37 protein-coding genes and 1 pseudogene (1 of these 38 running past the window's edge) are annotated in these 57,671 nt (G+C 65.1%); 15 read left to right on the top strand and 23 right to left on the bottom strand.

Features of this window, described 5'->3' with window-relative positions; translation table 11 throughout:
- From CDN36_RS18515 to CDN36_RS18495, 5 genes are all read left to right on the top strand, one after another.
- Positions 1 to 1,993 carry the 3' portion of a TonB-dependent hemoglobin/transferrin/lactoferrin family receptor gene (locus tag CDN36_RS18515; protein ID WP_502920390.1) on the top strand. The gene continues 443 nt to the left of window position 1, outside the view, so 1,993 of the gene's 2,436 nt are visible here — the last part of the coding sequence; its start codon lies off the left edge, out of view; it ends in the stop codon at positions 1,991 to 1,993.
- Positions 1,994 to 2,129: 136 nt separating this feature from the next.
- A complete protein-coding gene (locus CDN36_RS18510) occupies positions 2,130 to 3,248 on the top strand; it encodes a hemin-degrading factor (RefSeq protein ID WP_287497537.1) in 1,119 nt (372 codons plus the stop codon).
- 32 nt (positions 3,249 to 3,280) lie between these two features.
- Positions 3,281 to 4,246 carry a heme/hemin ABC transporter substrate-binding protein gene (locus tag CDN36_RS18505; protein WP_502920389.1) on the top strand — a complete coding sequence of 322 codons (966 nt, stop codon included), beginning with the start codon at positions 3,281 to 3,283 and terminating at the stop codon, positions 4,244 to 4,246.
- Positions 4,247 to 4,398: 152 nt separating this feature from the next.
- The gene (locus tag CDN36_RS18500; RefSeq protein ID WP_502920388.1) at positions 4,399 to 5,415 is read left to right on the top strand and encodes a FecCD family ABC transporter permease; all 1,017 of its coding nucleotides are present in this window, start codon (positions 4,399 to 4,401) and stop codon (positions 5,413 to 5,415) included.
- Entirely contained in the window at positions 5,300 to 6,253 is a 954-nt protein-coding gene (locus CDN36_RS18495) for a heme ABC transporter ATP-binding protein (protein WP_502920387.1), read from the top strand. The genes CDN36_RS18500 and CDN36_RS18495 overlap by 116 nt, the downstream gene beginning before the upstream one ends.
- A gap of 34 nt (positions 6,254 to 6,287) precedes the next feature.
- Here the strand turns inward: CDN36_RS18495 and CDN36_RS18490 are convergent, their stop codons facing one another.
- The 4 genes from CDN36_RS18490 to CDN36_RS18475 form a co-directional block, all read right to left on the bottom strand.
- Positions 6,288 to 7,259, bottom strand: coding sequence for a delta(1)-pyrroline-2-carboxylate reductase family protein (locus CDN36_RS18490; protein WP_150555474.1), 972 nt, complete (start codon positions 7,257 to 7,259; stop codon positions 6,288 to 6,290).
- A 175-nt stretch (positions 7,260 to 7,434) separates the two neighbouring features.
- A complete protein-coding gene (pbpC, locus tag CDN36_RS18485; protein WP_287497550.1) occupies positions 7,435 to 9,669 on the bottom strand; it encodes a penicillin-binding protein 1C in 2,235 nt (744 codons plus the stop codon).
- A gap of 61 nt (positions 9,670 to 9,730) precedes the next feature.
- Positions 9,731 to 10,462 (bottom strand): lysoplasmalogenase family protein, encoded by a 732-nt coding sequence (locus CDN36_RS18480; RefSeq protein WP_150555473.1) that lies wholly within the window; start codon positions 10,460 to 10,462, stop codon positions 9,731 to 9,733.
- A gap of 19 nt (positions 10,463 to 10,481) precedes the next feature.
- On the bottom strand, positions 10,482 to 16,502 hold the full coding sequence (locus CDN36_RS18475) for an alpha-2-macroglobulin family protein (protein ID WP_287497535.1): 6,021 nt from the start codon (positions 16,500 to 16,502) through the stop codon (positions 10,482 to 10,484).
- A gap of 207 nt (positions 16,503 to 16,709) precedes the next feature.
- Between CDN36_RS18475 and CDN36_RS18470 the strand changes: the two genes are divergently transcribed.
- Positions 16,710 to 17,225, top strand: coding sequence for an FUSC family protein (locus CDN36_RS18470; RefSeq protein WP_150555471.1), 516 nt, complete (start codon positions 16,710 to 16,712; stop codon positions 17,223 to 17,225).
- Positions 17,226 to 17,334: 109 nt separating this feature from the next.
- Here CDN36_RS18470 and CDN36_RS18465 read toward each other — a convergent pair whose 3' ends face one another.
- Entirely contained in the window at positions 17,335 to 17,826 is a 492-nt protein-coding gene (locus CDN36_RS18465) for an Lrp/AsnC family transcriptional regulator (RefSeq protein ID WP_039406882.1), read from the bottom strand.
- 141 nt (positions 17,827 to 17,967) lie between these two features.
- On the opposite strand from CDN36_RS18465, the gene phhA reads away from it, so the two are divergent.
- A complete protein-coding gene (gene phhA, locus CDN36_RS18460) occupies positions 17,968 to 18,813 on the top strand; it encodes a phenylalanine 4-monooxygenase (RefSeq protein WP_287497534.1) in 846 nt (281 codons plus the stop codon).
- Between the two features lie 128 nt (positions 18,814 to 18,941).
- Positions 18,942 to 19,373, top strand: a complete 432-nt coding sequence (locus CDN36_RS18455; RefSeq protein WP_287497549.1) for a 4a-hydroxytetrahydrobiopterin dehydratase — start codon at positions 18,942 to 18,944, stop codon at positions 19,371 to 19,373.
- A 235-nt stretch (positions 19,374 to 19,608) separates the two neighbouring features.
- Here CDN36_RS18455 and CDN36_RS18450 read toward each other — a convergent pair whose 3' ends face one another.
- The 6 genes from CDN36_RS18450 to CDN36_RS18425 all read right to left on the bottom strand — a co-directional run bounded on the left by CDN36_RS18450 (position 19,609) and on the right by CDN36_RS18425 (position 29,143).
- Positions 19,609 to 20,061, bottom strand: a complete 453-nt coding sequence (locus CDN36_RS18450; RefSeq protein WP_150555468.1) for an SET domain-containing protein — start codon at positions 20,059 to 20,061, stop codon at positions 19,609 to 19,611.
- A gap of 193 nt (positions 20,062 to 20,254) precedes the next feature.
- Positions 20,255 to 20,896: a MarR family winged helix-turn-helix transcriptional regulator gene (locus tag CDN36_RS18445; protein ID WP_174966352.1), complete on the bottom strand. Its 642-nt coding sequence runs from the start codon at positions 20,894 to 20,896 to the stop codon at positions 20,255 to 20,257.
- A gap of 1,517 nt (positions 20,897 to 22,413) precedes the next feature.
- Positions 22,414 to 23,529, bottom strand: coding sequence for a YbdK family carboxylate-amine ligase (locus CDN36_RS18440; RefSeq protein ID WP_287497533.1), 1,116 nt, complete (start codon positions 23,527 to 23,529; stop codon positions 22,414 to 22,416).
- Between the two features lie 3 nt (positions 23,530 to 23,532).
- Positions 23,533 to 24,738, bottom strand: a complete 1,206-nt coding sequence (locus tag CDN36_RS18435) for a cation:proton antiporter (RefSeq protein ID WP_150555466.1) — start codon at positions 24,736 to 24,738, stop codon at positions 23,533 to 23,535.
- Between the two features lie 626 nt (positions 24,739 to 25,364).
- Positions 25,365 to 27,371 carry a bifunctional tRNA (5-methylaminomethyl-2-thiouridine)(34)-methyltransferase MnmC2/FAD-dependent 5-carboxymethylaminomethyl-2-thiouridine(34) oxidoreductase MnmC1 gene (gene mnmC, locus CDN36_RS18430; RefSeq protein ID WP_287497532.1) on the bottom strand — a complete coding sequence of 669 codons (2,007 nt, stop codon included), beginning with the start codon at positions 27,369 to 27,371 and terminating at the stop codon, positions 25,365 to 25,367.
- The gene (locus tag CDN36_RS18425; RefSeq protein ID WP_502920386.1) at positions 27,368 to 29,143 is read right to left on the bottom strand and encodes a ClcB-like voltage-gated chloride channel protein; all 1,776 of its coding nucleotides are present in this window, start codon (positions 29,141 to 29,143) and stop codon (positions 27,368 to 27,370) included. Before CDN36_RS18425 ends, mnmC begins: the two co-directional genes overlap by 4 nt.
- Before the next feature lie 409 nt (positions 29,144 to 29,552).
- Here CDN36_RS18425 and CDN36_RS18420 point away from each other — a divergent pair, with 409 nt between their 5' ends.
- Entirely contained in the window at positions 29,553 to 30,008 is a 456-nt protein-coding gene (locus CDN36_RS18420) for a MarR family winged helix-turn-helix transcriptional regulator (protein ID WP_287497531.1), read from the top strand.
- Between the two features lie 102 nt (positions 30,009 to 30,110).
- On the opposite strand, the gene CDN36_RS18415 is transcribed toward CDN36_RS18420, so the two are convergent.
- Positions 30,111 to 31,061 carry a DedA family protein/thiosulfate sulfurtransferase GlpE gene (locus CDN36_RS18415; protein WP_287497530.1) on the bottom strand — a complete coding sequence of 317 codons (951 nt, stop codon included), beginning with the start codon at positions 31,059 to 31,061 and terminating at the stop codon, positions 30,111 to 30,113.
- Between the two features lie 126 nt (positions 31,062 to 31,187).
- Positions 31,188 to 32,753, bottom strand: a complete 1,566-nt coding sequence (locus CDN36_RS18410) for a DHA2 family efflux MFS transporter permease subunit (protein ID WP_287497529.1) — start codon at positions 32,751 to 32,753, stop codon at positions 31,188 to 31,190.
- 427 nt (positions 32,754 to 33,180) lie between these two features.
- Here CDN36_RS18410 and CDN36_RS18405 point away from each other — a divergent pair.
- Positions 33,181 to 33,974 (top strand): annotated as a pseudogene (locus tag CDN36_RS18405) (MHYT domain-containing protein).
- A 158-nt stretch (positions 33,975 to 34,132) separates the two neighbouring features.
- Here CDN36_RS18405 and CDN36_RS18400 read toward each other — a convergent pair.
- Positions 34,133 to 34,348, bottom strand: coding sequence for a hypothetical protein (locus CDN36_RS18400; protein ID WP_150555460.1), 216 nt, complete (start codon positions 34,346 to 34,348; stop codon positions 34,133 to 34,135).
- A 58-nt stretch (positions 34,349 to 34,406) separates the two neighbouring features.
- Entirely contained in the window at positions 34,407 to 34,991 is a 585-nt protein-coding gene (gene thpR, locus CDN36_RS18395) for an RNA 2',3'-cyclic phosphodiesterase (RefSeq protein ID WP_287497528.1), read from the bottom strand.
- A 330-nt stretch (positions 34,992 to 35,321) separates the two neighbouring features.
- On the opposite strand from thpR, the gene CDN36_RS18390 reads away from it, so the two are divergent.
- Positions 35,322 to 35,618: a hypothetical protein gene (locus CDN36_RS18390; RefSeq protein ID WP_287497527.1), complete on the top strand. Its 297-nt coding sequence runs from the start codon at positions 35,322 to 35,324 to the stop codon at positions 35,616 to 35,618.
- A 139-nt stretch (positions 35,619 to 35,757) separates the two neighbouring features.
- On the opposite strand, the gene CDN36_RS18385 is transcribed toward CDN36_RS18390, so the two are convergent.
- From CDN36_RS18385 to rpmH, 7 genes are all read right to left on the bottom strand, one after another.
- On the bottom strand, positions 35,758 to 36,351 hold the full coding sequence (locus tag CDN36_RS18385) for a YMGG-like glycine zipper-containing protein (protein ID WP_287497526.1): 594 nt from the start codon (positions 36,349 to 36,351) through the stop codon (positions 35,758 to 35,760).
- Between the two features lie 13 nt (positions 36,352 to 36,364).
- Positions 36,365 to 36,709: a hypothetical protein gene (locus CDN36_RS18380; protein ID WP_287497525.1), complete on the bottom strand. Its 345-nt coding sequence runs from the start codon at positions 36,707 to 36,709 to the stop codon at positions 36,365 to 36,367.
- A 209-nt stretch (positions 36,710 to 36,918) separates the two neighbouring features.
- On the bottom strand, positions 36,919 to 38,331 hold the full coding sequence (gene mnmE / locus CDN36_RS18375; RefSeq protein ID WP_287497524.1) for a tRNA uridine-5-carboxymethylaminomethyl(34) synthesis GTPase MnmE: 1,413 nt from the start codon (positions 38,329 to 38,331) through the stop codon (positions 36,919 to 36,921).
- A gap of 123 nt (positions 38,332 to 38,454) precedes the next feature.
- Complete coding sequence (gene yidC, locus CDN36_RS18370) at positions 38,455 to 40,113, bottom strand: membrane protein insertase YidC (protein ID WP_287497523.1); 1,659 nt, start codon at positions 40,111 to 40,113, stop codon at positions 38,455 to 38,457.
- A 24-nt stretch (positions 40,114 to 40,137) separates the two neighbouring features.
- Positions 40,138 to 40,494: a membrane protein insertion efficiency factor YidD gene (gene yidD / locus CDN36_RS18365; protein WP_287497522.1), complete on the bottom strand. Its 357-nt coding sequence runs from the start codon at positions 40,492 to 40,494 to the stop codon at positions 40,138 to 40,140.
- Positions 40,495 to 40,572: 78 nt separating this feature from the next.
- Complete coding sequence (rnpA, locus tag CDN36_RS18360) at positions 40,573 to 41,052, bottom strand: ribonuclease P protein component (protein ID WP_150555454.1); 480 nt, start codon at positions 41,050 to 41,052, stop codon at positions 40,573 to 40,575.
- Between the two features lie 25 nt (positions 41,053 to 41,077).
- Positions 41,078 to 41,212, bottom strand: coding sequence for a 50S ribosomal protein L34 (rpmH, locus tag CDN36_RS18355; RefSeq protein WP_010806664.1), 135 nt, complete (start codon positions 41,210 to 41,212; stop codon positions 41,078 to 41,080).
- An 822-nt stretch (positions 41,213 to 42,034) separates the two neighbouring features.
- Between rpmH and dnaA the strand changes: the two genes are divergently transcribed.
- The 3 genes from dnaA to gyrB all read left to right on the top strand — a co-directional run bounded on the left by dnaA (position 42,035) and on the right by gyrB (position 47,584).
- On the top strand, positions 42,035 to 43,579 hold the full coding sequence (dnaA, locus tag CDN36_RS18350) for a chromosomal replication initiator protein DnaA (RefSeq protein WP_150555453.1): 1,545 nt from the start codon (positions 42,035 to 42,037) through the stop codon (positions 43,577 to 43,579).
- 240 nt (positions 43,580 to 43,819) lie between these two features.
- Complete coding sequence (gene dnaN / locus CDN36_RS18345) at positions 43,820 to 44,926, top strand: DNA polymerase III subunit beta (protein WP_150555452.1); 1,107 nt, start codon at positions 43,820 to 43,822, stop codon at positions 44,924 to 44,926.
- Between the two features lie 180 nt (positions 44,927 to 45,106).
- Entirely contained in the window at positions 45,107 to 47,584 is a 2,478-nt protein-coding gene (gyrB, locus tag CDN36_RS18340; RefSeq protein WP_150555451.1) for a DNA topoisomerase (ATP-hydrolyzing) subunit B, read from the top strand.
- 526 nt (positions 47,585 to 48,110) lie between these two features.
- Here the strand turns inward: gyrB and CDN36_RS18335 are convergent.
- Positions 48,111 to 49,808 carry a ShlB/FhaC/HecB family hemolysin secretion/activation protein gene (locus tag CDN36_RS18335; RefSeq protein ID WP_287497521.1) on the bottom strand — a complete coding sequence of 566 codons (1,698 nt, stop codon included), beginning with the start codon at positions 49,806 to 49,808 and terminating at the stop codon, positions 48,111 to 48,113.
- Positions 49,809 to 50,291: 483 nt separating this feature from the next.
- Here CDN36_RS18335 and CDN36_RS18330 point away from each other — a divergent pair.
- Positions 50,292 to 57,671, top strand: a 7,380-nt coding sequence (locus CDN36_RS18330) for a two-partner secretion domain-containing protein (protein ID WP_287497520.1), incomplete at its 3' end; no start/stop codon positions are given.

Raw genomic sequence — 57,671 nt, 5'->3', positions numbered from 1 at the left:
GCGCCGCGCGCCGTATCGCCCGGCTTCGGCCGCAGCCGGCGGCGGGCGCGACGGCAACTCGAGCATCAACATTCGCGGCCTGGAAGGCAATCGCGTCGCCATCTTCGAAGACGGCATCCGCATGCCCTCGTCGTACTCGTTCGGCCCGCTCGAAGCCGGCCGCGGCGACTACATGAGCATGGATGTGCTGCGCCGCATCGAGATCCTGCGCGGCCCGGCCTCCTCGCTCTATGGCAGCGACGGCCTGACCGGCGTCGTCAACTTCCTCACCAAGGACCCGCAGGACCTGCTCGACATATTCGGCAAGTCGACCTATTTCTCGCTGCGTCCGTACTACAACTCGATCGACCGGAGCTTCGGGACCACCGCGCAGGCGGCATGGGGCGGCGATCGGTTCCAGGGCATGCTCATCGTCGACGGCAACAAGGGTCACGAACTCGACGGCAAGGGCACGAACAACTCGGCCAGCACCGCGCGCACGACGGCCAACCCGCAGGACGCCAACGGCAACTCGATTCTCGGCAAGCTCGTATTCAAGGCGACGCCAAGCTCGCAATTCAAGCTGACGGCGGAGAACGTGCGGCGTCGCACGGACACGAACGTACTGTCGGCGATCGCGCCGCCCACCACGCTGGGGCTGACGACGAGCGACCGCCTCGAGCGCAATCGCGTGAGCCTCGACTACGATTTCAACGACGCCTCGCAGGCCTACGTTCAGAACGCCCACGCGCTGCTGTACTTCCAGGACGCGAAGAACAACCAGTATTCGTATGAGAAGCGCACCGCGGGCGATCGCACGCGCGACAACACGTACAAGGAGCGCACCATCGGCGGCTCGCTGCAGGCCGAGAGCCACTTCGCCACCGGCCCGCTCGCGCACAAGCTCGTGTACGGCACGGACGCGAGCCTCGCGTACATTACCAGCTACCGCAACGGCACGGTGCCGGGCGTGGGCGAGTCGTTCCCGAACAAGGCGTTTCCCGACACGGACTACACGCTCTTCGGCGCCTTCGTACAGGACGAAATCCGCTACGGCGCGCTCACCGTCACGCCGGGCATTCGCTACGACGCGTACTGGCTCTCGCCCAAGCAGAACGATCCGCTGTACGTGTCGCAGACGAGCACCGGCACGCGCATTCAGCCGACCTCGTCGAACGATTCCGCCTTCTCGCCTCGTCTGGCGATCATGTACGAGATCGCGCCATCGCTCATTCCATACGTGCAATACGCGCGCGGCTTTCGAACGCCGACGCCCGACCAGGTCAACAACGGCTTCTCGAACCCGGTCTTCGGCTACATGTCGATCGCCAACCCGGACCTGAAGCCGGAGACGAGCGACACCGTCGAGCTGGGCCTGCGCGGCCGGCTCGCAACCACGCTCGGGCCCCTCACGTACAGCACGGCGGTGTTTGCGGGCAACTACCGCAACTTCATCTCGCAACAGAACATCAGCGGCTCGGGCCGTCCGAACGATCCGCTCATCTATCAATACGTGAACTACAGCCGCGCCCGCATCCAGGGCTGGGAAGGACGCGCCACGTGGTCGCTCAAGGGCGGTATCACGCTGCGCACGGCCATGGCGTACACGCACGGCACCACCGAAAACAACGGCGAAGCGAGCCAGCCGCTCAATACCGTCAATCCCTTCTCGATGGTCTTCGGCGTGCGCTACGAGCCCAACAGCACGTGGTTCGCGCAAGCCGACCTGCTGTTCCAGGCGGCCAAATCGCAAAGTCAGATCGCAAATACCTGCACGTCGGGCACGCAGCAGAACCAGCGCTGTTGGGCGCCGCCGTCGTCGGTCGTGCTCGATCTGTCGGGCGGCTACCGCATCAACAAGTACGCCACCGTTTATGCAGGCGTCTACAACGTGTTCGACCGCAAGTATTGGAACTGGTCGGACGTGCGCAACATCGCCGAGAACTCGACCGTCAAGGACGCCTACTCGGCGCCGGGCCGCAGCGTGGCTGTGAGCCTGAAGCTTCAGTACTGATTCGACGCGTCCGGGTTGCTGGATCCCCGAATCGATCCATCGACCGTCGGACCGGCATCGGCACGCAAATGGCGTACATCGCATTCGCCCCGATGCCCGCCAGCCACTGCCAGCAAACATGCAACGAGGAATTGCCATGATGAATACTCAAAACACCGGTACCCACGCCACTACCCACCCCGCTGCAGGCGTGGCTGCGGCCCTGCGGCCAGCACTGGCCGACGTGCGCCGTCTGCGCAGCGACTTCCAGCGCCTGAAGGCCGAGCAGAACCTGCGCGATCGCGACGCTGCCGCGGCCCTTGGCGTCTCCGAAGGCGAGACGGTAGCCGCCTTCGTTGGCGAGCACGCCGTGCGCCTGCGCCCGGCGTTCACCGAGATCGTCGAGGCGCTGCCCGCGCTGGGCCGCGTCATGGCACTCACGCGAAACAACGCCGCCGTGCACGAGAAGGACGGCCAGTACGAGAAGCTCTCGCACTCGGGCACCGTCGGTCTCGGGCTCGGCAAGGACCTCGATCTGCGCATCTTCTATCACCACTGGGCGCACGGTTATGCGGTCGAGACGGCGACCGAGAACGGCCCGCGCCGATCGCTGCAGTTCTTCGACAAGTCCGGCACGGCCGTGCACAAGGTGTTTCTGCGCGATCACAGCGACGTGGCCGCGTATGACGCGCTCGTCGCACGCTTTCGCGCCGAGGACCAGACGCCGGGCGAGCACGTCGTCGGGGCCGACGCCCCCACGCCGCAAACGCCTGACGCCGACATCGACGCCGCCGCGTTCCAGCGCGACTGGCTGGCAATGACCGACACGCACCAGTTCTTCGAAGTGCTCAAGCGCCATGGCGTCTCTCGCGCGCAGGCGCTGCGTCTCGCGCCCGACGGGCACGCGCAGCGAGTGCCCGCCACGGCGGTGAAAAGGTTGCTCGACGATGCCGCGGGCACCGGTCTGCCGATCATGGTCTTCGTGGGCAACGCGGGCATGATCCAGATTCACACCGGGCCGGTGAAGCAGATTCGCGTGATGGGCCCGTGGGTCAACGTGCTCGATCCTGGTTTCAACCTGCACCTTCGCGAGGATCTTGTCGATAGCGCGTGGATCGTGCGCAAGCCGACCGCCGACGGCATTGTCTCGTCGCTCGAACTGCTCGACGCGGCCGGCATGGTGATCGCCATGTTCTTTGGCGAGCGCAAGCCGGGGCAGGCCGAGCGTGAAGACTGGCGCGAGACGCTCGGGCGCGTCCAGGAGGCAGCGGCGTGAGGCGCATAAGGAGCATAAGGAGCATGAGGGCCATGACGGGTGTGACAGGCATGCGTCGCGTGAGCGAGCCTGTCGACCCGCACGACGAGACGCGCCGTGCGCTGCTCGCCGGGGGTGCGGCGCTCGCCGCCGGTGCGTGGCTGGGCGCGCTGCTGCCGGCTTCGTCCGCCCATGCCGCCGGCGCCTCCGCGCCGGTCAAGGGCGCGCCGCGGCGTGTCGTGGTCGCCGGCGGCGCGCTCACGGAAATCGTCTACGCGCTCGGCGCGCAGGATCGTGTGATTGCAAACGACTTGACGAGCCTGTATCCGGAAGCCGCGGCCAGGCTGCCGAAAATCGGCTATCTGCGCTCGCTGTCCACGGAGGGCGTGCTCTCGCTGCATCCCGATCTGCTGCTCGCCGGCGCCGAAGCGGGGCCGCCCAACGTGCTCTCGCAAATCGCGGCGGCGGGGGTGCCCGTCAAGCGCTTCAGGCACGGCTTCGGCGCCGAACTCGTGCAGGAGAACATTCGCGAGGTCGCCGCTGCGCTGGCCGTACCCGAGGACGGCACACGCCTGTCGGGTCGCTTCATGGCCGACTGGCTGCGCGCTCGCGACGACATCGAACGACGCTGGGGCATCCAGAAGCGCCCGCGCGTGCTGTTCATCCTAGGCCATACCGGCAGTCAGGTCATGGTCGCGGGACAGGACACCGCCGCCGACGCCATGCTCGGTTATGCCTGCGCGGAGAACGCGGTGCGCGGATTCACGGGCTACCGTCCGCTCACGGCCGAGGCGGCCGTGGCGGCGCAGCCTGACATTCTGCTCACCACCACGGCCGGGCCTGCCTCCGTCGAGCGGGCCGACCCGGCCGCCGCACTGCTCTCGCAACCCGGATTGGCCAACACGCCTGCGGGGCGCGCGCGACGCGTCTTGAGCTTCGACGCGCTGTACCTGCTCGGTTTCGGACCGCGCCTGCCGCAGGCCGTCGCGGATCTCGCGCGACGCGTACATACCGCGTGACGAGCGCCGCATCCCGCCAGCCCATCGCCAGTGAACTCCCCATGTCAGCCGCCCCCCCGCTTCCGAAGTCAGTGAAATCCGTGGCGTCGCAAGTCCCGCCCCTGCGCGAGCGTCGCGGCGCCGCCCGGCGTCGTCCGCCACGATGGCTCGTCATGACGGTGCTGGCCGCCGTGCTCGCGCTCGCCGTTCTCGCGGCGCTGTGCGGCGGCGCGTATCGCATCGGGCCCAGCGAGGCCATGGCGGCGCTGTTCCGCGGCGCGACGGGCGACTTCGTGCAAGACCAGGCGCGCAACGTGATGGTGCAGATCCGGCTGCCGCGCATCGTGCTCGGCATCCTGGTGGGGGCGGGGTTCGGCGCGGCGGGCGCGGCCTTGCAGGCGCTCTTTCGCAACCCGCTCGCCGATCCCGGCCTCATCGGCGTGGCGAGCGGTGCGGCGCTCGGCGCGGCTGGCGTGATCGTGCTGGGCAGCGCGCTGCTCCCGGCGGCGCTGGCCGCATCACTCGGCCTGTGGCTGTTGCCGCTCACCGCCTTCGCCGGGGCGCTGGGCGTGACCGCGCTCGTCTATCGGCTTGCCGCAGGACGCGGCCGCCTCGCCCTGCCCCTGCTGCTGCTCGCGGGCATCGCCATCAACGCGGTGTCCGGGGCGGTGATCGGCCTGCTCACGTATCTGGCCAACGACACCCAGCTGCGCACACTCACGTTCTGGACGCTCGGCAGTCTGGGCGGCGCCCAGTGGCCGATGCTCGCGGTGATCGTATGGCCCGTCGCGCTGGGTATCGCGATGCTCGCCACGCAATGTCGCTCGCTCAACGCCCTGCTGCTCGGAGAAGCCGAAGCGCTGCACCTCGGCGTGGCGGTGCAAGCGGTGAAGCGTCGCGTGATGGTGGCATGCGCGTTGAGCGTGGGGGCGCTGGTGGCGTCGAGCGGCATGATTGGCTTCATCGGTCTGATCGCGCCGCATATCGTGCGGCTCGTCGTGGGCCCGGACCCGCGCGCCGTACTGCCCGCGGCGGCGCTCTTCGGCGCGACGCTGACCTTGCTCGCGGATCTCGTTGCGCGCACATGGGTGTCGCCGGCCGAGTTGCCGCTGGGCATTCTCACCGCGCTGCTCGGCGCGCCGTTCTTTCTCATGCTGCTGTGGCGACGCCGCGAGCAGTTCGGCCTGTGACCGCCCGCGCCAGGACCTTGCCATGCTCAGTGCACACGATCTCACCATCGCCCACACCGGTTCGCCCGTTCTCGACGGCCTCTCGCTCGACGTCCGGCCGGGCGAGTTGCTCGTGCTACTCGGGCGTAACGGGGCGGGCAAGAGCACCCTGCTCAAGGCGCTGGCCGGCGAGCCGCTGCCGCCTCGGACACGCGTGAGCGGCACCATCACGCTCAATGGCGCCGTGCTCGCCCAATACAGCACGGCGGCACTCGCCCGGCTGCGCGCGGTGTTGCCGCAGACCGCGCAGCTTTCGTTTCCGTTCAGCGCACTGGAGATCGTGACGATGGGGCGTCTGCCGTTTCCGAGGCCGCCGGGCGCGCGGCGCGGCCACAGCGACACCGATATCGCGACGATGGCGCTCGAGCGTGTCGGCGCGCTGGCGCTGTGCCACCGCGACGTGATGACACTCTCCGGCGGCGAGTGGGCGCGCGTGCAGTTCGCACGGGTGCTGGCGCAGTTGTGGCCGGACGAAACGCCGTCGCCGTCGGTGCCGCGCTATCTGCTGCTCGACGAACCGACCGCGGCGCTCGACCTCGCCCATCAGCATCACCTGCTCTCGCTCACCCGGGAACTGGCGAGGACGTGGGGGTTCGGTGCCATGGCCATCGTGCACGACGTGAATCTGGCGGCACGCCACGCCGATCGCATGGCCCTGCTCGCCTGCGGCCGCATCCTGGCCGCAGGCGCGCCGCGCGACGTGATGCGCGCCGAACTCATCGAACAGACTCTGGGGTTGCCGGTACAGGTGATTTCGCCGCAAGCGTCCGCCGGCGTGCCGTTCGCGCTTCCGGCCTGACGATGCGGGCGTTCCCGCCGATCGCGCCGCGCGGTCAGCCGACGGGGACGCCGTCCTTGTCGAGATTCGCGCGGGCGCACAGCACCGCCGCGAGATCCCACAGCGCATAGCCGACGCTCTTGAAGAGCACCGGCCCGCTCGAGCGGAAACGGTCGGGCGTGATGATCGCGTCCATGAGCGGTGCGGCGCGCCCCCAATCGAGGGCCGCGTGCAGCAGATCGCCGGCCTCGTGCTTGACCTCCCACGTATCGACGACGAGCGTGCCGCGCACGGCCGCATCGCGGCACAGCTGGGGCGGCAATTCGCGCATGTCGGGACGGAACGCCCCCACGCCGGCGACGAAGATGTCGTCGCGCCAGCGGATCGCGTCGCTGTCGGGCAGCACCGGCTCGCTGCTGGTCGTGGCCGTGATCACGATACTGACCGTGCCGAGCACCGGCTCGATGGCGTCCACCACCGTCGCTTCCACACCGAGCGATGCCGCATGGTCCGCCAGCGCGTGCGCGCGCTCCGGACTGCGCGAATAGATCATGAAGTGCCGCGTGCCCATGCCCGCGGCGAACGCTTCCAGATGCGCGCGCGCCTGAACGCCGGCGCCGACGATAAGCACCGGGCCTTTCGGGCGCGGTGCGAACTTGCGCGCGGCGAACAGCGTCACGGCAGCCGTGCGGCGCCCGGTGACGGTCGGTCCGTCGAGCAGCATCAGGCGCTCGCCGGTGTGCGGGTCGTACACCATGACTTCGCCGATGATGGACGGCTTGCCGGCGCGGCAATTCTCCGGGTGCACGGTGATGTGCTTGGTCATCGCCACGTCGCGATTGGCGGCGGGCATGACCAGCAGCACGCCGCCGCGGCGGCCGCGTTCGGGCTCGGTGAGGGGAAAGTGCAGACGCTCGGGCGCGCGGGCCGTGCCCGAACGCATTTCCACGAGCATGGCCTCGATACCGTCGGCCAACTGCGGGTAGGGCAACACCTGCGCGGTCTGCCGCGCATCCAGCGTGATCATCGATATGTCTCCGCTTCGGGGCGTGCGCCGCAGGCAGCGAGTCTCGTCCCCGCGGCCATCCTCTCGCGTCACGCTTTGCCAAGTCTTGTTTTCAGTGTAGCGCGCATCGCGTCGACGCGTCTGCCACATCAAAAATTATTCATGGCATTGTCGCGCCGATGCTGCGCACATGCGCTCAGCGACTCGCATTGCGCATGCGCTTACCGTCGTTGACGGTCGCACCGCGTACCTCGAAACGTATGCTGTCGCGGACGGCGCCGCTGGCATCGACGAGTTCGAGCGTATGGCGCCCCGGCCACGGCAGCCAACTCACGCGCGCGCGACCGGCGAGCGGCTTGCCGTCGAGACGCCAGGCCGCGCCGTTGGGCCACGCGGCGGCCACCTGGAACCACAGGCGCTGATTCGCAGGCGGAATGTCGGGATCGAGGGCGACGATGGTGCCGTCGGCCGGCCCGGCAATGCGCCACAGCGGCCCGCCCGGCGCCTTCGTCGCGAGCGCGGACAGTGCGAGGGTGCGCTGCGCGGTGCCTGGCAAAAACCATTCTTCGCGTGCGGGTTCGACGTGCTCGGCGTATTGCACCGCCACATGTTCGAGCCCCGGGGGCGCCGCGGGCGGCACGCTCGCCGTGCGGCGATGCAGGTAGTCCATGACGCGATGCCAGATCGGCGCCGCACCGGACACCCCGGAGACGTCCCACATCGGCGCGCCGTCGGCGTTGCCCACCCATACGCCAACCGTGTAGCGTCGCGAGTAGCCGATCGCCCAGTTGTCGCGCATGTCTTTGCTCGTGCCGGTCTTCACGGCGGTCCAGTAACGCGTGGACAACGGACTGTCGAGGCCGAACGTGCGCGTGCGCGCCTGCCGGTCGGCGATCATGTCCGACACGATAAAGCTGACTTGCGGCGAAAACACCCTCGTCTGCGCCAGCTTGCGTGTTGCGCGCTTCTCGCCGGCGACGGTGCGCGTTCCCGCCGTGCCGTCGACGCCGGCCGTGCGCGCGAGCGATGCCTCGCCACCCATGCGCTCGTTGATGGCGCCTACGACGCCGCCATTGGCGAGCGCACGGTAGGCGTTGGTCAGCGAGAGCAGTGTCACGTCGGCGCTGCCGAGCGCGAGACTGAAGCCGTAGTAATCGCCGCTCTGCGTGAGCGGCAGACCGAGCGAGACGAGCGTTTGCGCAAAACGGCGCGGCGTGACCATCACGAGCGTGCGCACGGCCGGCACGTTCAGCGACGAGGCCAGCGCCGTGCGCACGCTGACCCATCCCTTGAAGTGCCGGTCGTAATTCTGCGGGATGTAGAGCCCGCCGCCCGTGGGCAGATCGATGGGCGAATCGTCGAGCAACGACGCTGCGCTCAGACGCCGCTCGGCGATCGCCTGCGCGTAGAGGAACGGCTTGAGCGTCGAGCCGGCCTGGCGCAACGACGCCACGCCGTCGACCTGCGCCGCCGACGACAATGCGCCGGACGATCCGACCCACGCGAGAATGTCGCCGCTAGCATTGTCGATCACGACGATGGCGCCGTCCTGCACGTTGCGCGACCGACCTGGCGCGCCAAGCTCGCGCAGCGTTTGCTGCAGCGTGGTGACGGCCACCCGCTGCAACTGCGCGTCGAGGGTGCTGGTCACGCGTGTGCCCGCCGGCGGACGCGTTTCGCTGAAAACGCGCCGTGCGAAATGCGGCGCCAGATTCACGGCGTCGCGCGTGGCCATCACGCTGGCCGGACGCGAGAACACCAGTTGCGTGTACCCCTCCAGGCCATTGCAGTCCGCCGCCTGTCCCAGGTCGCGAAGGATTGCGCAAGCGCGCTGGGCGACGCGCGACGCCGGCGCGTTCGGCGCACGCAGCAAGGCGACGGCAAGCGCCGCCTCGCGCGCGTCCAGTCCGACGGGCAGTTTGCCGAAAAGCGTTTGCGACACGGCCGAGATGCCGACCAGCTCACCGCGAAACGGCACGAGGTTCAGATACGCTTCGAGAATCTGGTCCTTGCGCCAGCGCTGTTCCAGCCACACCGCCGTCGCCGCCTGACCGATCTTCTGCGTCATCGAGCGCTTGCGCGCGCTGGGCCGCAGGTCGTCGTCGAGCAGCCCGGCGAGTTGCATCGTCAGCGTCGAGGCGCCTCGCGTGCGCGAGTGCCAGAGATTGCCCCACGCGGCGGCAGCCACGCCGCGCCAGTCGACGCCGCTGTGCGCATAGAAGCGCTTGTCCTCGGAGACGATCAACGCCTGGCGGAAGGCGGGCGACACGTCGGCAAGCGTTACCCAGTCCCCACGCAGCGCCTGCATGTCGGCGCGCAGGCGCTGCAACGGCTCGCCGTGGCGATCGAGCAGGATCCAGTCCGAGGCGCGCCAATCCTGCCGCACGTCGTCGAACGACGGCACGGCCCGCACCGCCGCGCTTGCCGGCATCAGGCTCAGGGCCAGAACGACACGCAGCACGACGCGACGTGCCGCGTGGGAGCGAAAGACCTCACGCACCGCCAGCACGCTCCTCGTCCTGTGCCCCGCCACGCGCTCGCGGCGCGCGCAGCGCCATGATGCCCGCGCTCAGCAGCAATTGCGCGAGCGCATAGAAGACCCAGATGGCGTATTCCTGCGCCGGCACCGCGCCCACGAACCGCGTGGTGCCGATAAGCGCATCGGAGACGGTGAATAGCAGCGCACCGACGGCCGCCCATTCGCCCGGCAGGTCGGCAAGCAGCGCCGCCGTGGCCATCATCGCCAGCACGATCACGTAGCATGCCACCGGCGCCTTGAGCGCCGCCATGCCTGGCCAATACATCGCGTAGGAAATCGCCGCCGCGACCCACACGACGACGATGGCCACCCGATGCCAGCGCGGCGCTTGCGACCACGGCCGACGCAGGCGCCAGAACAGCGCGAAGTACGCCGCGTGGGCGAGCAGGAACGCCGCGAGACCCAGCACGAACCCTTGTGCGAGCGTCGGAATGGCAAGCAGGACGTCGCCCGCGCCGGAGAAGATCAGCGCCGCGCACAGCCAGGGCCGCTCGCCGGGCGCGCGGTGGTACAACGCGGCGAAGAGCAGCAGCGCGCACAGCAGCGCCTTCGCCACCGCCTGGTCCGCATACGGCGCGCCGCGCAGCGAGAACGTATAGGCAGCGCCGGCCACGGCGGCCAGCCACCAGAAGCGGCGCGCCTCTCGCGGCAGCGCCGCGCTCAGGGCAAAGGCATTTGGCGTCATGTCGGCGTGTCTCCCGGGGTCAAGGTTTCGCCGGCACGACCTGCACCGGCGCATTCGGCGCCTCGCCGTACATGGCCGGCTCGTACATCGCTTCGACGCGTGTGGGCGGCGTGGCGAACTTGCCCACGTTGTTCAGACGCATGGTGTACTCGATTCGATGCTGCCCCTTCGGCAGATAGTCGAAGTACGCGCGGTAGGCGTCCTGTGCCCGCTCCTCGAACGCCGGCATGGCGCCCTCGGTCTTCTCGCCCTGCGTCGCAATCGCCGAGTCGCGCCCGAGCCCGCCGCCGAGCACCGTCGCGCCACCCGGCAGCGGGTCGCTCACGACCACCCACCGCATGTCGGCCTGCGCATCGATGTCGAGCCGCACGCGAAGCACGGCCCCGCGCACGAAGCTCTCGCCGCTGCGCTCTGCGGCGTCCTGCACCTGCACGCTGCGCGTGACCCGATACCCGGCGGAGAACGGCGCCTTGAGGGGTACCGCCGCGAGACTCTGGATCGTGGCCCACGGCTTGCCCGCACCCGTCTGGTCAAGACGCAGCACGTCGCGTGCGCTGTCCGCCCCCACCGCGGCGTGGCTCAGCCACGGCAGGGAAACGGTCGGCGGCACGGTCCCCGACTTGAGCTTGTCCCAGTCCACCGTCTGTACGCCGCCGCTCGTCTGATTGTCACGCTGCCATTGAATCGCAGTCTGCCCTGTGGGCGTATCGCGCTCGAAGCGTGCGGAGAAGCGATCCACCGCCAATCCGCCCCAGACGTTTGCCGTCGTCGTCGACCACGCGCCGCGCGACTGCAAGCCGAGCAGGCCCACCACGAGCCGCGGCATGTCGTCCTTCCACGCCGGATTGGCGTTCATGAGCAAGGCCAGACGCGCGGCATTGGTCTGCGGACCGACCATGAGCCACCACAGGTCGTCGCTCGCCTGCGTCGAAAAACCCACGCGCGTGCCCTGATACGACAGGCGTGCCCGCAGAATCTGCTCGGCCTGCGCCAGACGCTCGGCGCGCTGCGGCGCATCGGGCAAGCGCTGCAAAATGGCGTACCAGTCGATCACGGCCGAGGTCGGCCAGTCGTTCGGCGTGAGCGTGAGCGAGCTCAACATGCGCGCATTCGCGCGACCGTATCGCGAGAGCGCCTCGATCGCACTGAGCTTGCGCAGCGTGAGATCGTCGCGCGGCGCCCAGAAGCGGCGGGTCAGGCGCCCTTCCACGAACGCGGTGAGGCCGTCCTGCATGCGCGCGAGAGCGTCGTCCGGCAACGCATACGCCGGATCGAGCGCCTTGGCTTCGCTGCTCACAGAAAGCAGATAGGCGGTAAGCGTGTCGCTGCCCTGGCTGGCAAACCCCTCCTGCGGCGGGAAATAGCTCGCCAGGCCGTCGTCGTCGAGATACGACGGCAGTGTGCCCATCACCCGCTTCCATTGCGCGACGTCGCGCAGCCCCAGCGCTTTGGATGCCTGCTGCTCCAGACACGCATACGGATACAGCTCGAACCATCGCTTCACGCCCGGCAGCCCCTGCGACAGACGCGGCTGCATGTTCACGCGAACGCCGCCGCGCAACTTGCCGGTACTGTCGGCCACCGCCCCCGTGGGCGGCGCCATGGGCAGCGTCAGGCTGCCCTCGACCTGCATGAGCACGGACTGCTGCACGGTCGCCGGCAATGAGGGCTGTATGTCCTGGCCAACCTTGATGGCATCGCTTGCCGCGGGCGCGGCGCCCACGGCCGGCGCCTGCGCGCTGACCTCCCAGAGCAGTCGCTGGGCGCGCGTGTCGCCAAGCCCGGTCGGCGCCGTGACTTCCCAGGCCACTTCGCGCGATTCCCCGGCGGGCACGTCGATTCTCTGCGGCGCGAGCGTCAACTGGGTCGCCCTTGCGGTGAGCTGCACCTGCATGGCGTGCTGCGTCGTGTTGCGAACGGTGAACTGGGCACGGTAGTTGTCTCCCTCGCGCACCAGCGGGGGCAGACCCGAGATCAGTTGCAGATCCTGCGTGGTGCGGATCGTTGCACTGCCCGTACCGAACCAGCCGAGCGCCTGCGCCCCCGGCTTGCCGTCGTCGGCCACGGCGACGATGCGGAAACTCGACAGCGAGTCGTTGAGCGGCACGTCCACCGTGGCCTCGCCCTTGTCGTCGAGCGTCACACGCGGCTGCCACAGCAGTAACGTGTCGAAAAGCTCTCGCGTAGGACTCTTGCCACCGCCACCGCCGGCCGGCACGGCCTTGCGCCCGTAGTGACGCCGGCCGATGATCTCCATTTGCGCGGTGGCCGTCGTCACGCTGTAGCTTCGCCGCTGCCACATGGCGTCCAGAAGATTCCAGCTGGTGTTCGGCGCCAGTTCCAGCAGCGCTTCGTCCACAGCTGCGACCGCGACTTCTGAGCCCGGCGCGACGGGCTTGCCGTCAGGCTGCGTGACCTTGATGCGCACCTTCGCGTGGCCGCGCACCGGATATGTGGGCGCGTCGGGTTTCACTTCCACGCCGAGGCGCTGGCCGGCCGTGCCGACGCGCAACTCCGCCAAACCGAAGCGGTACGCCGGCTTGCCGAGATCGACCAGCCCGGTCGGCGCCTGATATTCGCGGCCCTCGTACCAGAACGCGCGGAACCATTCCAGCGGCTGCTTCCAGCCCCACTGGAAGAATGAATACCACGGCACTTCGTGGATACGTCCGCGCACGGCGAGGACCGAGACATAGACGTTCGGCCCCCACGATGGGTCCACCTTGAGCGAGATGTTCGGATCCTGGCCCGAAATCTCGATCGTGCGCGTGTCCATCACGCCCTCACGCTCGATGGCAACGAGCGCCGTGGCCGAGCGGAACGGCATGCGCACCTGCAGCTTCGCGGTCTCGCCCGGTTCGTAGGCGCGGCGCTCCGGCAGCACGTCCATGCGATCGGTGTTGTCGCCACCGAACCAGACTTCGCCGCGCCCGGTCACCCAGACGCTCGTGGTCGACGTGCTCAGGTTGCCCTTGTCATCCTTGGCCTGTGCCACGAGGGTGACCTCCCCCGGCTGGGAGAGCGACACGTCGCACGACAACATGCCGCGATCGTCCGTCTTGCCGCTGCACACCTTGCCAAGGTCCTTCACCTCGGTGCGATTGTCATACGCGTAGAACCCGCCGACCATGCGCTTGCGGCTGCTGATCGTGATGCGCGCTTCGGCGCGCACCTCCATGGCGACACCAGCCTTCGGCTTGCCCTGCAGGTCGAGTGCGAGCGCCTTGACCGGCAGCTTGTTCGTCACGGACACCCAGCTCTCGCTGCGCACCCCGGTGATCAGGTTGGCCGGCCACAACGTGGCATTGCCGCGCAGCGTCTGGATCTCCCCGTTCGGGTCCGCAAAACTCGCTTCGAGCATCAGGTCGCTCGGACGGTCGACCTTGGGCAGATCCTTGAGCGTCAGATTGCCCGCGCCATTTCGGTCGAGCACGAGCCGCTGCTTGTCGGCGACCAGCTTCTGATCGACCGCACCCGAACTCTCGTCGTCGCCCTGATCGTCGTCGGGCGCACCGGACCGGGCCGATGGCGGCCGATACGGCGTGAAGCTGAAGTCGTCATAGCCGTCGAACGCCAGGTCGCGCACGCGCAACAGCGCGGACACGCGCACCGGCAAATTGCCGGCCGGCCCTCCCGAGACGTAATTCACCTGCACGCTCACGGGCGCTTCGGTCTTGTTGACGAGCGCGGACTTCGCAGCGTCGCGCACGCCGATCGAGCCGGCGAGCACCGGCAGGCGGAATGCTTCCACACGGAAATGGCCCGCATCGAGCGACGTGGGATAGGTGCTCGGCCGCGTATCGCCGTCGCTGTAGTCGAGCGTGACCGTGTACTCGCCGAGCTTCGCGCCCTGCGGAATCTGGAAGCTGCTCTCCGCCAGGCGTCCGTTACGCCACTTGATGGGCTGGGTGTATGTCTGCCCCGAGCCCTGATGCGTGATCGTGAGCCGCGAGGGCAGGCTCGCCGGCAACGCCAGCCCCTGCATGGTCTCCTGGCGGATGAAGTGTTTCATCGAGACCGTCTCGCCAACGCGCAACAGCATGCGATCGAACACGGTCTGCGCGCGAAGGGTCGGACTGCTGCCGCCGTCGGTCGGCACATGGAAACGCCACGGCTCGATGCCGCGATCGGAGTCCGACGACACGAACGCCATGTCGGGATCGTTGCCCTGCGTACGCGCCACCACGAAGTAGCCCGAGCGCATCGTCTTCTCGCAATAGCGGTAGCGATCGAGCGATTTGTCGATCTTCGCCACGCCGGTCTTGTCGGTGATGGCGGACGCCACTTCGGCGCCCTCGCAGTCGAGCACGCGCACGTGCGCATTGGCCACGGGCTGTCCCTTGTCGAGCGTGGTAACCCACGCCACGGCGTTCTCCCGCCCCATCTTGAAGTGCACGCCGAGGTTGGTCACGAGCACCGTGGTGCGCACGTACATCGGCAGCGACTTGCCGAGCAGCGCCGCCCCGAGCGAGGGAGAGGCGAGCTCCACGACATAGAAGCCGGGCTTCTGGAACGGAATACCCACGACCTCGAACGGACGCGGGTCCTTGTCCTTGGGCACGGGCAACGTCAAGGCCTGCACGCCCGGTAGACCGGAGAGCAGCGACAGGCTGCGGGTGTCGTAGCGCGTGAGCTTGTCTTCCACGATCGTCGCGGCGTTCGGCCCGAACGTCTCCTTCGCCGCGGGCGCCGTGAGGATCGTCGGCATGGCTTGCGCGATCTGCTGGCGCGTCATCGTCGTTTCGTCGAACCGACGCACGCGCGAGAGCCATTCCATGACCTGGACGTCGTCATCGACGCGCAATTGCAGGGTGCGGCCGTTTGCCCTGGCAGCCTCCCCCGCCACGCCCAGACCGTTGATCTGAAGTGCCGGCTCGACCTTGCGCAGCGTGACGGGCAGCATCGGCGGCATGCCCGGCTCCGCGAAGCGCTCGACAATCCCGAACGGCGCCGCAGCGAATTTGGCCAGCGGCGGCATGGTCGCCATCTTCGTCTTCAGCGGGAATTCGCTGGCGTTGTCCAGCGCTCGGCCGCTGTCGTCGGTGAAGCCCTTCGGCAGCGTGATCGTGAGCTCGGCCTTTTCGGGGAACGGCGCGTCGAAGGTCACGTCGCTCACGCTCGACGCGCGGTCCGTATCGCCGAACTTCGGCGAGCGTTCGGCCCCTGCGCCCTGCAACCGTATCTTCGCCGCCATGTCGCGCGCGACCGGCGAGTTGAATGTCAGGCGCAGCGCACGCAGCGGCGTGCACGGCGCGTTCGCGTTCTCGCGCTCGCAACTGAAACTCGCGGTAAACGGCTCGCGCACGTCGTATTCGAAGCGCCGCGCCTGGCGCGTGGGCACGCCCGACGGCGTGGTGATGCCCGCGCCCCACACCAGATGCATCTTGGCGCCGGCGGCGAGCGTGCGATTGCATTGCAGCATGACCACGCGAGCGGACTGCTTTTCGAGATTGAAGCGCTTGAGCAGCGCCGTGCGCGTGTCGCCTTCGATCCACTTCACGCCCAGACGCTCGCCTACGCCTTCGGTCTCGCACCAGGCGTTCTGTGTCACGCTTGCCTGCTGTGCGGGGCCGTTGAGCGTAAGAACGAAGATCTGGTTCTCGTCGATCGGCCCATACGACGGGCGAATCGTGGTGACGGCCGGCCCGCCCGTATTGAATGCGTAGCGCGTGGCGCCCGAGAGCGGCGTACCGGATGCGGCAGACAGGCCGCTGCGCGCCTCCACCGTACATTTCGCGCCCGGGGGCAGCGGTTGTTTGAAGTCGTAGACCCAGATCTTCGGTTCCAGCCAGTGGCCGTCGCCGGTGAGCGATGCGTCGGTGCAACGCACGGTGGCCGGCGCGCTCGCCCGGGGATCGCCGGCGGGCACCATCGCCTCGTCGAACTTGACGACCACCTGATCCACGCTGGCCACTTCACCCTGGGGGCTCACGCTGACGATGCGCGCGGCATGCGCCGGCACCGCTATCCCCATTCCTAGACAGAGTGCCGCCCACGCCAACGGCGCAGCCGGCCAGACGCGTTGCGTTCGGCTATGCATGCCGGACTCCTCCCGAGTTCTGGTGAGGCGATTCTAACCTGCAGTCCTTGGCAATTCGAACCGTTTCCGGCCGATTCTCGCATCGCTCGCCAGACGAACGTCAGAATTCGGATCGCATGCTTCACGCGTTCGGAATTCGGCGCATTGGGTCCAGGACGCGGCCTATGTCACACTGGCGTCTTTCCCTATGTGCGTTGCGAGCGCGCCATGTCCATCGCCTTTCTCCATCCGAAGAAGAACGCGCTGGTCTACCTGGTCAAGATCCTCACCGGTTCGCTGATCGTCTGGTTCGGTCTGCGCGCCGCCGGCTTTCCGGAGCCGTACTGGGCGATGATCTCGCTCATCATCGTTACCGAGCCCGACCCGATGCAGGCGCGCAGCAACTTCAAGGCGCGCTCGATCAACACGATCACCGGCGCGGTCGTGGCATGTGTGGTCTTGCTGATGATCGGGCCGGGGCTGGCGCCGATGCTGCTGGGTATCACGATCGCCACGCTCGCGGCCATGCTGGTGCAGAACTATCCGTCGAACTGGCGGCTCGGGCCGGCAACGGTCGTGATCCTGATGTCCGCGGCCTTGAGCGGCCAGGAGCAAGGGCTGCATGAAGAACTGAGCCTCGCCATGCTGCGCGTGATTGAGGTGCTGGTCGGCTCCACAGTCGCCCTGGTCCAGTCGCTGATCTATGGGCGATACGTGAAACCGTGGCTCATGCCGTCCGACTGAGGCGGCGTGACGACTGCGCCATTCCGGGCGTGTCTCGCCGCCCGGAAGCCTCGGAAGGTTTCGAAAGGCCAGGACGGCTTGGGCGCGCGGCTGCGGGCCGTCGCGCCTGTCAGCGCGACGTCTGCCGGTTGGCCAGATAGTGGAGGGGCAGCGCGTTGCTGCGCTTGAAAGCGCTCAGCACGATGTTCGAGCGAACGTTCTCGACGCCCGGCACCTGCATCAGCCGCTTCATGACGAACGCCGACAACGCGTTCAGATCCGGGACGACGATTCGCAGCAGGTAGTCCGCCTCGCCGACCACGGCGTGACACTCGAGCACCTCGGGCAGCAGATCGATCTCCGCCTGGAAGCGCTCGATGACCTGGTCGCCGTGATGCTGCAGACGCAGTGTCGTGAACGCCGTCACGGCCAGGCCCAGCGCCTCGGGCCGCAGCACCACGCGATATCCCTCGATGACCCCCGCCGCTTCGAGCCGCTGCAAGCGCCGGCCGATCTGTGACGCAGAGAGCGCCACGTGCTCGGCCAACTGGTGATGCGTGGCCCGTCCTTCCTTCTGCAATGCGTCCAGAAGGGCCAAATCGAAGCTATCCAGATCAAGCATGACGATTCTCCGCAATAAATCGCTTTTTTATGCGAACTTTATGCAAACCACTTTCACCACAGGCGCATTATGCGCCCATTTCGCACGCCCTGCGCACTACACTTTCAATCATTGCAACCGCTTGATTGAGTCGTCCGCATCATGTCCCTCACCGCCATGCTCCAGGAGCAGTTCGACGCCGGTCTCACGACCCGGCCCGACTTCACGATCGACCAGCCCGTCGAACAATACGGCGCGGTCGATCACGCGGTGTGGCAACAACTCTACGAACGTCAGACGGCAATGCTTCCCGGACGCGTGTGCGAGGCGTTCATGGACGGTATTCACGCTCTCGACATGGACGCCCGTCGCGTGCCGGAGTTCGCCCGTCTCAACGAAAAACTGATGCGCGCCACCGGCTGGCAGGTCGTCGCGGTGCCCGGCCTCGTGCCGGACGAGGTCTTCTTCGACCATCTCGCCCATCGTCGCTTTCCGGCCACATGGTGGATGCGACGCCCCGATCAGCTCGACTACCTGCAGGAACCCGACTGCTTTCACGACGTATTCGGTCACGTACCGCTGCTTGCCAACCCGGTGTTCGCCGACTTCATGCAGGCCTATGGCGAGGCCGGCAAGCTCGCGCAGTCGCTGGGCGCACTGCCGCTGCTCGCACGCCTGTACTGGTACACCGTCGAATTCGGTCTGATGCGCGACGGCGACGGTCTGCGCATCTACGGCGCCGGCATCGTCTCGAGCCGCGGCGAAACCGAGTTCTCCCTCACCTCGCGCGAACCGAACCGCATCGGTTTTTCGCTCGAGCGCGTGCTGCGCACGCAATACCGCATCGACACGTTTCAGCAAACGTACTTCGTGATCGATGATTTCGCCCAACTGTTCGAGGCGATGCGCGCCGATCTGCCCACGCTCTTCAAGGCCTTTGCCGAGACGTCACCTTTCGCGGCAAACGCTCGCGAGCCGCAAGACACGCCGATCCTGCTGCCCGCGTGAGCGCGGCGCGCGAGCGGGTCGGCTCTCGTCACCGCTTGTCTTTGCCAGCGCCCCCTCCAGGCGCTTCGACACACGCACCGCCTGCCTGTGAAACAATAGACCGCATGAAATGGCGACCCCGCCGCTTCATGGGCGCCGCGTGCGGCTCGGCCGAGTACCCTCCCGTGTCCGGCGCGCGGCCATCACTGGCGTCGTGCCGACGCCGGTGCATTCGAATCGGCCCGATTCAAACCGAACGTTTTGAAAGGAATGCTATGACAACACGACTCTCATCCGAGGCTCGCGCCGGCCTGGCCGAAGTGCTGCCCGAGTGGCATCAGGTGGTCGGCCGCGACGCCATCCAGCGCAGCTTCACGTTCCACGACTTCAACGAAGCCTTCGGCTTCATGGCGCAAGTGGCGCTCAAGGCCGAGAAGATGAATCACCATCCCGAGTGGTTCAACGTCTACAACCGCGTGGACATCACGCTCTCGACGCACGACGCCGACGGCCTGACCCAGCGTGACGTCGACCTCGCGCTCGCCATCGACCAGTTCGCCGGCGACCGCAGCTCGAGCTGAACGCGGCCGTCTTCGCATTGCCCCAACCACGCGTTTCGGGGCGTTTCTCTCAGCATCGGACGGTATCGCGGCCAGGACGCACCCCACAGGCCCGATCCGCACCGATGCCGCTCAACCGGTCTTCGTCACCCTCGCTCGGCTCGCGCGTGCCGGTCTTCGTCACCCTCGCTCGGCTCGCGCGTGCCGGTCTGCGATCACTTTTCGGACGCTGCCTTTTTTCGCGTTCGCCGGCGAATCAGCGCTTGGGCGCCAGCAACGTGCCGCGGCAATCCTTGCTGCCGCAGTGGCACGCATATTCTCGTTTGAGTTTCTTGGTGTAACGCGCGTCGATCACCAGACCGTAATCGTAAAAAAGCTCTTCGCCCGGCTCGATGTCGCGCAGCGCATAGATATACACGCGATCGCCCTCTTCGCGGGCTTCGCAATTCGGCGAACACGCGTGGTTGATCCAGCGCGCGTTGTTGCCGTTGACCTTGCCGTCGATGCAGCGGCCGTCTTCCAGACTGAAGTAGAAAGTATGCGTCGGGTGTTCCGGATCGTGCGGATGGCGGCGCAGCGCTTCGCGCCACGAAATGATCTCGCCCTTGTATTCGATCACGCGGTCCCCCTTCTTGAGGCGCTTGAGCGCGTACACACCTTTACCGTGGACGCCCGACTTCCTGACTTCGATTCTGCGCTTGGCTGCCATGTCTATGCGACGAGGTTTCGTGAATGCAAAAAAGCGCAGTGTACAGGCACGAGGCCATCATGTGCGTGACAACGCAAAACGAAAAAAAACGTCACCCGGTATCGGATGACGTTTTCCCCTGACGCACGCTCGACGCGAGACGATCGTCCACAATCGTCCGAGTCGATCGATTCGGACGAATGCCGTCTTTCGTTCAGGCCTTGCTGTAGATCTTCCAGATCTTGCGCTGCGTGGCGATGTCGGCTTCCTCGTGCGCGTTACAGTCGATCGGCAGTCGGGAATCGTCATACGTCGCGTTGAAGTAATCGCAGTAGTACGGGCCCTTGCCGCGCGCGTTCACCTCGAAGTGAGTGCATGTCAGGCACATACGCTGCGGCGGCATGTCGCCACGCTCCTGCATCGTGAAGACGAGTTTGAGCAGCGTGCGGTAGAACTGCGAGCGCTCCTTCTCGTTGAGCGTCTCCGAGGCCGTCATCAGGAAGTTCGGCCATTGCGACGCTTTCCTGGCGGCGGTCTTGCCCCGGGCGGTCAAGCGCAGCGCCAACGCGCGACCATCGTTGACGTCGCGGCGTTTTTCAACCAGATCCTTGCTTTCGAGTGTGCTCACGGCCTCGCTCACCGTGGCCGACGTGAGCGCCGCATCCTCCGCGATTTCGCCCAGTCGCATCGGCACGCCGCGCGCTAGCAAAAGGGTGAGTATCTCACCCTGCGTCGGCGTCAATCCAGCCATTGCCGCGCCTTCCCAGGCGTGGCTCCGTAACGCTGTTCCCATGCGCAACAAACCTGCCGTCACGCGCTTGGAGAGCGCTTCATCAAGTGGGGTCGGAGTAGCCATGATTTTCTTTAGGATTTCTAAAAACTATACGTCGATAAAACAGCTTGTCAAATACGAACTCCCAGGCGGTGCATCACACGTCATGACCCACATTTGTCCTGCGTTCCGGCGCCCCGCCCGGGGGAAACCCTAAAGCACTTCCGTGTCGATACGCGACGGCAAGTCGCTGTTGAACCTGCCTTCCCACCACGATTCCATTGTGTGTTCCGAGTTTAATTTTGGCGTATCAGTTCTTGTACTGATCTCCCAAATCCTACTCACGATGTTTACAAAATATTGGTGTCCTGCGCACTCGCCATGCGAAGCGGCGCGTCATTGAAAACGTTTCGCATCCCATGCGAATTTCATCGCTCGCTGAATAGTGGTCACAGGCGCCGTTCTCTTGCATCCCTCAACAAATTCGCCGTCGCGCGCGAAGCCGCGCCGCGCATGGCTTGCAGACCTTAACGATCCCTTTGCGCGATGCAAGGTTCCCCACCGGGGCCACAAAAAATCTCTCGATCTTCGAGAGATCCGCATGTCCGGATGCCGGGGTCGTGACTGCGCCATTCATCTGGCCGTTTCGGACAGAACGCAAATGATTTGAAACACAACGGCGGATCGTTAGTGGCCGGGGGTCGGCCGAAGGCCGGTTTCGCCGGAAAAGTCGGGAAGTGAAGTCGGGAGTGTGTACGTTGGCATGGCCGTTCGAACACACGAAACGAAGAATTGGACGGTGCCGGCGATTTCGCTCGTTGCAGCCAGCAAAACCAGAATCAGTCACTTTTCGCACCGCGTCCGGCAGGTCTCTAAACAAAGTGGCGAGATTGTAGCCGCGAACCAGGCGAGCGACGCGAGAACGTCAAAATTATCCACAAAACCGCATATTTCAGGGCCTTCTGCACAAAATTTAAGCGCCTGTGGATAACTTTCTGGATAACTTGTCGGACTAGATGTGCATGGCATCGGGATAACTTCAGAAGGTTTCCACAGGGGCCCAAAACTGTTCCGACTTGTTCTCGGGATACCCGCTGTTTTTCCATCCAGTTCTTATTTCGCCAAGATCCTGTTTACACACGGTTAACTGTGGTTATCCACAGGAGTGGTCCGCCTTTGTTAACTACTACTATGTATACATACAGTAAACCTATTAAAACCTTAAAACCTCGCTACGAGCCGAGCAAAAACGTGTGAACCCGCTTCGCCGCAACGGTGGAAAACGCCGCGCCCGCGGCGCGGGATTCCCCTCTCACAGGCGCTTTTGTCCTGTTCGCGCCGTTCCCCCTGTCTGCCCTGTCCGCCTTGATCGTTTTGTTCAAGCTGCCTGGCCCGATCGTCCCCAACGGGACACATTGCGCAACGCCGCACCCCCGGGTGCCGCAAAACCGGCTGCTACCGCCTGCGGTAAATCGTGATGGCAATAAGGCGACGGCAATAAAAAAACCCCGCCAAGGCGGGGTTTGGTAACACCGATCGCAAATGACGCGCATCGCGAGACATCCTGTTCGCGCGACGCCCGTGTTCCGGGCCGGTTCAGGTCATGCCGCCCAGCGCAGACACTGCTGGCGAACCATTTCATTGAGTGACTTGGCGTCGGCCTGGACTTCGCGCAGCCATACGGCGTCGTTCTTACCTGAAGCGACCAACTGACGGATCTCCTCGCAGGCGCCTTCGGCCTCCAGGGCCGCCGCATGTGGCTTGATGACCTCGAGCGTTTGCGCGACGTGCTGGCCCAGGGTGGTGCGCTCGCCTGTCTGCGGGTTCACATAAGCGCCTTCCAGACCGAAGCGGCAGGCCTCGAAGCGATTGAAGGTGTAGACGAGGTAATCGTCCTCGCTGAGCACGAACGGGTGCTCCTCGAGCAGATAACGGGCCAGAGACTGGATATAACAGGCGATGGCGGCCGCGCGGTCGACGGACAGGGGGGTGTCCATCACCCGCACCTCGATCGTCCCAAAACCCGGTTTTGGCCGAATGTCCCAGTAGAAGTCCTTCATGCTCTCGACAACGCCGGTTTTCACCATCTTGTCGAAATACGTCTCGAAGTCTTCCCACTTGAGCACGAACGGTGCGCGGCCCGAGAGCGGGAATGCGAACACCGAATTCAATCGCGCGGAATGAAAGCCTGTGTCGACCCCCTGCACGTAAGGCGAGGACGCCGACAGCGCAATGAAGTGCGGAATATAGCGCGACATCGCATGCAGCAGATAGAGCGCGCTGTCCGGGTCGGGACAGCCGATGTGCACGTGCTGGCCGAACACGGTGAACTGCTTGGCGAGATAGCCGTAGAGTTCGGAAAGGAAATGAAAGCGCGGCGAGTCGTAGATGGTGCGCTCGCTCCATCGCTGGAAGGCGTGCGTGCCGCCGCCGCACAGCCCGATGTTGAGCTGCTCGGCCGCCGCGACGAGCACGTCGCGAATTCGCCGCAGTTGCGCGACGGCGTCGCTGTGGTGGTGGCAGATGTCCGTGGAGAGCTCGATCATGCTCTCGGTCATCTCGGGCTTGATGTCGCCCGGGTGCGTCTCCTTGGCCACGAGACGCATCACGTCGGCGGCAGCCTTGGTCAGATCGTAGTCGTGACGATTGACGATCTGCATCTCGAGCTCCACCCCGAACGTACACGGCTTCGAGGGAATGAATTCTTCTAATGACATGGCTTAATCCTTCCGTTCACCGACAAGGGCCAGTGCCCAATAGACCACCAGCGGCGCGACCAGTTGCAGCAACGCGATGGCGCACATCACCACGGCTTTGAGCGTTGGATCGAACTGGGGGTAAATGTCGTAGGTATCGGCAACGAGTACGAACGCGAGACTGGCCATCGGGCACAGCGACAGCCCAAGCGCGACGGCCTGCCTGTAGCTGATACCGGCCTGATGCGCCACGGCCACCGTGCCGACCACCTTTGCGGCCAGACGCACCACGATGATCGCGGCCGCGGCGAGACCGCCGAGCACGAGGTACTCCCACTGGAAGGCCAGCGACGTCAGCACGAACAGCACCACGGCAAGCAGCCAGCCGGCCGTGCCGAAGTACGCGGGCCAGAGCTGCGGGCGCTCCTCCAGGTTCCGGAAAATGATCCCGGCGAGCAGCAGCGTGAGCGAGTTCGGCAGCTTGAGCATGTGCACGAGCGCCACCATCAGCATGATCAGACCGATGAGCATCACGAACGCGTGATGGTCCTGGCTGCCGAAGCTGCGGAACACGAGGTTGCACGCCTTGGCCAGGACGAACGCCAGCACGATCGAGCCGATGAGCAGGTACAGCGGATGGAACATCACGACCCACACGCTCGAGTGATACGCCTGGTGCATCCAGCCGTAGACGAGCTTCACGGCGACCACGGCGTACACGCTGTTGAGCGCGGCCAGCGCCAGCAATCGCTCCGTCACCTGACCTTCGGCGCGCAGCTCGTTCTTGAGCTGGATGACGACCGCCGGTGACGTGGCCATGCTGATCGACGCAATGAGTACGGCCGTGAGCGGCGTTATGCCAAATACGCGCAGCACGGCATAGACCGCGACAAAGGTGAGCAGCGCCTCGAGTGCACTCGTGACGATGATCCAGGGGTTGGCCCGCATCCATTTCAGGTTGAGGCGGCTGCCCAGTTCGAAGAGCAGCAGGCCCAGCGCCAGGTCGATCAGCAGCCGGATGGCAGCGCTCGTTTGCGCGTCCAGCATCGAGGAAAGACCCAGGGTGCCGCCAACCAGCCCGACCACGGCGTAACCGGTGATGCGCGGCAGGCGCAGTCTCCGGAAACAGATTTCCCCTGCGAGGCCGGCAAATACCAATGCCAGCCCGGCAAAGAAAACGGGGTCGGGCGCCGGCGGCCAGCCCGGGAAGAGGGACAGTTCCGACGTCATAATGCTCGCTTTGCGCCGCTTGACGGCGCATCAAGTGGTGAAAAGGAAAAGAAAGTCGCGCGCGGGGTTGCGGATGAACGACAAATGCGCGACGAACCCGAAGGGTTGGGTTTATTTTGCCACACTCGGTTTCCGAGGCCCGCGAAGGCCGGCCATCGCCTGGCTGACGGCAAGCCGGCGGCCCTCCTGCGGACCCCTGAGCCCCTGAGTCCCTGAGCCGCCGAACCACCGAACCGGCCCCGCGCGGCCAATCGCCGCTTGGAACCACGGTTTCGGAGCTCGCGCCAGCCCGGTGCTGGAGAACGGAGACGGTGTGCCGGGGCAAGCGCGCAGCGCGTCGGCCCCGCACGGGGTGCGGTCTTTCACCCCTACGGGGTCAGATTCGATTTACTGATGGTGAATCGATAGGGGGACCGACAAGTGGATCGATAATTCGGAGCACGGCGGTATGTCTGGACGGCATCTCGTTGTTGAGTCAGCACATTGACCGCAAGCAGCGGCCGCTCAGGGATCCGGTCCGGGACCCGCGTGAACTTGCCCATGAACCCGCCCACGGACCCGCCTAGGGGCTCCCTCTGGTGAGATGGCATCGCGGCGCGGCGACCTGTGCGCCACCAGTTCGGCGCTCAGCGCTTGCGCAGCGCCTGCATGAGGTAGCGCGCCGGATCGATGGCGTCGGCGAGCTCGCTTCCCACCGGCCACGGCTCGCCTTCGATCTGACTCGCAACGAGTTCCGCGCACAGCGACGCGAAGACCAGCCCGCGCGAGCCGAAGGCGAAGCTGGCATACAGACCGTCCAGACGCGGCAAATCGCGCAGGTGTGCGCCGGCCAGGCGCCGCTGCTGCGGCTCGATGGCGGCCACGTCCGGCAATTGCCCGGCCATCGGCAGGCGATCGGGGACGAGCGCCCGAAATGCCGTGCGTCCGCCAAGCTCGGCGGCGGCGCGCTCGCCGCCGAGCCCGGTCTCGCCGAATGTCTTTGCATGGGCGGGCAGCAATGCGGCGAGGCGCCGCAGGTTGGCCTGGTGATCGGCCACGCGCACGTCTTCGGCCGGGTCGTCGAAGCCATACGTCGCGCCCGTGACCGGCCCCGCCCCGGCCAGCGGCGACGGTGCGACGTAGCCATCGCCGCAGACCGGCACGCGCAGGCCGGGCAAGGTGTCCGGCGGCAGGAACGTCAATTGCCCGCGTACTTTCCGGACGGGCACGAATTCGGGCGCAAGGTAAGGTGCGAGCAGGCGCTGCGAGACGTCGGCCGCCGTGACGATGGCAACGTCGGCTTCGGCCAGCACCTGCCCGTTGCCGTCGACGGCCGCCCAGCGCCCGCCGCACTGCACCAGCCGGTCCACTGTCACGCCGTAGCGCGCATCGAGCGCGGGCCCGGCCGCAACCAGTTCCGCGCGGCAGAGCATGGCCGGGGCGAGCCAGCCGCCTTCCGGGAACCAGACGCCGCCATGGGCGAGCGTCTCGCCTGCGAGCGCGCTGGCCTGCGCTGCGTCGACCCACCTCGCATAAGCCGGCGGATATGCATGGGCGGCCATCAACTGCGCCATCGCGTGCGCCTCGGCGTCATTGCCGGCGACTTGCAGCAGGCCGTCCGCGCGCCCGGGCAACCCGCCCGGCAGCGCGCGCCATTGCGAGAGCGCGTAGAGAAAACCCGCGCGAGTGAGCCGCGACAGCACGTTATCGTCGGCAGAGAGTTGGGGATGGAAGACGCCCGCGGGATTGCCCGACGCCGCCGAGCCCGGCGCTTGCGCCCGCTCGAAGAGCCGCACGCGCCAGCCGCGCGCCACGAGCCGGCGGGCCATCGCGGCGCCCGCCATTCCGGCCCCGACGACGATCGCTTCGCGATCGCGCCAACGCCGCGCGGCGGGCGGATCGTAGCGCCGCATGCGGTATGGCGGCGCGTAGGCGCCGGCGAGCATGTCGCGCTTGCGGCCATAGCCGGGCCTGCGTTCCATCCGGAAGCCCGCTGCGACGAGATCGCGCCGTACCTGTCCGGCCGCCGTGTAAGTGGCGAGCGTGGCGCCGTCGCGCGCCATGCGCCCGAGCGTCTTGAAGACGTCGGCCGACCACATGTCGGGGTTTTTCGATGGCGCGAAGCCATCGAGAAAGAAAGCATCGGCGCCGACCCGCAACGACGGCATCAGAGCGAAGAAATCTCCGAAGCCGACGCTCAACACCACGCCGGGCGCCAACTCGAGCCGGTGCCAGCCGGCTACCGGCGCCGGCCAGGCGTCGCACAGGCGCTGGACGAGCGGCGCGAGTTCGGTCATGCCCGGCAGCACGAGCATCGGTTCGAGCATGCGCCGCAAGTCCTGCGGCCGGAACGGAAACTTCTCGACCGACACGAAGTGCAGTCGCGCGGGCCGCTGCGGGTCGTCGCGCCAGGCGGCCCACGTGGCAAGGAAATTCAGCCCGAGGCCAAAGCCCGTCTCGACGATCACGAATTGTGCTCGATCGCGCCAGCGCGCCGGCAGCCCGTTGCCGCCGAGAAAGACGTGGCGCGCCTGACCGAGCGCGCCGTCGGTGCTGTGATAGACGTCGTCGAACGCCGCCGAGTAAGGCGTGCCGTCAGCGGCCGTCGCCGGCTCTGCCGGCGTGATGGGGCCCGCACCCGCCCGCCGGCTCATTCGCCACCCCGCTCTTCGGTCACGATCTCGATGAGCCCGGGCAGCGACACCACGCCGAGCCATTTCCCCTGCGCGTCGACGACCGGCACCCAGTCCGCGCGCATCGTGCCGAGCGCGCGCAGCGCCGCGACGAGCGTCGTCTCGCCGTCCAACGGCTTGCACGGCGTGATCACCTCCGTCCATTGCGCCGGCTCACCCGTGGCTTGACGCCGCCACCAGCTCGCGGCGTCCAGCGTGCCGACGAGCGCGCCGTCACCGGCGCGCACCACGAGGTTGCGGTAACCGGTGGCGATGAACCGTTGCGCGATAGCTTCCGGGGTGGCGGCAGCGCTCAGGACCGCGTCGTTGTCTTCGGCCAGCGAGGACAGGCGCATCGTGCCGGCTTCGCCGGTCATCGACAGCCAGCGCCCGGCCACCTGGTTGCGGCGCAGCGACTTCGCGTACACCGAATCTTCGCGCAGCGCGTGCGCTGTGAGATAAGCGGTCACGCAGGCGAGCATGAGCGGCAGCACCACCTGGTAGCTCAGCGTCATCTCGAAGATCATCAGGATCGACATGAGCGGCGCGTAGGTCGTGGCCGCGAGAAACGCGCCCATGCCGACCACGGCGTAGCTGCTCGCCACCGACGCCGTGGCCGGCGCCAGCGCGTTCATCGCCAGACCGTAGAGACTGCCGAGGGCCGCCCCGACGAAAAGTGTCGGCGTGAACACGCCGCCCACCGCGCCGGAGCCGGCCGACGAGGCCGTGGCCAGCACCTTGAAGACCAGCACCATGGCAAGCGCCTGCCACGCCCAGTGCGTATGCAGAATCGAGTTCACCACGCTGTAGCCGTTGCCCCACACGTGGGGCACCTGCACCGACAACGCGCCAACGATCAGCCCGCCGAGCGCCAGACGCACAAAGAGCGGCACGGGCAGCGCGCCGAAGCGTTGCTTGGCGGTGTCGAGCAAACGCAGGAACATCGGTGCGAGCACGCCCGCGAGAATGCCCAGGCCGACGTAGAAGAAGACTTCCCAGCCGGAGACGAAGTCGAAGCGCGGCATTTGATAGACCGCGTCGTAGCTGAGGAACTGGCGAATGACGATGTTCGCGATGACCGACGCGACGACCAGCGGTCCGAGCGTGGTCGTCGAAATCGAGCCGTAGACAATCTCGGAGATGAACAGCGCGCCGGCGATCGGAGCGTTGTAGGCGGAGGTGATGCCGGCTGTCGCACCGCAGGCCACGAGCAGGCGCAGACGCTCCGGGGGAAACGCGAGCATGCGCCCGACGAGCGACGCGAACATCGCCGCGAGCTGCACCATCGGCCCTTCCCGGCCGATCGACGCCCCCGAGGCGACGGAACAGAGGGACGACATGCTCTTGACGAGCGTCTGGCGAAGACTCAGCACGCCGGTGCCGATGGCGATGGCTTCCATATAGTCGTCCGCGCCCTTCTTTGGCACCCACAGCGTGGCGTATTGAAGAATCAGCCCCGCGACGAGGCCGCCCGCGGTGGGCAGCAGCAGGCGCTGCCACCAGTTCAGATCCTGCGCCAGCTCGACCATGCCGCTGTGATGCCCCGCCAGCAGGAACTGCAAGCCGGAGAGCGCCTCCCGGAACGCCACGGTGGCCAACGCGCCCAGCAGTCCGACGATGCCGGCGAGCAGCAGCGTGATCTGCAGGGTGTTCGGTGCGAATTGACGCCGCACCCACACAACGACAGGCGATTTGGCCCAGGCGGACACTGCTGGCACGGATAAGAGACGGTCGTGATCGAAATTGGGTCTCATGGTATCGACCGACGACTCAATTTGAAAGCGCGGGCCTCATCCGGCGCGAGATCGGCCGGCGGGTGCCGTGAAAACTGAGTGATGCTCAGGTAATGAGAGCCCAGCCGGCCCGTGCCCCGGGCGGCTCGGACGTTTCCGCCCGGACATGCCGGCCCGGACATTCCGGTTCACCACGATGAGGCGCCGCGACTGGCGCCCGAAAAGTGAATATCGCTCACATAAACGCGTTTTTTAGGCCGCATCGGAGGCCCCTGGGACCGCCATCATCGCCGTCACCCGACTGCCTGCCGGTTACCCGCCGACGAGGCCATGATCCGGCCGCGCTGACACTGCCTTTCAACTGGCCACATTGCACGCCGTGAAATAGAATGGCGCGCAATCGAATCGGCAAAAGAGAAGCGACACCCGCATGGCAGTGAGCAAGAAAACCGCACCGAAAACACCCGTGCGTCTGGAAGATCAGTTGGGTTTCGCGTTGTATTCGGCAGCGCTTGCCATGACCAAGGCGCACAAGCCGATGCTCGACCGGCTGGGCCTCACCTACTCGCAATATCTCGCGATGGTCGTGCTCTGGGAGCAGGACGGCATCGCAGTCAATCAACTGGGCGCACGCCTCGGGCTCGACTCCGGCACGCTCACCCCGCTGCTGAAAAGACTGGAATCCATGGGACTTTTGACGCGTCGTCGTGGTGAGGCGGACGAGCGTCAGGTCTTCATCGACCTCACGCCGCGCGGCGTGAGCCTGCGTCGCGAGGCGCGTTACGTGCCGGCGCAGGTCCAGGCGGCCACGGGCCAGTCCGACGCCGCGCAGAAGACGCTTCGCAACCTGCTGCTGCAACTTCGCGAAGCGCTCAATGCCGCCTGAGCGATGTCTGGGGGGAACGTCCGAGAGGACAAACGCGCGTCCGGCATTTCGGCCCGACGTGCGTCATTCAGTGGCACGCAATCGATTGCCGCCCGGTGAGTGTCAATGCGCCGGGACGAGCATCTCGACGCCGTCGATCTTCTCGACGGTATAACCGGCGTCGCGCCACGCATCGAGGCCACCCAGCAGCGGGCGCACTTCCGTGAAGCCTTGCGCGCGCAGTTGCTGCGCGAGCCGCGCGGCGGTGACTTCATTCGGGCAGGCGCAGAACACCACGATGCGACGATCGCGCGGAATATCGCGCAACTGCTCGGCCAGATTGTCGTCCGGCTCGATGGCGATGGCGCCCGGAATCGTGAACGGATCGATGGCCCGGCGCGCGGCCGAACGCACGTCGATGACGACCGGCGTCACTTCGTCCTTCATCCAGGCTTCGAGCGTCTTCACGCCGATGCGCGCCATGCGCAGCGAGCGCAGCAGCCGGTAGCGATTGAGCCACCGGTTGAGCAGGTACAGCGCGAAGACGATCACCACCAGCCAGAGCACGCCGCGACCGAGCGTATCGAACGCGTCGAGCACGGCCACGATGTGCGAGGCAAAGCCCACGCCAAGCGCCACGGCTACGCCCGACCAGAGCGCCGCCCCAATGGCGTCGTACATCAGGAACTTGCGCCATGGCACGCCGAGGGCGCCGGCCATCGGCACCGACAGCGCCGAGAGGCCGGGCACGAAGCGGGCGAACACCAGCACGCGCGCACCGTGGCGCCCCATCGCGCCCTCGGTGCGGCTCACGCAGGTGTCGGGCGAGATCGACAGGCGGCACATCAGCCGCAGGATGTGGTGGCCGTAGCGGCGTCCGGCGAGGAACCAGAGCGCGTCGCCGAGCAACGCCGCGAATACCGCCAGGCCGACGATGAGCGCCGCCGGGAAGAGCGACGTGGACGCCGTGACGATCAGGGTGGGATAGGCCGGCAACGGCAGGCCCAGCGCCTGTCCGAAGATATTCAGAAAGACGAGCCAAAGTCCGTAGCGGGCGATCAGATCGAACAACATGCCGGGTACCTGTGGTGTTGGGGCGCGGGCGCGAATTCGCGCAATACCGCATGGTATCGCCGCGTCGTGACGGCCAGAAGCCGGAAAGGCGAAAAGTAATGTTGCTTTTCTGGAACGATGGCGCGGTCAGTGGCCGAGCGCCGCTCTCGCGGCACGCTTCGGGCGAGTCATCCAGACGAGCACCGCCAGCGCCAGAAAAACGTAGCCCGACAGATGGAAGATGTCGTTGGTCGCCAGCATGAAAGCGTGCCGGGTGACGAGGTCGTTGAGCATGCCGACGTCCGCGCCGGGGGGCAGCCCCAGGCCCTGGCGCAATTGGTCGAGATAGCTCGTGGTGGCCTCGGAGTACGGCGTGATGTGCTCGGCAAGGCGCGCGTGGTGATAGATCGCGCGATCTTCCCACATCGTCGTGCTCACCGCGGTGCCGATTGCACCCGAGAGCGTGCGGAAGAAGTTCGACAGGCCGGAGGCCGCCGCAAGCCGTTCGTCGGAGATGCTCGAGAGGGTGATCGTCGTCATCGGCACGAAGAAGCACGCGATACCGATGCCCTGCACGAGCCGCGGCTCGATCACCTTCGCGAACGACATGTTCAGCGCGAAGCCTGAATTCCAGAACGACACGCCGGCAAACACGAAGAACGCGAACGAGGCCACCGCGCGTAGATTGAGCCGCTCCATGTTCTGTCCGATGATCGGCGAGAGCACCAGTGCGAGCAGGCCCACCGGCGCGGTCGCCAGCCCGGCCTTGCCGGCGGTGTAGTCCATTACCGTCTGCAGCCATAGCGGAAAGATCACCACCGACGCGAAGAACGACATGAAGCCGAACGAGATCACGACCACCCCGAGTGCGAAATTGCGATCACTGAACAGCGTGAGATCCACGATGGGCGTCTCGGACGTGAGTTCCCACAGCACCAGGAACGACAGGCACACAGCCGCCGTGATCGCGAGCGTGACGATCAGGCTGTTGTTGAACCAGTCGCGGTCCTTGCCGAGGTCGAGCATCATCTGCAGCGAGCCCACCCCGATGGCGAGCAGCGTCAGCCCGACGAGGTCGATCGGCAGCTTGCGCGTCTTCGTCTCATGCCCGCGCAGCAGCACGAAGCACGACGCCGCCGAGAAGACTCCCACCGGCACGTTGATGTAGAAAATCCATGGCCAGGTGTAGTTGTCCGTGATCCATCCGCCCACGACGGGGCCGAAGATCGGCGCGACGATCACGGTCATGGCCCACAGGCCCAGCGCGAGCCCGCGTTTCTTCTCCGGGAAGCTGCGCAGCAGGATGGTCTGCGAGAGCGGCACCATCGGGCCGGAGACCAGGCCCTGCAGCAGACGGCAGACGACCAGCGCTTCCATGTTCGGCGCGAGGCCGCACAGCATGGACGCCAGCGTAAACGCCGCCACCGACGACACGAACAGCCGGGCTTCGCCCACGCGTCGCGCGAGCCAACCGGTGAGCGGCACGGCAACGGCCGCCGCCACGGCGTAGGAACTGATGACCCAGGTGCCCTGACTGTTCGATACGCCCACGCTGCCGGCAATGGTCGGCACGGCAACGTTGGCGATCGAGGTGTCGAGCACCTCCATGAACGTGCCCAGGGCGAGACCGATGGTGAGAATTGCCAGTCGCGCGCCGCTCAGCGGTGCGCCTTGCGGCGCGGCGGCGGAGTTTGCGGTGGCGGCGTCGGCCATGTGAGGTATCTCCCTGACGTTGCGCCCGACCCGACGGATCGCGGCGGTCCCCGGATCCCACGATGTTGCCGCAGAAATCGCGGCGATGTGCGACGCAGGTTTGGAAACGTCGCTCTAAACCGCGACGTTTCACCCCATTTCATCGCGCAAAACCATCGCGGCTGCGCGAATCGCGCGTGCGCCATGGGTTCGCGCCGGGCAGGCTTCGTGCCGTGACGGCGGCATGCGGCAAATCGCCTTTCTCTGGCGAACGGCAGACGCTTTTGCCCCTTGACGCCGGCGGAGCGGCGGGATGAAATCGCCGCTGACGCCCGACGCGTGCGATGCCGCGTCCGCTCTGCCCGGGGCGTAGTCGTGCAGGCTCGAACAAAGGTCTTTCGCCCGCGCCTTCGGCACCCGGCGAAAAGCGAAACCACAGGATAAGCCCATGCAGCCAGGTAGCGTCATTCCCCTTCAATACAGTGAGTTTCTGGTCCTGCTGTCGTTCGTGATATCGGCGCTCGGCGCCTATGTCGCGCTGGTCGCGGCCTCGCGCATTCGCGACGACGACGGGCGCATCAGCAAGGGCTATCTCGGGGTGTCGGCACTCGCACTCGGCGGTATCGGCATCTGGGGCATGCATTTCATCGGCATGGCCGCGCAACGTATGCCATTTCCCGTGGCGTATGCGCTATGGCCCACGCTCGGCAGCCTCCTGTTGGCCGTGGTGATCTCGGGCGCGGCGCTCTGGTACGTGGCGCGCTCGCCCTATCGCAATGCGGCGCGCTGCATCGTGGGGGCGTCGTGGGCGGGCTCGGCGTGGCCGGCATGCACTATCTCGGCATGAGCGCGGTGCGCACGCAGGCGTACTTCCAGTGGGATACGACCATCATTGCGCTGTCGGTGCTCATCGCGATCGTGGCCGCCAGCGTGGCGTTGTGGCTGGCGTTCCATCTGGAGACGAGCCTGCAGCGCGCGCTGGCGGCACTCGTGATGGCAATCGCGGTGTGCGGCATGCACTACACCGGCATGCGCGCCGGGACCATCATCTGCACGACGCAGACGCGCGCCCAGATCGGCATGCGGCTGCAAGGCGACACGCTGCCGTATGGCGTTTTCATCATTGCCTGCGTGGTATTGCTCGCCATGGCGGTTCTGCTCTATCGCACCTCGCGCAGGCGGCGCGAGCGCATGGCGGCCCGCCTCGACGCGCTCATGCGCCAACGTGCGAGGCACACCTGATCGCGGCACGGCTCGCGCGTGCCGAATCGTGGGCTCCTGCGCCTGGGCTCTGACCTCGCGGGAATGCAAAAACGCCGGACCATCGAAAGATCGTCCGGCGTTTCGTTGTGGTGAAAAACGGCGCGCCAAGGCGCCGTGGCATGGGGTTGCGCGAATGTTCAGTGAAGGATGGGACTGCCTCCGACAGGCATGACGTCACCCGTCTCGATCAGGTCGGCAATGAAGAACGGTTCAGTGTTGAGTTCACGGGATGCACCGGGTTGGCCGGCGTACCAGCGCACCATCGCCATGTCGCCCAGCACACGCGTCACGATGCCGATGGCGCCGCGCGGCACTGCGATGTGATTGGATTTGACGATCGATCCGACTTGCACTTGAAACTCCCTGCGAATGACGAAGAACCGATGCGCGCCCCGGCGGGGGCGCTCATCGTCATCCGACTATACCGTATTGCGCTGCGGGGATCGTCGATTTCTGGGCGGCAGCGGTGAAAAAGCCTTCGGGGGGCGCGCCGCGATACTCCGCCAGCACGCGATAGTGCGGCCCGCGCGGGGTGCGCACCGAATGCACGAGCACGTAGCCGTCGCAGTGCCAGGTCACGGGCCGCGGATAGGGGTCTTCGGGCGCGCATCGCGCATGGCGCAGCAGCGTGACGTGTGGACGAAACGATTGCGTCACCACGCGCGCGCCGGTCGCACGCCACTGCGAGAGCAGGGCGTCGCGCGTGGCAACGAGACTTTCCGGCACGCCGGCCGCGCCCGCCCACACGATCTTGCGATCCGACCAATAGCCGAGATGATCGAACGTGAGCGAGAACGGCGCGAGCGGGGTGCGTTGCATCAACCCGAGCAGCACCGGCAGACGAGTGGGGTCGACCTCGTCGAGAAAGGCGAGCGTCAGGTGCAGGGTCTGGGCGCGCAGCACACGGCCGCCGCATTCCGCATGGGCCGATACGGCCCATTCGTGAAGCTGCGCGCGCACACCCTGCCCCGGCCACAGGGCAAGGAAGAGTCGCATGAGAACACCAGGGAGTGGAGCCTGCTGGTGATTCTCATAGTAGACGGGCCATACGGCGAATGCCAGCCGCGCCGATGGTGGGCGATTGCCGCGACCGCACGGAAGGGGGAAGCGACCGGGGGGCACGGCAGCGACGCGCAGGGCGGGCTGCGGGCCGAGCGTGGCGGCTGTGACGGCCGTCGGCCCCGACCCGCTCCGGTGGATGGGAGCGTCGGGCGGAGGTTGCGCGGCCCTGCTCGTCAGTTGGTGGAGACGCCGGTGTTGATGCCACGACGTGCGCGCCGCGGGGTTTCGGCCGGTTTTTCTTCGGCCTTGGGCTTGGCCGGATTCATGATGCTGTTCCAGTTGTTCTGGATTGCCGTGTCGGTGGTATCGCGGGAGACGGCGCGCGAGATGTCCGCGCTCGGGTTGAAGGCGGGGGCGTTGCCGCCGGCGCTCGGCGCGGTGGCGCCCGCCGTCGGCGCCGGCGTGTTCTGTGCGTGGGCGCGTGGTGTCAGCATGAGCGCGGCTGCGGCCGCGGCGGGCAGCATCAGCCAGTGCAAACGGCGCAGCGATGAAGCGCGGGAAGTGTCGGAAGTGCTGGAAGTGCTGGAAGTGCTGAAACGGTGGGAAGTGCCGGTGGCGTAAGAAGTGAGAGCGAAACCGGAGGGACGGACGGTCGAATCGTGGGCCATGGAGTGTCTCGGGCGAGGCGACGCGCATTCGCCGGCGTGGGCCCTTTCGTGTGTGGGCGGGGCGACGCCGGCGTCGCGTCTCGTTGGGATTTTCAGTAGCCAGGCGGCGGCTTCCAGCCCGGGGGCGGAGGCGGCGGCGGTGCATAACGCTGCACCGGCTGCATGGGTTGTGAAGACACCATGTCTGCGCGCACAGGCACGCGGTTGCCGTATGCGTACATGCATTGGATGTAGGCCTGATCATAGCGGCTTTGCGTCATGTATGCAGACGACTGCGCGTTGCTCATTCCCACGGCGCTGCCGGTGAGCAGACCCGCACCGGCGCCGATGGCGGCGCCCGAGCCACCCCCGAAGGCCGCGCCGGCTGCCGCCCCGATTGCGGTACCGAGCACGGCGCTGCCCAGCGCACTGTTGTTGGCCGCCGTGGCGGTATCCTGACCGTTGTTCTGGCCCGAGGCGAACTGGCGGCAATTGAAGTCATCCTGGCGGAACTGGTCGAACGATTTGCCCGTGCCCGGCAATGCCATGATGCTGGGCCCGGCGGGCACGACGGCGCAGCCGGCCAGCGCGGCGGTGGCAATCGCAATGGCAATGGCGAGGGCAAGGGGCGCGGGTGCAAAGCGGCGCGCGCGGGTGACGCAGTGCAGCGAGCGGCGCTCGACGGGCCGCGGTGATGCGAGGGTCATGGGCGTCTCCCGCTTAGTTGATCGGCTGCGCGGGAACTTCGCGCCAGCCGGCCGGACACGTTTTCACGTAGGGATAGTAGGCCTTGGCCTTCTCGCAGTAGTACCAGGTGTCGCCGTTGGCGCCGGGCTGGTCGGCTTGCGCGCCCGGTTGTGGTTGCTCGATGTACTGCTGCGGCTGGCTCGGGACCACGACGAGCGGCGGCGCGTAGTAAGGCGCCGGCGCGTAATAGGGATAGGCGGGGTAGTAGCCGGGCCCGACCCACACGCGCACCCCGCCGCCATGCCAGGCAAAGGCGCTGCCGCTGGCCATCGCGGCGGCTACGGCCGCGAAGCCGAGAACAACAGGAAGACGTTTCACGACACAGACCTCGAAAAACGGGTCCCGGGGCGCGCCGCAAACGGGATGAATGTGACGAGACGCCGCCCGGGATCTGACGTCTCCGAGTCTAGGCCCGCGCTTGCCGGGGAGCAATTACGGCGGCCGTGAGAAGTGTTTCAAAGCATTACGTTTGCGGGGTGGCGCTTGCAGGCTGTTGAAGGCGCTTCAAGGGGCTTCAAGGCGGGGGGTTACTTCCCAATACAGAACCGGCTGAAAATCACGCCGAGCAGGTCGTCCGACGTGAACTCGCCGGTGATGGTGCTCAGTTGCTCCTGCGCGAGCCGCAGTTCTTCGGCGAAGAGGTCGAGCGCGCTGGCGTTCTGCCGCGCATGGGCGTGCGCCAGCTCGATATGCTCGCGCGCGGCGCGCAAGGCCGAGAGATGACGCTCGCGCGCGAGAAACACGCCCTCGTTGCCCGCCTGCCACCCCGCGATCTTCAACAGCTCCGCGCGCAACAGATCGATCCCCTGCCCGCCCTTGGCCGAGAGCCGCACGCCGAGCGGCGCGGCGCCTTCCTTGGGCAAGACCGCTGCGGGCGCTCCCGCCAGATCGGTCTTGTTGTACACGCGCACGACAGGCACGAGCGTCGGCAATTGCGCGGCGATGACCTCGTCTTCCGGTGTCAGCCCGGTGCGCGCGTCCAGAAGATGCAACACGGCGTCGGCCTTCGCGATCTCGCTCCAACTGCGCGCGATGCCGATGCGCTCGACTTCGTCTTCCGTCTCGCGCAGCCCGGCCGTGTCGATGATGTGCAGCGGAATGCCGTCGATCTGAATGGTCTGCTGCACCTTGTCGCGCGTGGTGCCGGCAATCGGCGTGACGATCGCCAGCTCCGCGCCGGCCAGCGCATTGAGCAGCGACGACTTGCCGACGTTGGGCTGCCCCGCGAGCACGACGTTGATTCCCTCGCGCAGCAGCGCGCCCTGGCGGGCCTGCGACAGCACCTGCGCCAACTGCGTGCGGATGCGCTCGAGTTGCCCGAAGGCATCGGCGGCTTCGAGGAAATCGATCTCTTCCTCGGGGAAATCCAGCGTCGCCTCGACCAGCATGCGCAGATGGATCACCAGATCCACCAGCGAATGGATCTCGCGCGAGAACGCGCCGTCGAGCGAGCGGCTCGCCGAGCGCGCCGCGGCCTCGGTGCTCGCTTCAATGAGATCGGCCACGGCTTCGGCCTGCGCCAGATCGAGCTTGTCGTTCAGAAAGGCGCGGTGTGTGAATTCGCCCGGCTCGGCCAGACGCACGCCGAGCTCGGCGCCTTCGTCGATGCAACGCTGCAGCAGCAGTTGCAGCACGATCGGACCACCGTGTCCCTGCAGCTCCAGCACGTCCTCACCGGTGTAGGAGTTCGGACCGGGAAAGTACAGCGCGATGCCGCGATCGAGCGCCTCGCCGGCGGCATCGAGAAACGGAAGATACGACGCATGACGCGGCTTGAGCGGCTGACCGACGAGCCGCGCGATGACGCGTTGCACCGCTTCGCCGCGATGCTTGCCGAAAGACACGCGCACGACGCCGATCCCGCCGCGTCCGGGTGCGGTGGCGATGGCGGCGATCGGGGCGATCGGGGCGATTTGGGCGATCGGGGCTGTGGCGCTCATGAAACGGCTCGTCGGGGACTCGTCGAAAAACAGGCGTTCATTTTGACACGCACCAAACAAAACCGCCCGCGAGAGACCCGCGGGCGGCGCTTTGCTGCATTCAGGCAGACGGTGACGGGATCGTCACGCCGCCTTCTTTTCCTTCTTGGTGCCGAGCATGCGGTTGATCGACCATTGCTGGGCAATCGACAGCGTGTTGTTGACCACGTAGTACAGCACCAGGCCCGACGGCAGGAAGAGGAACATGACCGAGAAAATCAGCGGCATGAACATCATCATCTTCGCTTGCATCGGATCCGGCGGCGTCGGGTTCAGCTTGGTCTGGATGAACATCGACACGGCCATCAGCACCGGCAGGATGTAGTACGGATCCTGCGTCGAGAGGTCGTGAATCCAGCCCAGCCACGGCGCACCGCGCATTTCCACCGACGAGAGCAACACCCAGTACAGCGCAATGAACACCGGAATCTGGATCAGGATCGGAATACAGCCGCCGAACGGATTGACCTTCTCGGTCTTGTACAGCTCCATGAGCGCCGCGTTCATCTTCTGCGGGTCGCTCTTGTAGCGCTCGCGCAGCGCCTGCATGCGCGGCGTGATTTCCTTCATGCGCGCCATCGACTTGTAGCTCGCGGCCGACAGCGGGAAGAACACCAGCTTGATGATGACCGTCACGGCGATGATCGCCCAGCCCCAGTTGCCGATAAGGGCGTGCAGCTTCGAGAGCAGCCAGAACAGCGGCTTGGCGAGGATCGTGAAGTAACCGTAATCCTTCGTGAGCTCCAGACCCGGCGCGATCTGCTCGAGCATGTGCTCTTCCTGCGGACCGGCGAACAGGCGGGCGTCCACCGTCTCGGTGCCGCCGGCCGGAATGCTCGCGAGCGGCTCCTTCACCCCCACGCGATACAGGCCGTTGTCGAGCTTGCCGATGTAGTTCTCGCGCGCGGCGCCTTCCTTCGGAATCCACGCCGTGGCGAAGTAGTGCTGCACCATGCCGATCCAGCCGTCGTTCGACTGCTTGATGTACTTGGCCTTGTCTTTGTCGATATCGCTGAACGTGATCTTCTGGAATTTCTCGTCGCTGCTGTAGACCGTCGGGCCCGTGAACGTATGCGAGAACTTCGCGCCGCTGATCTCGCGGCCGTCGCGCACCAGCTCCATGTACAGCGTGGGCTTGATGGGTACGTCGGTCTTGTTGACGATCGTGTTCGCCACGTCGATCACGTAGCTGCCGCGATGGAACGTGTAGGCGCGCACGAGCTGCAGGCCGCCCTTGACCGGCGACTCGAACTTCACGGTCAGCGTGTCGCCCGTCATCGTGGTCGGTCCCGGCACCAGCGTGAAGATGTCGTTGTGGTTCGGGAAGTCGCCGCCGATCAGACCGGTGCGCGCGAAGTACTGCTGGCTCGGCGTGTTGTCGAACAGCACCACGTGCTTGTCGGCTTCTTCGGCGTCGGGCCACTTCGTGAGCGCGAGGAACGACAGCGTGCCGCCCTGCGTGCTGATGTCGGCCTCGTAGACGTCGGTCGTAATGCGCACCTTCTGCGCAGTGGCGGCGGCAGGCGCATTGCCCGGCGCGTTGCCTGCGGCGGCGGTGTTGCCGGCGGCGGCTTGCGGCAGGTCGTTGGCCGGCGCCTTGTTACCGCCCGTGGCGGCCGGGGTCGAGACCTCGGGCGTCGGGAAGAACAGCGACGAATGGCCATTGGCGCGTTGCCAGTTGTCGAAAAGCATCACGACAGACAGCGCGAAAATGACCCAGAGTACGGTGCGTTTGATGTCCATGCGGTAACTCGTGGTGGACGGAACTCAGGAATGGCCCGGCGCGCGGCGCGTAACTGCCGATGCGGCCGCGGGCCTGGACGGGACGGTCTGCCCTGCTCGCGACGCGTCGCTGCCGGCGCCCTTCGGGGCGCCTTCGGCGATGGGGTCGGAAGCGTGACAGACGTGTCGAGCCGGCGGCACGGGATCGAAGCCACCGGGGTGAAACGGATGACAGCGGCATAGACGCCTGGCCGCGAGATAAGTGCCGTAACCGGCACCGTGCTCGATGATGGCCTCGCGTGCGTAGTCGGAGCAGCTCGGATGAAAGCGGCAACGGTTCCCCAGCCAGGGACTGATCACCAGCTTGTAACCGCGCAGGAGCAACAACAGCACGCTTCGCATCTCGATTCCGCCTGTCAGTCCGGCCGAGGTGGCCGGGTGGGCGGCGCATGCCCGGGGTCGGGCGCTACCGTGTGAGGACTAATTACCTTCCGTCTTGTCGTCGGTCGCGCGACTCTTGCGGGCGGCTTTCTCCGCCGCGTCGAAGAGCTGCTTGAATTCGGTCTGGCACAGCGTGTTGAGCACCGGCGCTGCCGCCGCCGTGTGCGTCCCCTTGTCGAAGCGCCGCGTCAGCCGCAGCACGAAATCCCAACCGGCCAGACTGGCGCGGCGCTGGCGAAACATCTCGCGAGCCTGACGCTTGATCAGGTTGCGGGTGACCGCGCGGGGGGCGTGCTTCTTGCCGACGACGATACCGATGCGGCCCTCTTGAGGCGTGGCATCGGTATCTTCAGGGGTGCCCGGCGCAATGTCACGCCGGCGCATATACAACACGAAATGCGCGCTGCGACGCAGGGGGCGCAAACTAAAAACGGATGAAAACTCATCCGTTTTGAGAAGTCGCGCAGCTTTGGGAAACCCCAGTGCCGGGACTTCGCGCCTTGCGGATTTGACGCGCAAACCGCGGTACGACCGAAACCGCGTTTTAGACGGCCAGGCGCTTGCGGCCCTTGGCGCGACGAGCGGCGATGACCTTGCGGCCGCCACGGGTCTTCATGCGGACCAGGAAGCCATGGGTGCGCTTGCGGCGCGTCACGGAAGGCTGAAAAGTACGTTTCATGATGCACTCACTGTGTGAAAAAATTCCCGCGCAGCAGCATCGTGAAACGCCACATGGACACCGTGAAAACCTGCAAATTCAAGGACTTTCACGCGCGACCCAGCCGTCGGGAGTTGGATAAGAATCCGGTTGTCTTTCTAACGAACCCGCTATTTAATCGGCTTTTCCGTTGTGTGTCAATAGGTTAGCCATTGCGCGCAAGACGCGCGCACGCGATCCGCGCCATTGTTGTCGCGGATCGGCCATGGCACGGGCCTGCGGCTGTGGATAATGGCTGAAAGTGGCCGCACCATCACAATCGGCCGGTGGATAAACCGGAAATTGGTGAGATATTCCACAGGCCGCGGCAAAATCTCGCGTTTGCCGGGGATTTGCGCAGTGAACGCGCGAACACGGGCGGGTTAACGCGGCTCAGCCGCCCGCGAATGCCAATGCTGTGGGCATTCCTGTGGATAACTCGCTTTGCGCAAGCTTTGGCGGTAAAATCCCCCATCACAATTTTCCCAGCAGAGTACCGGTGACGCCGCCATGTGGATAGCGCGCCGGGTTTTGTCGTCTGCGCGCGCCGACAAGCCGGCCGAGCGCGCGACACGAAACCCGAACGACGCGCCGTGGCCGGCCGGGTGCCGGACGTCTGCACTGCGCCGTCGGTTCGACCCGACTCCGGCCGTTTTGCCCGTCTCGCCGTGCTCCGAGACGGCGGCGGCCGGCTTGGTTTGCGACGTTTTGCCCCCATATCCGAGACATCGGGATGTGACGGATGGAGCGTCGGCCAGAACCAATACGGTCGGGCGACCCCGCGCCACCCTGGACACACGCTGCATGAACGATTTCTGGCAACACTGTGCGACTCGACTCGAGCAAGAGCTGACGCCCCAGCAATTCCGCACCTGGATCAAACCGCTGGCGCCGCTCGACTTCGACGAACAGGCGCGCACGCTCAAGATCGGCGCGCCCAACCGCTTCAAGCTGGATTGGGTGAAGAGCCAGTTCTCGAGCCGCATCCAGAGCATGGCAGCCGACTATTGGAACGCACCCATCGAGGTGACCTTCGTGCTCGATCCGAAGGCCGGCATGCGCGCTCCGTCGTCCACGCCTGCCCCGGCGCCGAGCGCAGCTCCGGCCCCCGTGCCAGCCAGCGTGGCGCGCGCGAATCCGACCGCCGCCGCGGCCCATGCTGCCGTTGCGGGCGCTCATGCGACGACCGGCGCCAATGCGGCCGAGGCCGCGTCGCTCGACGGTGAACGCCCCGACCTGGAGGCGAGCGAAGCCGAGGCCGTGCGGCGCAACTGGCGAGTAACGCCTCAGGAGCCGGTGCAAGTGAGCGAAGTGGAGTCGATTTACGAGCGCTCGAAGCTCAACCCCGTGCTCACGTTCGATAACTTCGTGACGGGTAAATCGAACCAGCTCGCGCGCGCGGCGGCCATCCAGGTGGCGAACAACCCGGGCACGTCGTACAACCCGCTGTTCCTGTACGGCGGCGTCGGCCTGGGCAAGACCCACCTGATTCACGCCATCGGCAACCAGTTGCTGGCCGAGAAGCAGAACCCGCGCATTCGCTACATTCATGCCGAGCAGTACGTCTCGGACGTCGTCAAGGCCTATCAACGCAAGGCGTTCGACGAGTTCAAGCGCTACTACCATTCGCTCGATCTGCTGCTGATCGACGACATTCAGTTCTTCTCGGGCAAGAGCCGCACGCAGGAAGAGTTCTTCTACGCGTTCGAGGCGCTCATCGCGAACCGCGCGCAGGTGATCATCACGAGCGATACGTACCCGAAGGAGATCACCGGCATCGACGACCGGCTGATTTCGCGCTTCGATTCGGGGCTGACCGTCGCCATCGAGCCGCCGGAGCTCGAGATGCGCGTGGCGATTCTGATCAAGAAGGCGCAGGCCGAAGGCGTGGGGCTGTCGGAAGACGTGGCGTTTTTCGTGGGCAAGCATCTGCGCTCGAACGTGCGCGAGCTCGAAGGAGCGCTGCGCAAGATTCTGGCGTATTCCAAGTTCCACGGCCGCGAGATCACCATCGAACTGACGAAAGAAGCGCTGAAAGATCTGCTTACGGTTCAGAATCGTCAGATTTCGGTGGAAAACATCCAGAAGACGGTCGCGGATTTTTACAATATCAAGGTCGCCGACATGTACTCGAAAAAGCGGCCTGCCAATATTGCGCGGCCGCGACAGATTGCGATGTATCTGGCGAAGGAACTCACGCAGAAAAGCTTGCCGGAAATCGGCGAGTTGTTCGGCGGCCGCGACCATACGACAGTGCTGCACGCGGTACGCAAGATTGCAGAAGAACGCGGCAAGGACGCGCAGCTCAACCACGAGTTGCACGTGCTGGAGCAGACGCTCAAGGGATGAATGGCGGCCCCCGGGAAGGGTGGCGGGCGAGGTTGCCCGCCTCCCTGTGGATAAGCCGGGGGCGGTTTGGGGGGAACTGACGTTTTCGGGCACAATAGCGGGTCGGCGCACAATGCGTCCCCGACTCGTCCACAGCGTTTTCCGCCCTGTTATCCCTTCCGCAGAAGATTGATTGATAAGGGAATTTTCGGGTTTTTAGTCGAATCTGGCACCCGTTAACAGTTACTACGAAGGATAAATATGCAATTGGTCAAAACTCAACGAGACAATCTGCTGCGGCCGCTGCAAATTGTGAGTGGCATCGTCGAGCGTCGCCATACGTTGCCGATTCTGGCCAATTTGCTCATTCGCAAGCACGGGCAGGACATTTCGTTCCTGTCCACCGATCTGGAATTGCAGATCACGACTACCGCGGACTGCGGTGCCGGCGCCGACGACGTGGCGACGACCGTGGCCGCGCGCAAGCTGCTCGACATTCTGCGCAACATGCCCGACGCCGACGTGGCGCTCTCGCTCTCGGACAAGCGTCTGACGGTGCAGGCGGGCAAGAGCCGCTTCCAGTTGCAGACGCTGGCGGCCGAAGATTTCCCGACGGTGGCCGAGGCCAAGGATTACGCCGCGAGCTTTGCGCTGCCGCAGCGCGCGTTTCGCCAGTTGCTGGGCATGGTGCACTTCGCCATGGCGCAGCAGGACATCCGTTACTACCTGAACGGCATGCTGCTCGTGGTCGACGGCGAGAAGATCGAAGCGGTGGCCACGGACGGGCACCGTCTGGCGTACTGCAACACGACGATCGCGGGCGAGAAGTTTGCGCGTCAGGAAGTGATCATCCCGCGCAAGACGATTCTCGAGCTGCAGCGCCTGCTCGAGGACATCGACGATCCGGTGCAGATCGACGTGGCGCCGAGCCAGGTCAAGTTCCGTTTCGCGAACGTGGAACTGGTGTCGAAGCTGGTCGAGGGCAAGTTCCCCGACTTCAACCGCGTGATCCCGAAGGGTTACAACAAGAGCTTCGTGATCAGCCGCGAAGAACTGCATCGTTCGCTGCAGCGCGCGGCGATCGTGACGTCGGACAAGTTCAAGGGCGTTCGCTTCCTCGTGAGCGAGAACCTGCTGAAGATCAGCGCGAACAACACCGAAAACGAAGAAGCGCAGGAAGAAATCGAAATCGATTACACGGGCGAGTCGGTGGATATCGGCTTTAACGTGACGTATCTGCTCGACGTGCTGTCGAACCTGAAGGTCGAGCAGGTGAAGGTGAGCCTCGGAGATGCGAACTCGAGCGCGTTGATCACCTTGCCGGATAACGACGAGTTCAAGTATGTCGTGATGCCGATGCGCATTTGAGCGGACACACCGCCATACGCGCCGCCATATACGCGCGAAGGGGCCGAGCGCCCCTTTGGCGTTTCTAGAGAATTATCCTTTTGCGGGATAAGCCGCCTTCGGGGCGCCAAAAGCGCGCGGGAGGTGGCAGGTCATGAAGCAGTAATTCGTCAGAAATGACGCAGTAACCGGAAGATTGTCATGAGCGAACAGCAAAAGCAGGCCGAAAGCGGCTATGGTGCAGCCTCCATCCAGATCCTCGAAGGTCTGGAGGCTGTGCGCAAGCGTCCCGGCATGTACATTGGCGACACGTCGGACGGCACGGGCCTGCATCACCTGGTGTTCGAGGTGCTGGACAACTCGATCGACGAGGCGCTGGCCGGTTATTGCGATGACATCCACGTGATCATCCACGCGGACAACTCCATCTCGGTCACAGACAACGGCCGCGGCATTCCCACGGGCATCAAGTTCGACGACAAGCACGAGCCCAAGCGCAGCGCGGCGGAAATCGTGATGACGGAGCTGCACGCGGGCGGTAAGTTCGATCAGAACAGCTACAAGGTGTCCGGCGGTCTGCATGGCGTGGGCGTGTCGTGCGTCAATGCGCTGTCCACGTATCTGAAGCTCACCGTTCGTCGCGACGGCAAGAAACACTTCATGGAGTTCCACCGTGGCGTGCCGCAGAACCGCGAGATCGAGGTGATCGACGGTGTCGAGACGTCGCCGCTCAAGATCCTGGGCGACACCGACAAGCGCGGCACCGAGGTGCATTTCCTGGCCGACGAGACGATCTTCGGCAAGGTCGAATTCCACTACGACATTCTCGCCAAGCGCATGCGCGAGCTGTCGTTCCTGAACAACGGCGTGCGGATTCGCCTGACGGATCAGCGCACGGGCAAGGAAGACGATTTCGCGTTCGGCGGCGGCGTGAAGGGCTTCGTCGAGTACATCAACAAGTCGAAGGCGGTGTTGCACCCGACCATCTTCCACGTGACGGGCGAGCGCGACGGTATCGGCGTGGAAGTCGCGATGCAGTGGAACGACAGCTACAACGAGACGGTGCTGTGCTTCACGAACAACATTCCGCAGCGTGACGGCGGCACTCACCTGACCGGTCTGCGTGCGGCGATGACGCGCGTGATCAACAAGTACATCGACGAGAACGAGCTGGCGAAGAAGGCCAAGGTCGAGACCACGGGCGACGACATGCGCGAGGGTCTGACGTGCGTGCTGTCGGTGAAGGTGCCGGAGCCGAAGTTCTCGTCGCAGACGAAGGACAAGCTGGTGTCGTCCGAAGTGCGCGCGCCGGTCGAGGAGTATGTGGCGAAGGCGCTCGAGGAGTTCCTGCAGGAGACGCCGAACGACGCAAAGATCATCTGCTCGAAGATCGTGGAGGCCGCGCGTGCGCGCGACGCGGCGCGCAAGGCGCGCGAGATGACACGCCGCAAGGGCGTGCTCGACGGCGTGGGCCTGCCCGGCAAGCTGGCGGACTGCCAGGAGAAGGATCCCGCGCTGTGCGAAATCTACGTGGTCGAGGGCGACTCGGCTGGCGGCTCGGCGAAGCAGGGTCGCGACCGCAAGTTCCAGGCGATTCTGCCGTTGCGCGGCAAGGTGCTCAACGTCGAGAAGGCGCGTTTCGACAAGCTGATTTCGAGCGAGCAGATCGTGACGCTGATTACCGCGCTCGGTTGCGGTATCGGCAAGGACGACTACAACATCGACAAGCTGCGTTATCACCGGATCATCATCATGACCGATGCCGACGTGGACGGCGCGCACATCCGCACGCTGTTGCTCACGTTCCTGTATCGCCAGGTGCCCGAGCTGATCGAGCGCGGCTACGTGTACATTGCGCAGCCGCCGCTCTACAAGATCAAGCACAACAAGGACGAGCGCTACATCAAGGACGAGGCCGAACTGGGCCAGTACATGTTGAAGCTGGCGCTCAACAATGCCGAGCTCACGCCGTCGGCGGGCGCCGCACCGATCTCGGGCGACGCGCTGGGCGAGCTCACGCGCAGCTACCAGCTCTCGGATGGCGTGATCGAGCGTCTTAGCCGCGTGTATGAGGCGTCCGTGCTGCAGGCAGTGACCGAAGGCGTCGAGATCAACCTCGACACGCAGGCGTCGGCGCAGGCATCGGCCAAGGCACTGGAAGCGGCGTTGAGCGACGATCCGCTCGCCCCGGAGATCACGATCACGGCGGTGATGGAAGACGTCGAGAATGCGGATCCGATGCCGTCGCTGCGCGTGGAGCGTCGCCATCACGGGAACGTGAAGGTGACGGTAATCGATCAGGATTTCCTGCAGACGGCAGACTATGCCCAGTTGCAGAAGACGGCCGAGACGTTCAAGGGGCTCATCGGCGAAGGTGCGACGATCAAGCGTGGCGAGCGTTCGCAGCCGGTGACGAACTTCAAGGCGGCGATGAAGTGGCTGATGGCCGATGCGGAGCGCAACGTCTCGAAGCAGCGCTACAAGGGTCTGGGCGAGATGAACGCGGAGCAGTTGTGGGAGACCACGATGGACCCGGCGGTGCGCCGCCTGCTGCGCGTGCAGATCGAAGACGCAATTGCTGCCGACGGCATCTTCACCACGCTCATGGGCGACGACGTCGAGCCGCGCCGCGCATTCATCGAAACGAATGCGCTGCGAGCGGGGAATATTGACGTTTGAGGTTATGTAAGAACGTAGGGCGCCGAGTTAGTTGCGACCCGCGCCATAGTTCCGCGACTGGGGTAGGGAAGACACGCTGTAAAAGGCACGGCGGACTTCCCGACGAAGCCGGCTAGTTCCTTGAGGGGGTCACGAAGGCGGTCACGGTGAACGTCTACGAGCGCGACACAAGCGCTCGACATCGAAGTGCTCCAAGAGATCCTTCGTCAGGAAAGGATGCGCTAATGCAGCCGAAGTTCGCGAACGCCCGTCCAGACGTCCGATAAGCGCGGCGACTTGTTAGGTTAAACGACCTGCCCCGGCGGAACGGGGCAAGCCAAACTTCCTCATTCAACCAAGCCGAGGCATGGTCGCGGCTCATCAGTGAGCCGTGCTGCGTATAAGCGATAAATGGCTCAGGCTGCACGAGCCGCAGCCATGGCTTGATGGGCGCGGTTCCAAAAATCCGGCCAACAATTAGAATCTAGCTGGCGCTGTACGGCAAACAAACAACGTTGACGTCGTGGATCAGACGAACCGAGCGACATCAGAATTGCGCCGTGAGCGAGAATCCCACCGTTGTACGTGCGGTTTGGAAGGGCTTCGGTTTGTAGATCGGAGCTCCCGCAAAGACTTCTCCAGCGACGAAGCCGAACGGCAACTTGGCATTGCCCCGCACACCAATGACAGCGCCGGCGAGTTGCGTGCCGGCGAGATAGGTGGCATTCGGGCCACTCACCCGCCCGTAATCGACGCCAGCGAACAGTGAGACGCCGGACGAACCCAACATCCATTGCAGCTCGTTGCGCCAGTAGAAACCCTTCTCGGCCGCCAACGACGACTCACCGTCAAAACCCCTCACCGTGTAGCGGCTGCCGATACTCAGATCGTCGATGTAGTGCAGAACGTCGTTGGTGAATTGCCCGTGAAATGTCGTGACGTAGCGAAGTGGCAATTGACCCATCGGAAGTGACAGGTTGGCGTCGAATACGACCATCTTGAAACGGTACGTCGGGGTGCCGGGAGCTGCGTTGTCCGGTGCGGCGCCAAGCCCAGCGACGCTTTGCCGGTACATGAGGCTTCCGTCGAATTGTCCCGCACCGATGTAATGACGATCCACAATGCCGAACTCGATAAATGTGTTATTCCTGTATTGCTGGTCGATTTCCGCGTCTTCGAGGAAACTCCTTCCAAACCGCTTGCTCAGGCGGATCTGCGCGCTCAACACGTTGCTCTGACTACGCTGAATCACACGGGACAGCTTGAAGTCGAGGTTCTGCGACTGTCCGCGAGTCACGAAGGTGTCATTCACGCCGGCGATCTGCTGGTTATACCGGTTGGCATAAGCTGCGAATGTGGCGGTCCAATATCCCCACGGGATCGAGTAGAAGGCATTCCACCCATTCGAGCCGAAACGCTTGTCGGCGAACGCGAGATCGTGCGTTGCGCCGACGTTCAGGATGTCGTTCAGTCCAAGCGGATTGTCGATGCCAAGCGCAAGGCTACCCTGCAATTTCCCCGTATCGCGAGAGCCCGAATTGTCGACCGACGCAACGACACTCCATCGCTTCGCGCGTTTCACCTCAATGACGACGTCGCTTTCACCGGGTAGCGCCGTCGGCACGATCTGCATGGTGACGTCCTGACTTGCGACACGCTTCATTTGCTCGAGCCCCTGCTCCAGATCGCGCAACTCCAGAAGGTTGCCGGGGCCCGTCGGAAAGGCGTTGCGCCAAGTGCCATATTGCGACGCGTCCGAAAAGCGGATGTCGCGCAGCATGCCGGGGACCAGCGTGAGCTTCAGTTCGCCCGAGGTGAGGTCCTGCTCGGGCACCAGCACGCGCGTGGTGACGTAACCCCTCGCCAGAATCGCCTTCGTCAGCCCTGCCGTGATGTCCGTGATCCCCTGCTTGCCGATGCACTGGCCGCGGTAGTGCGCTAGCCAGGTCGCAGCGAAAGCGAACGGATCGAGCGGCAGCGACGAGGCCCCGGCGGCCTGCGCGCGCGGCGGGAACGCGGGCGGCACTTCCAGCGAGAAATTGTCGATCCGGAAGCAAGGCGTCTCCGCTGGCAGTGCGGGAAAACCCTCTGCTGCCGGCAACGCGGAGCGAAGCACCGGGGCATTGACGGTGGCGGCACGCTCCTGCGCCTGCCGTTGTTGCTCGAGAAGTTGTTGCTGGCGCGCGTTGGTTCCGGCGGCATCGACGGCTGCCGGTGTTTGCGCGATCGCGAGCGACAGCGTCATGGGGGACGTCAACAAGGCGGCAACGAGAAGCGGACTTGCGGCGCGGGAGATGCTGAAAGTGCGAATTGAATCGTGATTCATTTCGATACGTCGGACGTCCAGTGCCGCAAAAGGGCGAGCACCAGCCCGGCCTGGAATTCAGACCGAAGCCCATTGCAATAGTGGAAGAAATGCCCTGACGTGGGCAGCTCTGAAATCAGGCGTCGAAACTTATCATGATCCCCGGCGATATTGGTTAGGTATATTTATTTTTCGGAATATTACCGTTATTGATCATTTTATGAAAGATGAAGGTTAACTAAGAAACAAAAAGTGGAATATTTAGTAACATTCGGTGTGCGAAGTTTGTAGCGATGTAAACAAAATCGGGACGTAGATCCCGGTCATAACAAGTCGTACAAAGATCAGATGAAAACACACGAAAATCGGCGTGCTCGAGGCACGTCTGGCGGCGCTCGCGCGGAAGCGGGGTTCCAGCGCGCCATGGTTCGGGCATTGGTATTGGCCCAGGTCATCGCACCGCTGTCGGTGCGGGCGCAGGTTGTGGCGGCACCGGGCGGCAATGGGCCCTCGGTGGTGCAGACGGCCAATGGACTCCAACAAGTCAATATCACCACGCCCACGGCCGCAGGCGTATCAAAGAACGTCTATACGCAATTCGACGTTCCCCGTCAGGGCGTGATTCTGAATAACTCGCCGACGATCGTGAATACGCAACAGGCGGGATACGTCAACGGGAATCCTAACCTTGCCCGCGATCAGGCCGCGCGTGTCATTCTCAATCAGGTCAACAGCAATTCGCCGAGTCAGTTGCGCGGGTATCTGGAAGTGGCGGGCAAGGCGGCGCAGGTCGTCGTGGCCAACAGTGCCGGCATCATGGTCGATGGCGGCGGCTTCATCAACACTACGCGGGCCGTGCTCACGACCGGCACGCCGATCATGGGCGCCGACGGCAGTCTCACCGGCTATCAGGTCAACGGTGGACGCCTTACGATTCAAGGCGACGGCCTGAACGCCGCGAACGTCGATCAGGTCGATCTCATCGCGCGTGCGGTGCAGGTCAACGCCGCACTGCACGCCAGGCAGCTCAATGTGGTGACGGGCGCGAATCGCGTCGATCATGAAAGCCTGGCCGCCCAGAAGATTGCGGCGGACGGCGTCACTCCGGACGTTTCCATCGATGTCGGCCAGCTCGGCGGCATGTACGCGCAGCGCATCTTTCTCGTGGGTACGGAAGATGGCGTCGGCGTGTCGAACAAGGGCGTGGTCGCGGCGCAGGCCGGCGACCTGACGCTGACGACGCAAGGCAAGCTCGTCAATACCGGGAAGACAGAGGCCAGCGGGAATGTCGCGCTCAACGCGCGCGACGGGATCGACAACCAGGGTAATGTGTACGCAGGTGGCCGCGCCGATGTGCGCACCGGCGCAGCGCTGGAAAACCGTGGCTTGCTGAGCGCCGCGGGCAACGTTGGTGCGCAGGCTGCGAGCGTGCTGTCGGATGGAACGCTGGGTGCCGGTATCGACGCGAACGGCCAGGCTACGCTCGCTGGCAGTCTGAGCGTCACGGCTTCCGGCAAGGTGACGGCAACGGGGCGTAACGTCGCGCGAGGCGATCTGAGCATCATCGGCAGTGCGCTCGACCTGTCCGGCAGCCGCACGGACGCCAGCGGCGGCCTCACACTCACGTCGCAAGCGGGCGATATCGATATTCAGCGCGCCATCGTCTCGGCGTCCAATGCGCTGAAGATCAGCTCCGCGCAGCATTTGCTCAATGCGGGCGGCAATCTCGGCGCCGACACCATCACGCTGGCGGCGATGGGGAAGATCGACAACCGCGATGCGCAGTCGGTCGCCACGACCCGTCTCGATGTCAGCGGCACGGGTATCGACAACTGGCGCGGGCTGCTGCAATCCGGTTCGGCGCTGAAGATCAGGGGCGCTTCGCTGGACAACTCGGCGGGCCGTGTCGTGTCCCTCTCTGGCGACGATGCGGTCGTCGATGTCGACGGCGAACTTCGCAACGCAGGCGGGACGACCGCCGGTGGCAAGACGGGGGGCGTGATCGGCGGCAATGGCGATCTCGAGCTTCACGCCGATTCGCTGGTCAATTCGGCGCAGATCGTGGCGGGCAAGGCGTTGAACCTTACCGGCCGGCAACTGGACAACACTGGCGGGACCGTCTCCGGGGAGAATATCGACGCCACGCTTGGCGGTGCATTGATCAACCGTCAGGGGGTGATTTCCGCGACGACGTCCAAGCTCCTGACCGGGAGTCTGGACAATCGGGGCGGCTTGATCGACGCCGATGCGCTGTCGCTCACAGCCACAGGTAACGTCTCGAACGGGACCGGGCAGATCAAGCAATACGGTCAGGCAGTGCAGACCATCCGGATTGGCGGCCTCTTCGATAACACCGGCGGGAATGTGATGTCCAACGCAGGCGTGCTGACGCTCGACGTCGGCGGATTGACGAACGACGGCGGCAAGGTGAGTCATCTCGGCGGCGGATTGCTGACCGTCCTCGCGGCGGGCGGGGTCACGAATGCATCGGGTATCTTGGGCAGTCTCGGCGCGCTGACCATGACCGCGGCGCGAATCGACAACACGGCCGGTGAACTGAGCGCGGGCGACACGGCAACGCTTTCGTCCACGTCGTACATTCGTAATCGCGATGGCGGCAAGGTCTACGGCGCCAAGGGGCTTTCGGCCTCCGCAACAGGCGACATCGACAACGCCGCGGGTTCGCTTCAAGCGGCAGGCAACGTGAGCGTGGAGGCCACGGGCGTGCTAACGAACACCGGCGGACGCATCAGCGCCAACGGTGCGCACGATACGCTGACGGTCACGGTCGGCAGCATCGCCAACGCCTCCGGCCAGATCACGAATGCCGGCGATGGCGACACCGAACTTACCGCCGCGCGCGACATCGGAAATGCGGCCGGTACGCTCGGTGGCAACGGAAAGCTCGCGATTGCGGCGGCATCGCTGAGCAACGTTTCCGGCGGGAAAGTCATTGGCGGCGGCGCGGTCACGCTCGGCGTCAACGGCACCATCGACAACACGGGCGGACGCGTGTTCGGCGGCACGTCGCTTGCAGCTACGCAGGCAAGCGCAAGTGTGGCCAATGCCGGCGGCACCATCGAAAGCGCAGGCGACGTCGCGCTTCAGGTCGCGTCGTTGAACAATGCGGATGGCGTGATCCGTTCGAACCGGGATGTCGGCGTGGGCGGTGCCATGAGTGGCGCGGGCCAAATGACAGCCGGACGCAATCTGACGTTCGCGGCGATTGGCGACTACGTGAACTCGTCCACCAATCGTCTGCGCGCCGACGGCGTGCTCAAACTCACTTCCACGGGCCGTTTGACGAACACCGGTGCGTTCAGCGCGCCGGGAACGCTGGATATTCACGCCGCGGAGATCGTCAACGCAGCGGGCGGCGGCTTCAATGCGGCAACGACACGCCTGAATGCGGACGGACTATTCTCCAATGCCGGCAGCATTGGCGGCGACACGGTTCGGATTCAGGCCGGCAGTGTTGTCAACACGAACGCGGTGCTGGGTAACGACGTACAGGTCAACGCCACCAACATCGAGAACAATGGTGCGGCGGCTGTCATGGGGGGCGCGAAGCGGCTTGCGTTGTATGCGACGAACAACGTGTCGAACTACGATGGCGCGTTGATGTACAGCATCGGCGATATCGAAATTGCGCGGGACGGCGCACGTGACGGCGCTGGTCTGCTCGCCAACCAGATTGCGGTATTGAACAACCGTTCGGCCAGCATCGTCGCAGACGGCAATCTCGACATTGCTGCGCGTGCCGTGAACAACACGCGCACGAGCATCGTAACGCGGCCTGGAACGCCGGAATCCAGTACTCAGGGTTACAGCCTGTACACAGCCGGGCTGGTGGGCGGAACGGAAACACAGTCGCACACGAGCCTGACTTTCAAGGAGTGGGTCTGGGGGGCGGGTGCAGCGCCCATTTCGTCGATGCTGCTGGAGCGCCTTGCGGTGCCAATCACGGTCGATGTGCCGAAGTCGCAGGTGACGAACCTGAACACGTCGGCCCGGACGTTCAGCCTGACAAAGCCGCTCGAAGAATCGTACCAGGACCTCACGACTTCCGGTCAGGGGCCGTGCGACGACTACGGGGCGTGTCAGCCGGGCACGAAGACACGGGAGGTGGGCAAGAACCCCACGCAGTATTACAACAACATTGTTGACAACGGCTCGACGTATCGCATCACGTTCTGGCCGGACTGGGATCCGAATACGATGATCCGCCCCGATCAGGCGATCTCTCGCGGCGATCTTGGCATCGATCAGCGTGATTACAACGAGATCGCGCGTTACGTGACGACGACCCGCACGCGCGACGAACTCGTGAGTGCGTCCCCGGAAGCCAAGTTGCAGGCGCAAGGGTCGATCCGGATCAATGCCGACGGCGGCGCCGTCAACAACCAGTCGTCGACGATGACGGCCGGCCGCGATCTCATCCGGCGCGCGCAGGGCGGCACGATCAACGACGTGGGCATCCTCTTGCAGGAGACGGTCACGCAGACGCAGACGTCGACCTTCTACTGGCATCAGAAGTCGGGGGGCGACAGTGAGCAACTGGACGTGGCCTACCCCGTCACGCCGCTGCCGCCGGTGACGCTGGCCTCGCTGCCGGCAATCGCGCTCGGCGGGCAGTCGGTGCAGTCGTCGGGACGGGACATCACGGTCGCGAGCGTCGATCGCTCCGGCAACACTGTCGGCAGCGCTGGCGTGACCGGCGGGAATGCCACCGGCACGCAGTTGGGCAACCTGTCTGGCGGCGTGGCGAATCGGCAAACGCTGGGCTCGTCGGCGCAGCCCATTCCCGGTCTGACGTTGCCGCGCAATGGTCTGTTCCAGTTGCGCACGGCTCCCGGACAAAACTACCTGGTTGCGACCGATCCACGCTTTACCGACTACGGGAAGTTCATCTCCAGCGACTACATGCTCACTGCGCTGAATCTCGACCCGCAGAAGACACAGAAGCGCATCGGCGACGGCTTCTACGAAACGCAGCTCGTGCGGGATCAGATTACGGCGTTGACCGGCAAGACGCTACTCGCCGGCTACACCAACTATCTCGACGAGTACACCGCGCTGCTCAACAACGGCGTGACCTACGGCAAGCAATTCGGGCTGTCCGTTGGCGTGGGGCTATCGGACGCGCAGATGAAGCAGTTGACGAGCGACATGGTGTGGCTCGTCTCGCAGGACGTCACGTTGCCGGACGGCTCGGTGCAATCCGTGCTGGTGCCGCAGGTGTATCTGGCGCAGGCGAATACGGTGGATCTCACGAACACCGGTGCGCTGGTTGCCGGCGGCAGCGTGAAGCTTGCCGCGACGGGTGACGTCAAGAACAGCGGCCAGATCGTCAGCGATACTGCGACGACGATTCTTGGCGACGCGATCGTGAACCTGGGCGTCGTCGGCAGCGGTGGCACGACGGCGCTCTCGTCGCTGGGCGACATCCGCAACACGGGCGGCCGCATCGGCGGCAAGGACGTCGTGGTACAGGCCGGCCGCGACCTCATCAACGAATCGACCACGCTGACCCAGAGCGCGGGAACGGACAACGGCGGCAGCTTTACGTCGTCCGCGTCGGCCACCGGTATCGGAGCGGTCGGCATCATCTCGGGAACGAACAGCGTGGCGGCGGTGGCAACGCGCGACGTCACGCTCAATGCGGGCGCCATCGCCAGCGATGGGGCTGTGGTGGTCGCGGCAGGTCGCGACATCAAGGCCAACACGGTGACGGTTGGTCAGTCGCAGACCGTTGGTACCACCGACAGGAAGAACGGCGGCAGCGACGTCGTCGTGCAGAACGTTGGCAGCGCGATCTCCGCAGGCGGCAATCTAACGACGGTCTCGGGGCGCGATACGACGTTGCGTGGCGCGACGATGGCAGCGGGCGGAAATGCGACGGTGCTTGCCGGCAACGACGTAACGGTGACGGCGGTCAAGGACTCCCACACGCACGACGAGTATTCCTTCGGCGGGTCGTTGCAGTACACGAAGTCGTCGCTGGACGAGGCGGTGCGAGGTTCGTCCGTGAGCGCGGGCGGCAACTTGCTGATCGGCGCCGGGCAGACAAGCGCTGTCAACGGTGTTCTTGGGGCTTACCAGATCAGTCCGGTCGCGGCGTCGTCCGGGTCGGGCAATCTGACGGTGCTCGGTTCGTCCGTTTCGTCGCAAGGCACCGGTGCCTTGGCGCTGGCAGCCACAGGGGACGCCAAGATCGGGACGATTTCGGAGACGCACGACAGTAGCAGATGGAAACACGACAGCACTTCCGGGTTCCTTTCCAAAACGGAGGAGACGTCGCAGGCGCGCGCTCACCAGACGATCGCGGTAGGTTCGACAGTGTCTGGCGAATCGGTCGGTATCGCTGCGGGTAAGGATCTGGTCGTGAGCGGATCGACGGTAGTTGGCACCCACGATGTCGCCTTGCAGGCCGGGCGGGATATTCGCATCGACACGGCCGAGAACGTAAGCGAAAGCAGTTCCTTCTACGAGAAGAAGCGATCAGGTCTCGGGGCGTCGGGAGGCGTGGGTATCTCGTACGGCAAGAACGAGCAGCGCGACTGGACCAACGACAGTAGCGTGACCCAGACGGGCAGCACGATTGGCAGTCTCAATGGCAACGTCAGCATGGTGGCCGGCAACGACCTGTTGGTCCGAGGCAGCGACATCATGGCGGCTGGCGACATTACCGGCATCGGTCAGAACGTCACGATCGAATCGGCGCTTAATCGTCAGCATCATGACGAGACGCATGAGTTCAAGAGTTCGGGTTTTACGCTGGCGGTTAAGTCACCGGTGATCGATGCCGTGCAAAACGTCACCAATCAGGTCAAAGCGGCGGTGGATTCGGGCGGCGACGCGCGTGTCTCGGCGCTGCGTGGGTACGCTGCGGCCAGTGGGGCGTACGGGGCATACAACGAAGCCAATAAAGCGCTCGATGCCCTCAAGAGCACCGATCCGAAGGTGAAGCCGGAGGCGAAGGTCGAGTTGAGTTGGGGCTCGTCGAGCAGCAAGTCGACGTCGTCGTTCGATCGCACGGAAAACGTTGCAAGCAACATCAGGTCGGGCGGCACGACCGCATTCATTGCCACGGGGGATGCAGCCTCCGGCAAGGGCAACGTCAACATCATCGGATCGAACATCGACGCGAAGGACGTCCTGCTGCAAGCAAGCAACCAGGTCAATGTGCTCAGTAGCAAGGACACGGAATCGACCCGCAGCGACAACGAGTCGAAGGGCGGCAGTTTTGGCGTTTCGTTCGGCACGGGCGGATTGGGCGTGTCGGCGTCGATGTCACGGGCGAATGGCGATGCGAACTCGGACTCGACGTTCCAGAACAACTCACACATCAACGCCAGTAATACGGCAGTGATTGTGAGCGGAGGCGATACGAATATCGTCGGCGGCAACGTGAGTGCCGACAAGGTGATTGCGCGTGTGGGTGGAGATCTGAATATCGCGAGCGTGCAGGATGCGAGCGAGAGCTCGGCGCATCAGGAGAGCATGGGCGGTGGGTTGAACCTGAGCATGGGTGGCGCGTCGGGGAGTTTCAGCTATTCGCGAGGCAATGCGAGCGGCAACTATGCGGGCGTGGTGGAGCAGTCGGGGATTCGGGCGGGCACCGGCGGGTTCGACGTCAACGTTGCAGGCAACACGGATCTGAAGGGTGCGTACATCGCGAGTACGGCAGACCCGTCGAAAAACCAACTGACGACGGGCACGCTGACGTTCTCGGACATCCAAAACCACTCCGACTACAGCGCGAACAGCTTTGGTGTGGGTGGTGGCTTCACGATGGGCAAC

The sequence above is a fragment of the Pandoraea sp. CB10b_02 genome (genome assembly GCF_002216225.1).
Lineage (GTDB): Bacteria > Pseudomonadota > Gammaproteobacteria > Burkholderiales > Burkholderiaceae > Pandoraea > Pandoraea nosoerga.
This window is presented reverse-complemented; position numbering and strand designations above follow the sequence as displayed.

Excerpts from the sequence above, each read along its gene's own strand:
- CDN36_RS18510 (WP_287497537.1), top strand. The coding sequence starts at position 2,130 with ATGATGAATACTCAAAACACCGGTACCCACGCCACTACCCACCCCGCT.
- CDN36_RS18505 (WP_502920389.1), top strand. The coding sequence starts at position 3,281 with ATGACGGGTGTGACAGGCATGCGTCGCGTGAGCGAGCCTGTCGACCCG.
- CDN36_RS18500 (WP_502920388.1), top strand. The coding sequence starts at position 4,399 with ATGACGGTGCTGGCCGCCGTGCTCGCGCTCGCCGTTCTCGCGGCGCTG.
- CDN36_RS18490 (WP_150555474.1), bottom strand. The coding sequence starts at position 7,259 with ATGATCACGCTGGATGCGCGGCAGACCGCGCAGGTGTTGCCCTACCCG.
- pbpC (WP_287497550.1), bottom strand. The coding sequence starts at position 9,669 with ATGCCGGCAAGCGCGGCGGTGCGGGCCGTGCCGTCGTTCGACGACGTG.
- CDN36_RS18480 (WP_150555473.1), bottom strand. The coding sequence starts at position 10,462 with ATGACGCCAAATGCCTTTGCCCTGAGCGCGGCGCTGCCGCGAGAGGCG.
- CDN36_RS18475 (WP_287497535.1), bottom strand. The coding sequence starts at position 16,502 with ATGCATAGCCGAACGCAACGCGTCTGGCCGGCTGCGCCGTTGGCGTGG.
- CDN36_RS18470 (WP_150555471.1), top strand. The coding sequence starts at position 16,710 with ATGTCCATCGCCTTTCTCCATCCGAAGAAGAACGCGCTGGTCTACCTG.
- CDN36_RS18465 (WP_039406882.1), bottom strand. The coding sequence starts at position 17,826 with ATGCTTGATCTGGATAGCTTCGATTTGGCCCTTCTGGACGCATTGCAG.
- phhA (WP_287497534.1), top strand. The coding sequence starts at position 17,968 with ATGTCCCTCACCGCCATGCTCCAGGAGCAGTTCGACGCCGGTCTCACG.
- CDN36_RS18455 (WP_287497549.1), top strand. The coding sequence starts at position 18,942 with ATGGGCGCCGCGTGCGGCTCGGCCGAGTACCCTCCCGTGTCCGGCGCG.
- CDN36_RS18450 (WP_150555468.1), bottom strand. The coding sequence starts at position 20,061 with ATGGCAGCCAAGCGCAGAATCGAAGTCAGGAAGTCGGGCGTCCACGGT.
- CDN36_RS18445 (WP_174966352.1), bottom strand. The coding sequence starts at position 20,896 with ATGGCTACTCCGACCCCACTTGATGAAGCGCTCTCCAAGCGCGTGACG.
- CDN36_RS18440 (WP_287497533.1), bottom strand. The coding sequence starts at position 23,529 with ATGTCATTAGAAGAATTCATTCCCTCGAAGCCGTGTACGTTCGGGGTG.
- CDN36_RS18435 (WP_150555466.1), bottom strand. The coding sequence starts at position 24,738 with ATGACGTCGGAACTGTCCCTCTTCCCGGGCTGGCCGCCGGCGCCCGAC.
- mnmC (WP_287497532.1), bottom strand. The coding sequence starts at position 27,371 with ATGAGCCGGCGGGCGGGTGCGGGCCCCATCACGCCGGCAGAGCCGGCG.
- CDN36_RS18425 (WP_502920386.1), bottom strand. The coding sequence starts at position 29,143 with ATGAGACCCAATTTCGATCACGACCGTCTCTTATCCGTGCCAGCAGTG.
- CDN36_RS18420 (WP_287497531.1), top strand. The coding sequence starts at position 29,553 with ATGGCAGTGAGCAAGAAAACCGCACCGAAAACACCCGTGCGTCTGGAA.
- CDN36_RS18415 (WP_287497530.1), bottom strand. The coding sequence starts at position 31,061 with ATGTTGTTCGATCTGATCGCCCGCTACGGACTTTGGCTCGTCTTTCTG.
- CDN36_RS18410 (WP_287497529.1), bottom strand. The coding sequence starts at position 32,753 with ATGGCCGACGCCGCCACCGCAAACTCCGCCGCCGCGCCGCAAGGCGCA.
- thpR (WP_287497528.1), bottom strand. The coding sequence starts at position 34,991 with ATGCGACTCTTCCTTGCCCTGTGGCCGGGGCAGGGTGTGCGCGCGCAG.
- CDN36_RS18390 (WP_287497527.1), top strand. The coding sequence starts at position 35,322 with ATGATGCTGTTCCAGTTGTTCTGGATTGCCGTGTCGGTGGTATCGCGG.
- CDN36_RS18385 (WP_287497526.1), bottom strand. The coding sequence starts at position 36,351 with ATGACCCTCGCATCACCGCGGCCCGTCGAGCGCCGCTCGCTGCACTGC.
- mnmE (WP_287497524.1), bottom strand. The coding sequence starts at position 38,331 with ATGAGCGCCACAGCCCCGATCGCCCAAATCGCCCCGATCGCCCCGATC.
- yidC (WP_287497523.1), bottom strand. The coding sequence starts at position 40,113 with ATGGACATCAAACGCACCGTACTCTGGGTCATTTTCGCGCTGTCTGTC.
- yidD (WP_287497522.1), bottom strand. The coding sequence starts at position 40,494 with ATGCGAAGCGTGCTGTTGTTGCTCCTGCGCGGTTACAAGCTGGTGATC.
- rpmH (WP_010806664.1), bottom strand. The coding sequence starts at position 41,212 with ATGAAACGTACTTTTCAGCCTTCCGTGACGCGCCGCAAGCGCACCCAT.
- dnaA (WP_150555453.1), top strand. The coding sequence starts at position 42,035 with ATGAACGATTTCTGGCAACACTGTGCGACTCGACTCGAGCAAGAGCTG.
- dnaN (WP_150555452.1), top strand. The coding sequence starts at position 43,820 with ATGCAATTGGTCAAAACTCAACGAGACAATCTGCTGCGGCCGCTGCAA.
- gyrB (WP_150555451.1), top strand. The coding sequence starts at position 45,107 with ATGAGCGAACAGCAAAAGCAGGCCGAAAGCGGCTATGGTGCAGCCTCC.
- CDN36_RS18335 (WP_287497521.1), bottom strand. The coding sequence starts at position 49,808 with ATGACGCTGTCGCTCGCGATCGCGCAAACACCGGCAGCCGTCGATGCC.